44 protein-coding genes, 3 tRNA genes and 1 pseudogene (1 of these 48 cut by a window edge) are annotated in these 56,973 nt (G+C 73.3%); 27 read left to right on the forward strand and 21 right to left on the reverse strand.

What is annotated here, in order from left to right; genetic code table 11:
* Positions 1-109: 109 nt before the first annotated feature.
* The gene (locus AB0G56_RS14875) at positions 110-1,045 is read right to left on the reverse strand and encodes a LysR family transcriptional regulator (protein WP_360968936.1); all 936 of its coding nucleotides are present in this window, start codon (positions 1,043-1,045) and stop codon (positions 110-112) included.
* Positions 1,046-1,183: 138 nt separating this feature from the next.
* On the opposite strand from AB0G56_RS14875, the gene AB0G56_RS14880 reads away from it, so the two are divergent.
* The gene (locus AB0G56_RS14880; RefSeq protein WP_360969139.1) at positions 1,184-2,431 is read left to right on the forward strand and encodes an MFS transporter; all 1,248 of its coding nucleotides are present in this window, start codon (positions 1,184-1,186) and stop codon (positions 2,429-2,431) included.
* Positions 2,432-2,517: 86 nt separating this feature from the next.
* Complete coding sequence (locus AB0G56_RS14885; RefSeq protein WP_360968939.1) at positions 2,518-3,126, forward strand: hypothetical protein; 609 nt, start codon at positions 2,518-2,520, stop codon at positions 3,124-3,126.
* On the opposite strand, the gene AB0G56_RS14890 is transcribed toward AB0G56_RS14885, so the two are convergent.
* The gene (locus AB0G56_RS14890) at positions 3,074-4,006 is read right to left on the reverse strand and encodes a hypothetical protein (protein ID WP_360968941.1); all 933 of its coding nucleotides are present in this window, start codon (positions 4,004-4,006) and stop codon (positions 3,074-3,076) included. The genes AB0G56_RS14885 and AB0G56_RS14890 overlap by 53 nt on opposite strands.
* 219 nt (positions 4,007-4,225) lie before the next feature.
* On the opposite strand from AB0G56_RS14890, the gene AB0G56_RS14895 reads away from it, so the two are divergent.
* The 3 genes from AB0G56_RS14895 to AB0G56_RS14905 all read left to right on the forward strand — a co-directional run bounded on the left by AB0G56_RS14895 (position 4,226) and on the right by AB0G56_RS14905 (position 8,302).
* The gene (locus AB0G56_RS14895) at positions 4,226-5,293 is read left to right on the forward strand and encodes a MerR family transcriptional regulator (RefSeq protein ID WP_360968944.1); all 1,068 of its coding nucleotides are present in this window, start codon (positions 4,226-4,228) and stop codon (positions 5,291-5,293) included.
* Positions 5,294-5,466: 173 nt separating this feature from the next.
* Positions 5,467-6,918, forward strand: a complete 1,452-nt coding sequence (locus AB0G56_RS14900) for an acyl-CoA synthetase (protein ID WP_360968946.1) — start codon at positions 5,467-5,469, stop codon at positions 6,916-6,918.
* Positions 6,911-8,302, forward strand: a complete 1,392-nt coding sequence (locus tag AB0G56_RS14905) for a carboxyl transferase domain-containing protein (protein ID WP_360968949.1) — start codon at positions 6,911-6,913, stop codon at positions 8,300-8,302. Before AB0G56_RS14900 ends, AB0G56_RS14905 begins: the two co-directional genes overlap by 8 nt.
* A gap of 327 nt (positions 8,303-8,629) precedes the next feature.
* Here the strand turns inward: AB0G56_RS14905 and AB0G56_RS14910 are convergent, their stop codons facing one another.
* On the reverse strand, positions 8,630-12,295 hold the full coding sequence (locus tag AB0G56_RS14910; protein ID WP_360968952.1) for a S8 family serine peptidase: 3,666 nt from the start codon (positions 12,293-12,295) through the stop codon (positions 8,630-8,632).
* 312 nt (positions 12,296-12,607) lie between these two features.
* Between AB0G56_RS14910 and AB0G56_RS14915 the strand changes: the two genes are divergently transcribed.
* Positions 12,608-13,645 carry a rod shape-determining protein gene (locus AB0G56_RS14915; RefSeq protein WP_360968955.1) on the forward strand — a complete coding sequence of 346 codons (1,038 nt, stop codon included), beginning with the start codon at positions 12,608-12,610 and terminating at the stop codon, positions 13,643-13,645.
* 20 nt (positions 13,646-13,665) lie between these two features.
* Here AB0G56_RS14915 and AB0G56_RS14920 read toward each other — a convergent pair whose 3' ends face one another.
* Together AB0G56_RS14920 and AB0G56_RS14925 are read right to left on the reverse strand one after the other, a co-directional pair.
* A complete protein-coding gene (locus AB0G56_RS14920; RefSeq protein ID WP_360968958.1) occupies positions 13,666-14,598 on the reverse strand; it encodes a sensor histidine kinase in 933 nt (310 codons plus the stop codon).
* Complete coding sequence (locus AB0G56_RS14925; protein WP_360968961.1) at positions 14,595-14,963, reverse strand: STAS domain-containing protein; 369 nt, start codon at positions 14,961-14,963, stop codon at positions 14,595-14,597. Before AB0G56_RS14925 ends, AB0G56_RS14920 begins: the two co-directional genes overlap by 4 nt.
* A 220-nt stretch (positions 14,964-15,183) precedes the next feature.
* Between AB0G56_RS14925 and AB0G56_RS14930 the strand changes: the two genes are divergently transcribed.
* Both AB0G56_RS14930 and AB0G56_RS14935 read left to right on the forward strand, forming a co-directional pair.
* Entirely contained in the window at positions 15,184-15,945 is a 762-nt protein-coding gene (locus AB0G56_RS14930) for an ANTAR domain-containing protein (protein ID WP_360968964.1), read from the forward strand.
* 115 nt (positions 15,946-16,060) lie between these two features.
* On the forward strand, positions 16,061-16,234 hold the full coding sequence (locus tag AB0G56_RS14935) for a hypothetical protein (RefSeq protein ID WP_360968967.1): 174 nt from the start codon (positions 16,061-16,063) through the stop codon (positions 16,232-16,234).
* 222 nt (positions 16,235-16,456) lie between these two features.
* On the opposite strand, the gene AB0G56_RS14940 is transcribed toward AB0G56_RS14935, so the two are convergent.
* The 3 genes from AB0G56_RS14940 to AB0G56_RS14950 form a co-directional block, all read right to left on the reverse strand.
* Positions 16,457-16,530, reverse strand: a tRNA-Ile gene (locus tag AB0G56_RS14940).
* Positions 16,531-16,730: 200 nt separating this feature from the next.
* Positions 16,731-16,803: transfer RNA gene (locus AB0G56_RS14945), tRNA-Asn, on the reverse strand.
* A gap of 5 nt (positions 16,804-16,808) precedes the next feature.
* Positions 16,809-16,881: transfer RNA gene (locus AB0G56_RS14950), tRNA-Asn, on the reverse strand.
* Positions 16,882-17,025: 144 nt separating this feature from the next.
* On the opposite strand from AB0G56_RS14950, the gene AB0G56_RS14955 reads away from it, so the two are divergent.
* The 4 genes from AB0G56_RS14955 to AB0G56_RS14970 all read left to right on the forward strand — a co-directional run bounded on the left by AB0G56_RS14955 (position 17,026) and on the right by AB0G56_RS14970 (position 22,786).
* Positions 17,026-17,328 carry a YtxH domain-containing protein gene (locus AB0G56_RS14955; RefSeq protein ID WP_360968970.1) on the forward strand — a complete coding sequence of 101 codons (303 nt, stop codon included), beginning with the start codon at positions 17,026-17,028 and terminating at the stop codon, positions 17,326-17,328.
* A gap of 80 nt (positions 17,329-17,408) precedes the next feature.
* Entirely contained in the window at positions 17,409-18,887 is a 1,479-nt protein-coding gene (locus tag AB0G56_RS14960; RefSeq protein ID WP_360968973.1) for an FGGY family carbohydrate kinase, read from the forward strand.
* Between the two features lie 237 nt (positions 18,888-19,124).
* A complete protein-coding gene (locus AB0G56_RS14965) occupies positions 19,125-20,858 on the forward strand; it encodes an ABC transporter ATP-binding protein (protein ID WP_360968975.1) in 1,734 nt (577 codons plus the stop codon).
* Positions 20,858-22,786, forward strand: a complete 1,929-nt coding sequence (locus tag AB0G56_RS14970; protein ID WP_360968978.1) for an ABC transporter ATP-binding protein — start codon at positions 20,858-20,860, stop codon at positions 22,784-22,786. The genes AB0G56_RS14965 and AB0G56_RS14970 overlap by 1 nt, the downstream gene beginning before the upstream one ends.
* Positions 22,787-22,825: 39 nt before the next feature.
* On the opposite strand, the pseudogene AB0G56_RS14975 reads toward AB0G56_RS14970, so the two are convergent.
* Positions 22,826-24,083, reverse strand: a pseudogene (locus AB0G56_RS14975) (RNA polymerase sigma factor).
* A 150-nt stretch (positions 24,084-24,233) separates the two neighbouring features.
* Here AB0G56_RS14975 and AB0G56_RS14980 point away from each other — a divergent pair.
* Entirely contained in the window at positions 24,234-24,554 is a 321-nt protein-coding gene (locus AB0G56_RS14980; RefSeq protein WP_360968981.1) for a hypothetical protein, read from the forward strand.
* 17 nt (positions 24,555-24,571) lie between these two features.
* Here AB0G56_RS14980 and dnaG read toward each other — a convergent pair whose 3' ends face one another.
* The 4 genes from dnaG to AB0G56_RS15000 all read right to left on the reverse strand — a co-directional run bounded on the left by dnaG (position 24,572) and on the right by AB0G56_RS15000 (position 30,249).
* Positions 24,572-26,497, reverse strand: coding sequence for a DNA primase (gene dnaG / locus AB0G56_RS14985; RefSeq protein WP_360968983.1), 1,926 nt, complete (start codon positions 26,495-26,497; stop codon positions 24,572-24,574).
* A 38-nt stretch (positions 26,498-26,535) separates the two neighbouring features.
* Entirely contained in the window at positions 26,536-27,801 is a 1,266-nt protein-coding gene (locus tag AB0G56_RS14990; protein WP_360968986.1) for an FAD-dependent oxidoreductase, read from the reverse strand.
* Between the two features lie 212 nt (positions 27,802-28,013).
* Entirely contained in the window at positions 28,014-29,366 is a 1,353-nt protein-coding gene (locus AB0G56_RS14995) for a deoxyguanosinetriphosphate triphosphohydrolase (protein ID WP_360968989.1), read from the reverse strand.
* A 37-nt stretch (positions 29,367-29,403) separates the two neighbouring features.
* A complete protein-coding gene (locus AB0G56_RS15000) occupies positions 29,404-30,249 on the reverse strand; it encodes a CbiX/SirB N-terminal domain-containing protein (protein ID WP_360968992.1) in 846 nt (281 codons plus the stop codon).
* A gap of 340 nt (positions 30,250-30,589) precedes the next feature.
* On the opposite strand from AB0G56_RS15000, the gene AB0G56_RS15005 reads away from it, so the two are divergent.
* The 4 genes from AB0G56_RS15005 (at position 30,590) to AB0G56_RS15020 (ending at position 36,533) form a co-directional block, all read left to right on the forward strand.
* Positions 30,590-31,276: an ElyC/SanA/YdcF family protein gene (locus tag AB0G56_RS15005; RefSeq protein WP_360969142.1), complete on the forward strand. Its 687-nt coding sequence runs from the start codon at positions 30,590-30,592 to the stop codon at positions 31,274-31,276.
* Between the two features lie 110 nt (positions 31,277-31,386).
* Positions 31,387-33,801, forward strand: a complete 2,415-nt coding sequence (locus AB0G56_RS15010) for a molybdopterin oxidoreductase family protein (RefSeq protein WP_360968995.1) — start codon at positions 31,387-31,389, stop codon at positions 33,799-33,801.
* Between the two features lie 75 nt (positions 33,802-33,876).
* A complete protein-coding gene (locus AB0G56_RS15015; RefSeq protein ID WP_360968998.1) occupies positions 33,877-34,722 on the forward strand; it encodes an arylamine N-acetyltransferase in 846 nt (281 codons plus the stop codon).
* A 167-nt stretch (positions 34,723-34,889) separates the two neighbouring features.
* Positions 34,890-36,533, forward strand: a complete 1,644-nt coding sequence (locus tag AB0G56_RS15020; protein WP_360969001.1) for a M4 family metallopeptidase — start codon at positions 34,890-34,892, stop codon at positions 36,531-36,533.
* Positions 36,534-36,606: 73 nt separating this feature from the next.
* Here AB0G56_RS15020 and AB0G56_RS15025 read toward each other — a convergent pair whose 3' ends face one another.
* A complete protein-coding gene (locus tag AB0G56_RS15025) occupies positions 36,607-37,050 on the reverse strand; it encodes a hypothetical protein (RefSeq protein ID WP_360969004.1) in 444 nt (147 codons plus the stop codon).
* Between the two features lie 217 nt (positions 37,051-37,267).
* Positions 37,268-37,864 carry an NAD(P)H-dependent oxidoreductase gene (locus AB0G56_RS15030; protein ID WP_360969007.1) on the reverse strand — a complete coding sequence of 199 codons (597 nt, stop codon included), beginning with the start codon at positions 37,862-37,864 and terminating at the stop codon, positions 37,268-37,270.
* A gap of 321 nt (positions 37,865-38,185) precedes the next feature.
* Here AB0G56_RS15030 and AB0G56_RS15035 point away from each other — a divergent pair, with 321 nt between their 5' ends.
* Complete coding sequence (locus AB0G56_RS15035) at positions 38,186-38,761, forward strand: hypothetical protein (RefSeq protein ID WP_360969010.1); 576 nt, start codon at positions 38,186-38,188, stop codon at positions 38,759-38,761.
* Between the two features lie 130 nt (positions 38,762-38,891).
* Positions 38,892-39,512, forward strand: a complete 621-nt coding sequence (locus AB0G56_RS15040; protein WP_360969013.1) for a class F sortase — start codon at positions 38,892-38,894, stop codon at positions 39,510-39,512.
* A gap of 91 nt (positions 39,513-39,603) precedes the next feature.
* Here the strand turns inward: AB0G56_RS15040 and AB0G56_RS15045 are convergent, their stop codons facing one another.
* On the reverse strand, positions 39,604-40,386 hold the full coding sequence (locus AB0G56_RS15045) for a TSUP family transporter (RefSeq protein WP_360969016.1): 783 nt from the start codon (positions 40,384-40,386) through the stop codon (positions 39,604-39,606).
* A gap of 317 nt (positions 40,387-40,703) precedes the next feature.
* Here AB0G56_RS15045 and AB0G56_RS15050 point away from each other — a divergent pair, with 317 nt between their 5' ends.
* From AB0G56_RS15050 to AB0G56_RS15070, 5 genes are all read left to right on the forward strand, one after another.
* A complete protein-coding gene (locus AB0G56_RS15050; protein WP_360969019.1) occupies positions 40,704-41,966 on the forward strand; it encodes an FAD-dependent oxidoreductase in 1,263 nt (420 codons plus the stop codon).
* A complete protein-coding gene (nirB, locus tag AB0G56_RS15055) occupies positions 41,967-44,603 on the forward strand; it encodes a nitrite reductase large subunit NirB (protein WP_360969022.1) in 2,637 nt (878 codons plus the stop codon).
* Positions 44,600-44,950 (forward strand): nitrite reductase small subunit NirD, encoded by a 351-nt coding sequence (gene nirD / locus AB0G56_RS15060; RefSeq protein WP_360969025.1) that lies wholly within the window; start codon positions 44,600-44,602, stop codon positions 44,948-44,950. Before nirB ends, nirD begins: the two co-directional genes overlap by 4 nt.
* Positions 44,951-45,003: 53 nt before the next feature.
* Positions 45,004-45,588 (forward strand): TetR/AcrR family transcriptional regulator, encoded by a 585-nt coding sequence (locus tag AB0G56_RS15065; RefSeq protein WP_360969028.1) that lies wholly within the window; start codon positions 45,004-45,006, stop codon positions 45,586-45,588.
* Between the two features lie 87 nt (positions 45,589-45,675).
* Positions 45,676-46,461: a glucose 1-dehydrogenase gene (locus AB0G56_RS15070; RefSeq protein WP_360969031.1), complete on the forward strand. Its 786-nt coding sequence runs from the start codon at positions 45,676-45,678 to the stop codon at positions 46,459-46,461.
* An 18-nt stretch (positions 46,462-46,479) separates the two neighbouring features.
* On the opposite strand, the gene AB0G56_RS15075 is transcribed toward AB0G56_RS15070, so the two are convergent.
* The 3 genes from AB0G56_RS15075 to AB0G56_RS15085 are packed head-to-tail and all read right to left on the reverse strand — an operon-like array spanning position 46,480 to position 49,557.
* Entirely contained in the window at positions 46,480-47,313 is an 834-nt protein-coding gene (locus AB0G56_RS15075) for a carbohydrate ABC transporter permease (protein WP_360969034.1), read from the reverse strand.
* Complete coding sequence (locus tag AB0G56_RS15080) at positions 47,306-48,256, reverse strand: sugar ABC transporter permease (RefSeq protein WP_360969145.1); 951 nt, start codon at positions 48,254-48,256, stop codon at positions 47,306-47,308. The genes AB0G56_RS15075 and AB0G56_RS15080 overlap by 8 nt, the downstream gene beginning before the upstream one ends.
* A gap of 41 nt (positions 48,257-48,297) precedes the next feature.
* The gene (locus AB0G56_RS15085) at positions 48,298-49,557 is read right to left on the reverse strand and encodes a sugar ABC transporter substrate-binding protein (protein WP_360969037.1); all 1,260 of its coding nucleotides are present in this window, start codon (positions 49,555-49,557) and stop codon (positions 48,298-48,300) included.
* 334 nt (positions 49,558-49,891) lie between these two features.
* Between AB0G56_RS15085 and AB0G56_RS15090 the strand changes: the two genes are divergently transcribed.
* Positions 49,892-50,665: a PepSY domain-containing protein gene (locus AB0G56_RS15090; RefSeq protein ID WP_360969040.1), complete on the forward strand. Its 774-nt coding sequence runs from the start codon at positions 49,892-49,894 to the stop codon at positions 50,663-50,665.
* A 211-nt stretch (positions 50,666-50,876) separates the two neighbouring features.
* Here AB0G56_RS15090 and ppdK read toward each other — a convergent pair whose 3' ends face one another.
* Positions 50,877-53,624: a pyruvate, phosphate dikinase gene (ppdK, locus tag AB0G56_RS15095; protein ID WP_360969043.1), complete on the reverse strand. Its 2,748-nt coding sequence runs from the start codon at positions 53,622-53,624 to the stop codon at positions 50,877-50,879.
* Between the two features lie 372 nt (positions 53,625-53,996).
* On the opposite strand from ppdK, the gene AB0G56_RS15100 reads away from it, so the two are divergent.
* Positions 53,997-54,155, forward strand: coding sequence for a hypothetical protein (locus tag AB0G56_RS15100; protein ID WP_360969046.1), 159 nt, complete (start codon positions 53,997-53,999; stop codon positions 54,153-54,155).
* A gap of 211 nt (positions 54,156-54,366) precedes the next feature.
* On the opposite strand, the gene dusB is transcribed toward AB0G56_RS15100, so the two are convergent.
* Positions 54,367-55,509 carry a tRNA dihydrouridine synthase DusB gene (gene dusB / locus AB0G56_RS15105; RefSeq protein WP_360969048.1) on the reverse strand — a complete coding sequence of 381 codons (1,143 nt, stop codon included), beginning with the start codon at positions 55,507-55,509 and terminating at the stop codon, positions 54,367-54,369.
* A 118-nt stretch (positions 55,510-55,627) separates the two neighbouring features.
* Between dusB and AB0G56_RS15110 the strand changes: the two genes are divergently transcribed.
* Positions 55,628-56,973, forward strand: partial view of an MFS transporter gene (locus AB0G56_RS15110; RefSeq protein ID WP_360969051.1) — the 5' portion only. The gene runs 100 nt beyond the window's last position; the window shows 1,346 of its 1,446 coding nt (coding positions 1-1,346); the start codon lies at positions 55,628-55,630; the stop codon falls past the right edge of the window.

A 56,973-nucleotide genomic window follows, 5' to 3' on the forward strand; every position in this document is an offset into this window, starting at 1 on the left:
GGCGCGGGCAGGAGAGCGACGGGTGGCGGGACGAGGAACGGCGCGGGCAGGAGAGCGACGGGTGGCGGGACGAGGAGGTGGCGGACGGGGCTCTCTGGTGCCGTGTCGTTCAGCGGGGCAGGACCCAGTCCGGCCGCCAGGTCCCGGCGGTGTCGTGGCCGGCCGCCGTGCCGGCGAGGTGGGCGCGCAGGGTGGCCAGCGCCGGGTGGGGGTTGTCGCGGTGCCACAGCAGCGAGTGCGGGTAGACGGGCGTCGGATCGGTCACCGGGATGCGGCGCAGACCGTGCCCCGCGGGCCAGACGAGGCGGGTCTGCTCGCTCATGAAGGTGGCCAGGGCCGGGGTGTCGGCGATGGTGTCGAGGAGCGCGTCGGAGCCGAAGTTGGGCCCGGTCGCCTCGATGGTGAGGCCGAACTCGGCGACGAGGTCGTCGTAGTAGGCGGCCCACTCGGTGCCGGGGACGATGCCGGGCATCCAGATCCGGTGCCCGGCGAGCCGGGCGACGGTCACCGACCGGGCGCCCGCCAGCGCGTGGGCGGGCCCGGTGAGGAGCTGGAGCGGCTCGTCGAGCACCCGCACGGACGCGATGTCCTCGGGCAGCGGCCGCCCGGGCATGGCGACGGCGCGGAAGGACGCGTCGATCGCGCCCGAACGCAGGGCGGTGACGGCCGCCTCGACGTCGAACAGCATCACCACGTCCAGGTCGATCTCCGGGTGCGCGCGGTGGAAGCCGCGCATCAGGCCCGAGGGCGCCACACGCGAGGCGATCACGTCGACGCGCAGCGGACGGTGGCCGGCGCGCACGGACCCGGCCGCCCGCTCGGCGACGCGCAGCAGCTCACGCGCGTGGGGCGCGAACGCCTGCCCGTCGATGGTCAGCTCGGCGCCGCGCGGGGTGCGGGTGAACAGCCGCACCCCGAGGTCGCGCTCCAGCCCCGCGACGCGCTTGGACACGGCCTGCTGGGTGACCGCCAGGTCGGCGGCGGCCTTCTGGAACTGGCCCGCTTCCGCGACGGCGACGAAGGTGCGTACGGCTTCGAGGTCCACGCCGAGCCACCTTAGTGAACAACGGATGGTTGTGCGTAGTCGCCGCGGCGGTTGTTTGACCTGCCGCTGTGCCGCCCGGTTAGCTCTCGCCGGTCAACGTCGGTTTGTCGGCCGGGCGGCAAGAGGAGCGCTGTGAGGATCGTGGGCAGGAGACCGCTGGGCCGGCGGTTCGGCTGGCTGTGGGCGGCGTACGCGGTCAGCGCCTACGGGTCCGGGCTGGGGTTCGGGGCGCTGCCGCTGATCGCCGTACTGGCGTTGCACGCCGGCCCCGCCGAGGTGTCCGCGCTGTCCGCGGTGGGACCCGCGGTGGGCGCGCTGATCGCGGTGCCGCTCGCGCCGTGGATGGAGTTCCGGCGCAAGCGCCCGGTCATGATCGCGATGGACCTGGTCCGGTTCGCGGTGATGGCGACGATCCCCCTCGCCTACGCCTTCGGGCGGCTCGGCTTCGTCCAGCTCCTCGTGGTCTCGGCCGTGGCCGCCGCCGCCAAGATCGCCTTCAACGCGGCGAGCGGCGCCTTCCTCAAGACCCTCGTCCCGCCGGACGACCTGCTCGTGGCCAACGCCCGGTTCGAGTCCACGAACTGGAGCTCCATCGCGGTCGGGCCGCCGCTGGGCGGGGCGGCGATCGGCCTGTTCGGGCCGGTCACCACCGTCGTGGCCGACGCGCTCAGCTACCTGCTCTCCGCGCTGGGCATCACCGCGATCGGCGGCCGGGAGGAAGCACCGCCGCGGGCCACCGGCAGGAGTCCCCTCCGGGCGGGCGCGGTGCTCGACGGCTGGCGGCACATCCTGGGCCATCCCGGCCTGCGGGCGCTCTACTTCAACCAGATGCTCGTCTCCGGTCTGATCATGGCCACCGAGCCGCTGCTGGCCGTGCTCCTCCTGCGCAGACTCGGGTTCCCGCCCTGGCAGTACGGCCTCGCCTTCGCCGCTCCCTGCCTCGGCGGACTCATCGGCTCCCGGCTGGCCCGCCGCGTCGTCGCCCGCCACGGCCGGTCCGCGGTCTTCCGGACCGTCGGCACCCTGCGCGCGGTCTGGCTGATCGGCCTGGCCTTCGTCCGTCCCGGCGTCGTCGGCCTCGTCACCGTGATGGCCGTCGAACTGGCCATCATCGTCAACATGAGCCTGTACACGCCGGTGCTCGCCACCTACCGGCTCGAACACACCCCGCAGCACCTCGTCGCCCGCACCCTGACGGCCTGGTCGATCGGGACGCAGGCGTCCATCGCCGTCCTCACCGCGCTCGCCGGGCTGCTCGCCGACGCCACCAGCCCGCGCACCGCACTGACAGCCGCGGGACTGCTCATCCTGGCCACGCCGCTGCTGCTGCCTGGGCACGAGCGCACGCCGGGGCACGCGCCGGAACCGGTCCCCAGCGACACCTGACACGGCACGGCACCGACACCTGAGACGGCACGGGACGCCGCGGGGCCGGTCCCCCGGGCCCCGGCCCGTGCGCGACGATGGGGCGTATGGCTGCCTCCTCGTCCGGGCCCCGGCCCCCCTTCACCCCGCGCGACTTCCAGCTGGTGCTGCTGCGCCGCATGGCCGACCACCAGCCGGACCTGGTGGCCGACGCCCGCCGGGAACTGGGTGCCTCGGTCACGGAGATGCGCGAGGCCAACAAGCGGTGGCAGGCGATGGTCCGCGGGCCGGGGGCGCGCTCGGCCGGCGCCTTCCCCGCCCGAGCCGTCCTCGGACCGCCCGAGTCCACGGCCGCCCGCCGCATCGGCGACCTGGACTGCACGGCCCGGCAGTGGCCGCTGCCGCTCTGGCCGGCCCTGCGCTTCGAGGTGCTGAGCGGCCCGGACGGCCGGGTCTGGAACGCGTGGCTGGTCCGCGCGCCCGGGGCCGGGGGCCCCGCACTGCGTACCCTCGACGACCTCGTCCCGTGGTCCTGCACCATCGACGAGGCCGCCCGCGCCTTCGCCCCCGCCCGCCCGCTGGAGGGCACGGCGCCGACCCGGTGGGGGCTGTCCTTCGCCGCGCCCGACGCGCGGGGCGTACGGCACGAGGTCGTCGCGGAGTTCACGTGGGGTCTGCTGCAACGGACCCGGGTCGAGGACCCGCAAAAGCCGTAGGAACGACGGCGGCGGCCAGGATCTCCCGCGCCACCCGCTGCTCCGACCCCGGATGCAGCCACAGGAACAGGTTCGGCTCGACCAGCTCCAGTTCCATCACGCAGGGTGCGCCGTCCTGCCCGTCCACGAGGTCGACGCGGGCGCAGAGCAGCTCGGGCGCACCGGGCACGGCGGCCAACGCCTTTTCGGCAACCGCGAGTTCGGCGGGCGTCGGGGTCCACGGTCGCAGGTCCGGGTGGGCCACCTTCACGGCGTCGTAGGCCGTCCCGGGTGACAGCACCGCCCGCTTGCGGCTGGCGTGCAGCAGCCGGCCGCCGAAGAACTGCAGCGCCCGCTCCCCGCTGACGTCGATGCGGGACAGGTAGGGCTGCACCATCGCGGTCAGGCCGTCGGCGTGCAGACGCGCCACCTGCGCGGCGGCCGTCTCCCGCTCGGCGGGCGTGTACCGGGCGGCCAGCCGGGCGCCCGCCCCGAAGACGGGCTTGACGACGAAGTCGTGGCCGCCGGGCAGGTCCCCCGCTCCGGCCGGGTCCCCGGGCGCGAGGTACCGGGTCGGCACGACCGGCACCCCGGCCGCGGCGAGGTCGCCCAGGTAACGCTTGTCGGTGTTCCAGCGCACGACGTCGGCCGGGTTGGCGAGCCGCGTCACCTTCGCGCACCGCTCGGCCCAGGCCACGAAGTCCGCGGCGCGCCAGCTGTAGTCCCACGTCGACCGTATGACGACGAGGTCGTACGCGGCCCAGTCGGCGCCCGCGTCGTCCCAGTGCACGGCCTCGGCGTCGGCCCCGGCGGCGCGCAGGGCGCGGACGAGGGGGCCCAGGTCGCGGTCCCTGCTCGGCACGGCTCCAGGATCGTAGGTGGCGAGGGCGACACGGGGCACGGCGGACTCCTTCTGCGGGGCAGGTGATGGGGGGCGGATGACGGGGGGCGACGGGGTGACGGGGTGACGGGGTGACGGGGTGACGCGCGAAGTGCGGTACGGCTGCGGACGGACCGCTGCGCACGCTAACAACCGCCGCCGCGAGGCGGAACACCCCCTGTTGACCTTCACCTTCGGGGAAGCCCCAGCATCGGTGGCGGGAACGGGAACGAGGTCCACATGCGGACGGACATGCTGACGATCGGCGCCTTCGCGAAGGCGTGCCGGCTCTCACCGAAGGCTCTGCGCCTGTACGACGAACTGGAGTTGCTGCGCCCGGCCCGCGTCGATGCGGACACCGGGTACCGCTACTACGCGGTGGCGCAGCTGGAACAGGCACGCCTGGTGGCGTGGCTGCGGCGGCTCGGGATGCCGCTGGCCGGGATCCGCCGGGTGTGCGCGCTGCCGCCGGACGCCGCCGCCCGCGAGATCCGCGCCTACTGGGCGCGGGTGGAGGCGGAGACAGCCGTACGGCGGGACCTCGCGACGTTCCTCGCCGACCACCTTTCGGCACCGCCGAGGAAGGACACCACCATGCTGGAACTGCGCTACGCCGCCCACTCGGACCGGGGCAGGGTCCGCCCCGCCAACCAGGACACCGCCTACGCCGGCCCGCGGCTGCTCGCCGTGGCCGACGGCTACGGACCCGCGGGCGCGCGGGCGGGCAGCGCGGCGGTGACGGCCCTGAAGGCGCTGGACACGGCGGAACCGCCCGCCGGGAGCGTGCTGAACCTGCTGGAGGACGCGGTCCAGAACGCGACCCGGGCGGTGGCGGACGCCACCGGGGGCGAGGAGGCCGGGACGACCCTGACCGCGCTGCTGTGGACCGGCTCCCGGCTCGCCCTGGTGCACATCGGGGACAGCAGGGCGTATCTGCTGCGCGGGGGCGGGCTGTTCCGGGTCACCCACGACCACACGGTGGTCCAGGCGATGCTGGACGAGGGCCGCCTGACGCCCGAGGAGGCCGTGAGCCATCCGCAGCGCTCCCTGCTCCTCAAGGCGCTGGACGGCGGTGGCACCCCGCCCGTCCCGGACCTGCGCCTGCACGACGCCCTGCCCGGCGACCGGTACCTGTTGTGCTCCGACGGCCTGTCCGGCGTCGTCCCCGACGACCGCGTCCGGTCGCTGCTCTCCTCCGCCCCGGACCCGGACGCGGCCGTACGGTGCCTGACCGACGCGGCGAACGAGGCCGGCGGCCCGGACAACGTCAGCTGCGTGGTCGCCGACGTGGTGGAGGCCGGGGCCTGACACCGGGGCCTGACACCGGGGGCGCGGGCCGGGGTCCGGCTCGCGCCCGGCCTGAGCAGGGTCGTGGGAACCCGGGACCTGGGGTAGGAACGGTGCTGTCGGCCCCACGGCCGATCCGGTGACCATGACGAGGAAGCCGGTCCGGTGACCACGACGACCAAGGAGCCTGCCGCGTGTCCTCCCTCTTTCCGGCCCTGACGGATGCCCCAGGCCCCCAGGTCGCCCTGCGCTTCGGCGACCGGGTGACGACGTACGCGGAACTGGCCGCGGCGGCCGGGGCCGTCGGTGCCCGGGTGCGTGGTCACGACAGGGTCGCCGTGTGGGCGACGCCCACGCCGGAGACGGCCGTGGGCGTGGTGGGCGCGCTGCTCGCCGGGGTGGCCGCCGTACCGCTGAACCCGAAGTCCGGCGAGCAGGAGCTGGGGCACATCGTCGCCGACAGCGCGCCCTCGCTGGTGCTGGCCGCCCCCGGCGACGAGCTTCCCGCCGCGCTCGCCGGGTCGGAGCGGATCGACGTCGACGCACGGGCCCGCGGACCGGTCCCGGCCGGCGGGGAGGCGGCGGGTGACGAGGACGCCGCCCTGGTCGTCTACACCTCCGGCACCACCGGGCCGCCCAAGGGCGCCGTCATCCCGCGCCGCGCCGTCGCCCACACGCTCGACGCGCTCGCGGACGCCTGGCAGTGGACCGCGCGGGACGTACTGGTGCACGGGCTGCCGCTGTTCCACGTGCACGGGCTGGTGCTGGGCACGCTCGGTCCGCTGCGGCGCGGGGGCTCGGTGCGGCATCTGGGCCGGTTCACGACCGGGGGCGTGGCGCGCGAGCTGGCGGACGGGGCGACCATGCTGTTCGGCGTGCCGACCATGTACCACCGGATCGCGGAGGCGCTGCCGGGCGATCCGGCCCTGGCCGGGGCGCTCGCGGGGGCCCGGCTGCTGGTGTCCGGTTCGGCCGCGCTGCCCGTGCACGACCACGAGCGGATCGCGGCGGCGACCGGGCGGCGGGTGGTCGAGCGGTACGGGATGACGGAAACGCTCATGAACACCGGCGTGCGGGCGGACGGCGAAGCCCGCGCGGGCACGGTCGGGCTGCCGCTGCCGGGGGTCGAGCTGCGGCTGGTGGAGGAGGACGGCACACCGATCACGGCGTACGACGGCGAGACGGTCGGCGAGATCCAGGTGCGCGGCCCGAACCTGTTCACCGGGTACCTGAACCGGCCCGACGCGACGGCCGCCGCCTTCACCGCCGACGGCTTCTTCCGCACCGGGGACATGGCGGTGCGCGACCCGGACGGCTACGTCCGCATCGTCGGCCGCAAGGCCACCGACCTGATCAAGAGCGGCGGTTACAAGATCGGCGCGGGCGAGATCGAGAACGCGCTCCTGGAGCACCCCGGCGTCCGCGAGGCCGCCGTCACCGGGGAGCCGGACGCCGACCTCGGTGAGCGGATCGTCGCCTGGATCGTCCCGGCGGACCCGGCCGCCCCGCCCGGCACCGAGGAGCTGGCCGAGCACGTGGCCGGGCGGCTGGCCCCGCACAAGCGGCCCCGGGTGGTCCGGCTGCTCGACACGCTGCCCCGCAACGACATGGGGAAGATCATGAAGCGGGCGCTGACCCATGGCTGACCGGCTCTCCGCCCGCCAGGCCGTCGCCCTCGTCACCGACGACTTCACGCAGCTGCCGGAGCCCGGGGGCGAGTCGGCAGCGGGCTCCGCACCCGGGACCGACGGTCCCCTCGGCTGGCAGGGCTACGACGACGCCCGCGCCCGCGCCGCCGGACGCACCGGTGAGCGCGAGTCCGTGGTGTGCGGCACCGCCCGGATCGAGGGCACGCGCGCGGTGCTGGTCTCCTTCGAGTTCGGCTACCTCGGCGGCTCCCTGGGCACTCGCACCGGCGACCGCCTGGAGGCGGCGTACGCGCACGCCCGTGAGCACCGGCTGCCGGTCGTCCCCCTGGTGGCGACCGGCGGCAGCCGCATGCAGGAGGGGATGCTCGCCCTGACGCAGTTGCAGCGCGTGGCGCGGCAGTCCGCGCTGGTCCGGGCGGCCGGACTGGCGCAGATCGCGGTGGTGCGCGACCCGACGGCCGGCGGTGGCTGGGCGACGCTGGGCGCGGGCGCCGACGTGGTGCTGGCGCTGCCCGGCGCCCAGGTCGGTTTCGCCGGTTCCCGGGTCCGGCCGCCGGACGCGGACCCGGCCGCGTACACGGCCGAGGCGCAGGTGGCGGCGGGCGCGGCGGACGCCGTCGTACGGCCCGGGGAGCTGCGCGCGACGCTGGGCCGGTGGCTGCGGCTGCTGACGCGGCCGTCGGCCGACGCGGCTGCCCCGCCGCGCTTCCTGCCGTCGGCGGACGCCCTGCCGTACGCGAACGCCCGGCCCGGCCCCTCCCCCACCGGCCTGCCCGCCACCGGCTGGGAGGCCGTCCTGCGCGCCCGCGCCCCTGAACGCCCGCGCGCCGAGCGCTACCTGGACGCCTACTTCACCGAGCGCGTGGCCCTGCACGGCGACCGCTGCGGCGGCAGGGACGACGGCATGCTCTGCGGGTTCGGCACGCACGACGGCCGTACCGTCGCCTACGCCGCCCAGACCGGCACCGCCACGCGGCCCGCCGGCTACCGCACGGCCACCCGGCTGGTCCGGCTCGCGGACCGGCTCGGGATCCCGGTGCTGACGCTGGTCGACACCCCGGGGGCGGCGAACGACGCCGAGGCGGAGCGGCAGGGCGTGGGCGCGGCGATCGTCGGCCTGTTCGGCGCGGTGGCCGCCGCGCGGACGCCGCTGACCACGCTGGTGATCGGCGAGGGCGGTTCGGGCGGTGCGCTCGCGTTGGCCGCGCCGGGCAACACCTGGGTCACGCCCGACAGTTACTTCTCCGTCATAGCGCCGGAACTCGCCGCCGCGATCCTCAAGCGCCCGCCGGATCAGGCACCCGCCACGGCGGACCAGCTGCGGATCCGCCCGCAGGACCTCGTCGAACTGGGCGTGGTGCGAGGCGTGGTGGGCCCATAGGGGCCACGGGAAGTCGTATGACGATCCGAACAAGGGATCAGTTGTTCCCTGGAACAGGTGATCGTCGCAGAAGTGATCGGTGCGGGGCCCGCGGGGCGGACGATACTGACGGTGCGCAAGCGACGGGCTGCAGACCGTGGTCGGCGCGGGTCCCACACGAAGCAACACAAGGAGAAGCACGATCATGAATTTCCTCACTGACGTCCTCGCCGGCCTGATCCACATCGTCGGCCGGCTGATCTGACGGCAGCGGACGCAGGAACAGCACGGCGGCGCCGTCTCCCCGTCCCAGGGAGGCGGCGCCGCCCGCGTGTGCCCACGCTCACCTCACCGCTTCTTCACCCCCACGGCCCGCACGATCTCCTGCCGCACCGACCCGCCCCGGTCGTCGGCGGCCGAGGCCCGCAGCGAGACGGTGGCCGCGCCGCGCGGCACGGTCAGCGTGCCCTGCCAGGAGGCGTGCCCGCCGCTGAGCCGCACCTCCTGCCAGGACGTGCCCTCGTCGTACGACACTTCCAGCCGTCCGCCGGAGATGGTGCCGGTGCCGGGCGCGCCCGCCACGTACTCCGCGTGCAGGCCCACCGGGAGCCGGCCGCCGCCGCGCACCTCGCCCGCGAGGTCGGTGTCCACGTCGAAGCCGAGGTTGATCAGCGGCAGCGCGGTCCACCGGTCGGCGGGGGTGGCCGCGGAACGGAACGTCCACTCCGCGTGGCCCCGCCCGGCGAGCTGCCAGCGGGCCGGGTCGAGCGCGGTGTCGGTGACGAGCTTGTAGGTGTGCTCGTCGGCGGGCGCCTCCCACACGTACGCGGCCGAGCTGCTGCCGCGGTCGGCCTCCTTGCCGTCCACGTAGGCCACCGTGGTCTGGGTCATGCCGCTGTCCGCGCTCCACACGTCGCCGAAGCCGGTGTGGTCGGGGCCGGAGTCGCCCCAGCCGGGCGCGTTGAACCGGATGGTGTTCCCGGACCGCTGCTGACCCCAGCCGAGGCCGGTGCCCAGCCACGGGTGCCAGACGGGCTTGAACCAGTCCCGCTCCCCGTGCGACCCGCCGGTGTAGCGGACCAGGCCGCTGCGCTCCTCCAGGGTGCCGTCGCCGAGCGTCACGGACTCGTGCCAGAGCTGGCCGGGTCCGGTGGAGACGTAGTCGGTCCGCCGGGCCGGGTAGTCGACGCTCTCCGGGAAGCCGAGGCCCACCGGGAAGGTACCGGTGATCGAGTACCGGAACTCGCCGCCGCTCGCCGCCTGACCGGCGTGGAACTTCACGTCCAGCGCGGCCAGTTCGCCCCGGCCGGGCCGGTAGGTCAGGTCACGGTCGGGGATGGCGCCCGGGTGCCCCTCGGAGAGGTCGTAGACGTACGGAGTGTGGCGGGTGCCGGTCATGTCGACGCGGTGGGCGGCGCGCAGCCGGGCCGCGTCGGCGGCGTTCACCGAGGCGATCTGCAGCGGGCGGTCGGCGTTGTCGGCGGTGCCCCACCACTGGCTGAGCCGGCCGGGCGCGTCGTCCGTCACGAACAGGGCCCTGGCGCCCGCGTCCTGCGCGGCCTGGGCGAGTGCGGCGGGCTCGACGGCACCGGTGAGGCGGGCCAGGACCGCCTTGCCGCGCACGTCCTTGCCGGTGAAGTCCCCGCTGCCCACGTCGACCAGCGCCAGCCTGCTGCGGCCCTCGGTCAGCGTGCCGCCCGCCTGGACGAGGGCGTCGCCGATCCCCTTGACCTCCAGCAGGGGCTTGCCGAGCCGCCACACGGTGCGGTACTCGAAGCTGCCCTGCTTCACCCGGGCGGTCGGCGCCGCGAAGACGCTGTCGTACGTCACGGGCACCTGCACCGCGCCGAACAGGTCGGAGCCACCCGCCTTGCGGTCGTACTCCATGAGGAGCTGCCGCTGCTCGGTGCGGCGGCCGGCGTCGGCGCGGACCTCGCGCAGCCTGCGCCCGTCCAGGGTGATCTCGCGGTCCCGGTCGAGGGTGACCTCGGGGGCGGCGAGGAAGCCGAGCCCGAGGGAGTCGGCGCCGTGGCTGCCGCGCACGTCGAGGAAGGAGGACACGCTGTACGTGCCCGGCTTGAGCCGCAGCCGCAGGGTGCCCGAGTCGCCGACCTGGGCGCTGAACGGGTCGACGCCCTGGGCGAGTTGCTGCACGGCGAGGCCGGCGGCGGTGGCGGCGCCGGACCGGTCCTTGACGTGCACGGTGAGGGTGTACCGCTCCTCCTCCTTGACCAGCCCGAACGCGGTGTGTGCGACGGGGCTGCCGGCGGCCGAGGCCACGATCTGCCCGCTGGTGCCGCCCACCGGGGCCTTCGCGCCGTCACCGGTGACGGTGGTGGAGGCGGTGCCGTGGGCCGGCACGGTCAGCAACGCGTCGGCGAGGGTGGCCACGCCGTCGGGGGCGCCCTGCACGGCCAGGGCCAGCTCGACGGGCCGGTCGGCGGAGTTGGTGTAGGTGAGGGTGCGGGTGACCGGCTTGTTCTCGTCGTAGGGCCAGCTGTAGAAGCCGAGGTCGGCACTGCCGGTGGCGGTGACCTGGGCGGCCACGGCGCCGGGCACGCTGACCCGGCCCGCGCCCAGCGTGTAGGCGGGGGCGTCGAGCCGCTTCGACGTCGACATCAGCGCGTCCTTGAGGCGGGCCGCGCTCCAGTCGGGGTGTTCCTGGGCGAGCAGCGCGGCGACCCCGGCGACGTGCGGCGTCGCCATGGACGTACCGCTCATGGTCGTGTAGTCACCGCTGCCCTCGGTGAGGCGGGAGCGGGCGGCGAGGATGTCGACGCCGGGGGCGGCGAGGTCGGGCTTGAGGGCGTTGTCGCCCGAGCGCGGTCCCGCGCTGGTGAAGTAGGCGGCCTGGTCGGCCGAGTCGACCGCGGAGACGGTCAGGGCCGCGTCGGCGGCGCCGGGCGAGCCGATGGAGGAGGGTGCGCCCGTGTTGCCCGCGGCGATCACGAAGAGCGCGCCGGTCTGCGCCGTCAGGGTGTTCACGGCCTGCGCCATGGGGTCGGTGCCGTCGCTGGCCTCGGTGGAGCCCAGCGACATGGACACGATCCGCGCGTGCACGTCCCGTGCGGCCCACTCCATGCCGGCGATGATCTGCGACTCGCTGCCGGTGCCCTGGTCGTCGAGGACCTTGCCGACGGCGAGCGTGGCGTCCGGGGCGACGCCCTTCTCCTTGCCGTCGGAGGCGGCGCCGCTGCCGCCCACGGTGGAGGTGACGTGGGTGCCGTGGCCGTTGCGGTCGGCGACCTCCTCGCCGGGGATGAAGCTCTTGGTCTGCGTGACCCGTCCGGCGAGGTCGGGGTGGGTGGTGTCGACGCCCGTGTCGAGGACGGCGACGGTGACGCCCTTGCCGGTCAGCCCGGCCTCCCACGCCTTCGGTGTGCCGATCTGGGCGTTGGACTCGGCCATGTCGGCGCTGACCCGGCCGTCCAGCCAGACCTTCTCGACGCCGTCGGCGGACAGGCTGCGCGCCGTGCCCGGCCGGGTGAACTCCCGCCAGAACGCCCGGCCCTTGTCCGCCTCCACGGCGGCGCCGTGCACGCTGGCGAGGTTCCGCGTGCGCTCGGCGCCGCGCGGGGTGGCCACCGCCCGGTCCTTGCCGTAGGTCACGATCAGCGGCAGCTCGCCGGTGCTCCGGTCGCCGAGCCCCTGGCGCAGCAGCTCGCTGACGTCGAAGAGCCGCGGGTCGAGCCGGCCCGCCCGCAGATAGGGCCGCGCCTCGTCCGGTACGACGGTGACGGCGCCGTTCGCCACACTGGTGCGCACGGCGCCCACCGCCCCCTCGGGCCGCCGCACCGTGACCGTGCTGTGGCCGCCGCCGAGCGGGGTGACCGTGACCTGGTCGCCGGTGACGAGGGTGACGGTACGGGCGGCGTCGGGCTTCCCGGCTCCGGTGGCCCGCGGGGCGGGGTGGGCCGTGGCCTGCTGGGCGGCGGCCTGCCCGGCGGGCAGCAGGGCGATCACGAGCCCGGCCGACAGGAGGGTCGCTCTCCGTCTGCCTGGTCCTCTGCTCATCCGTGCCTCTCTTCGTTTCGAAAGCTGCGTCGAAAGCTGCGTCGAGTGCTGCGAAGAGTGTCAGGAGACTTGTGGGGCACCGGAGTTGACGAGAACTGGCGGATGGCTGCCTTGGCAGGTTCCCGCCAGGGACAAGGCCGCCCACTTTACGCTTATCTGGCGCTTATTCGGCGGAGGCTCGCGAAGTGCACTCGTCCAGCGGCCCCCCGCCCGGCCCCCTTGAACAGGCGCCCGCCGCCCCCTCCCGCACACGATGCCCATGAGGCCGCCGCCCGGCGTCCGCCACGGTCCGCGCTCTCAGGAGGATCAGTCATGACCGCCAGTCTGGAGCAGTTGCGCCGCTGCCATGTCGCCGTGGACCTGGGGGCGGCCCGGACCCGTGTGTACGTCAAGGGCGCGGGACTCGTCGTCGACCAGCCCTCGGTCGCCGCCGTCAACACCCGTACAGGAGCGCTGATCGCGGTCGGCGACTTCGCGGAGAGGATGACGGGCCGCACCCCCCACTACATCCGCGTCGTCCGCCCGGTCACCGGCGGCACCGTCGTCGACATCGAGATGGCCCAGCGCATGCTGCGCCACCTGCTCGGCGACAAGATGCGCCGCTCGCTGCGCCGCAAGGCCCGGCTGCGGGCCGCGGCCTGCACCCCGCACGAGGCCGATCCGCTGGCCCGGCGGGCCACCGTCGAGACACTGGTCGGACTCGGCGCCCGCCGGGTCGAACTCGTCGACACGCTCATCGCCGCGGCCGTCGGCTGCGGACTGCCCGTGGAACGGGCCGAGGCCACCATGATCATGGTGTGCGGGGCGGCGGCGACCCAGGTGGCCGTCCTCTCCCTCGGCTCGATCGTCGCCGCCGTACGGATGCCCGTGGGCGGGGAGGCCGTCGACCACGCGATCGTGCAGCACCTGCGCCAGGAACACGCGTTGGTGCTGCCCAGCCAGTCCGTGCGCCCGCTGCAACTCGCCCTGCACGACAACGGGCTGACCGCGCACGGCCCCGCCGCCACCGAGATCCACGGCCGGGACGTGGCCACCGGGCTCGTCCGGTCCGTCCTCGTCGACACCGCCGCCGTACGGGACGCCATCCAGACACCGCTGACCGCGGTGCTCGACGGTATCTACACGGTGCTGCGCGAGTGCCCGCCCGACCTGGTGGCCGACCTCGCCGACCGCGGCATCATGATGGTCGGCGGCTCCGCGCTGCTGCCGGGCCTCGACCAGATGCTGCGCCGGGCGACGGGCATGCCGGTGCACATCGCCGAACGTCCCGACGTGTGCGCGGTCCAGGGCCTGGGCGAGATGCTGGAGGGCAGGGTCGAACCACTCGTGCTCGACCCGCTGGGAGCGTAGGTCCTACGAGTCCGTCAGGCTCACGGCGTGAGCCAGGCGCGGACCGTGGTGCCGGTCCCGTCGGCGTGCAGGCGGACGAGGTCCGCCAGCAGGTTGACCATCAACAGGCCGCGCCCGCCCCGCTGGTCGCGGGGGGCGGGCCTGCGCCCGGCCAGCGGATCGGCCAGGCGCCCCGCGTCCCGCACCTCGCACAGCACCTGGCCGCCCGCGGCCCACACCCGCACCTCGCCCCGACCGCCGCCGTGCACCACGCTGTTGGTGGTCAGTTCGGCCGCCACCAGCGCCAGGTCCTCCAGCCGCGTGCCCGCGAGGCCGAGCCGCGCGCCCTCGGCGACGGCGACGTGCCGGGCCTGCGAGAGGGTCTTTGCGGTGAAACGGAAGGACAGCGCGTCCGGGGCGGCGGGCAGCGGCTCGTTGTACCGGGCGACGACGTCCGCGGGGTCGTACGCCCCGCTGGCCCGCTCGCCCGCCGCGCCGGCCGGGATGACGACTGGGTGGGTGGCGTGGGCGTCGGCGAGCGTCCGCTCGTCCAGGCGTACGGCGTCGTACGGGCACAGGATGGTCACCTCGCGGCCCCCGAACGCCGCGTTGATCAGCGCCTCGTGCTGGGCGCAGGCCGGGTACTCGGCGGCGCTGCGGCCCGCCCAGATCGGCTCGCCGATGATCCGCACCCGGCGCCCGGCGGGCTGGGCGTCGGCGAAGGCGCGCAGCACACCGGGGATGATCCGCCCGGGGTTGCGCCCGGCCTCGCGCATGTCCAGCAGCCGTACGGACCGCGCGTCCGCGCCGAGTTCGCCCTCGATCAGCCGAAGGTTCTCGCCCGGCACGGCCACCGCGACCGGCTCACCGGCCGCGAGAGCGGCGCGCACGAAGGGCACGGTGCCCGCGAGGTACTCCTGCTCGTCGCGGTAGAACAGGGCGGGGTGGACGAACGGTTCCGTCGCGGCCGTCATGACGTCGACACCTCGATCCCCGGCAGGCCGGGCCAGAACATCTCCAATATGCGGGGCAGTGTGGACGGCGGCCGGTGCAGCACCATGCGGCGGCCCGGCCCGAGCCGCCGGGCGGCGTCCGCGAGCGCGCCGGCGCCGGCCACGTCGACGAACGTCACCTCCGAAAGCTCCAGGCGGTACACGTCCTCACCTCCGCTCAGCGCCTGTTCCAGCACGCGCTCCCATACCCCACGCGTGGCCAGGCTCACCTCGCCCACCGCGCGCACCCCGGCCTGCCGGGCCAGCGGGGACACCGACAGTCCGGGCCCGACGGTCTCCGGGCGAGCCGGGTCCGGCGGAGCCGGCTCACGGGAAGGAAGGTCCACGCCGTCTCCCTGTCGCCTCTGCACGGTCGTCGATGAACGGTCCCCGCCGAACGGTCGCCGATGAACGGGAGAACAGTACGCCCTGGCGCCGCCGCCATGTGTAGGGCTCCGCGGACCGGGCAGGCGCACGCCAGCACCGCCCGCGACCGCGGGGTCCCGCGCCCCGACGCCAGGGTGCGCGGCGGCACAAGCTCGGCCGGGGACGGAACAAGGCGGGGACATGATCTCTACGGCAGCACCACCTCTCGCTCGAAGGCTCAGCGCACTGGCCCGCACCCTGACCATCGGCGTCCGCATCCGCCCGGACGGCCGGGCCCGGCTCGCCCCGCGCGGCGAACTGGTCCACGGCTGCGCGGACACCCTGACCGCGACACTGGCCCGCCTGCCGTCGGGAACCGGCCGCGTCGAGCTGGACATGGCCGAGGTGACGTTCATGGACTCGGCCGGACTGGAGTTCCTGGACGTCCTCGACGCGTTCGGCCGCACGACGCCCGCCCGGGTGACGGCCACGGGCTGGACGGGCCAGCCGCGCCGGGTGCTGGAACTGGCCGGCCTGGACACGGCAGACCCGCTGAGCCACCCCGCCGCCCCGCCCCCGGCGGACGCACCCGCCACGCCCGCCCCCCACGCGCCCGCCCCGCTCGCGCTCGCACCGTCCGCCGTGGCCGTCGAGCGGACCGAACGGCTGCTGGAGCTGGAGCAGGAGGTGGAACAACTGCGCCACGCCCTCGACTCCCGCCCGGTGATCGACCAGGCGCGCGGCATCCTGATGGCCGCCCACGCCTGCTCCCCGCGGCAGGCCTGGGACATCCTCCGCGAGGCCTCCCAGCGGTCCAACACCAAGCTGCGGACGGTGGCCGCGGCGGTCACGGCGGGCGCGCAGCCCGACGGCCCCGCACCCGCGGAGGAGATAAGGACGGCCCTGCGCACGGCGGTGGAGCTGACGGTGGGCACCGGTGCCGCCGGTCCCGCGGCCGGGTGACGCGAAGCACGCCGGAGGACCCGGGGGGCGGGGCAGTGGAACGTGCGGACGTTCCGTTCCAGGCCGGCGCGGGTACCCGGCCGGGCGAGTGACCACTTTGTCCGCAGGAGTCACCATGCGAGAGCACACCCCCTCACAGGCCGAGGGCGAGCGGGACGACAACGACGCCCGGCGCACCGCCGAGGCCCCGGACACGCCCTACCCGACGCCCTCCCAGGCCGAAGGCGACCGCGACGACCTCCCGGAGACGGCCGACGCCGCCGACACCGAGGACGGCCGCCACCCGTGAGTCCCCCACGACCGGCTCGCCCGCGCCGCGGAGCCGGTCCCGGGACCTGTCCCCTGCTGTCCTGGGCCGGGCGAGTACCGCCCTGGGCCGAGCGGGTACCGCTTGCGCCCGAGCGCGTACCGTTCTGGTCCGACCGAGTGAACGAGGGCCGCCGCATCAGCGCGGCGACCCTCGTGTCTGCGTCCTCGCAGGTAGAAACGCTTCTGCCCGCGTAACGCCCGGTGGGGCGGGTGGGACTCGAACCCACGGCCGACGGATTATGAGTCCGCTGCTCTAACCGGCTGAGCTACCGCCCCGTCCGGCGCGTCGCGTACACGTGTGCGCGCCGTCTGCCGCAGCATAGCCGCTCATACGATCTCCTGCTTCGCCGTGGTCGGCTCGCTGCGATGCTTCCTGACCTTGAGGACTCCTGCGAGGTCACGGCGGTTCCCCCGAACACAGGTCCGGCAGGTACCCGGACATGAAAAAGGGCCCCGGAGGGCCCTCGTTCAGCATGCTCCCCCGACTGGACTCGAACCAGTAACCTGCCGGTTAACAGCCGGCTGCTCTGCCAATTGAGCTACGGAGGACCGAGCTCCCCCGACTGGACTCGAACCAGTAACCTGCCGGTTAACAGCCGGCTGCTCTGCCAATTGAGCTACGGAGGAATGCCTCGTCGCATCGAACGCGTCTACCGGGGTAGTCCCCGGGGAGCGCGCGTTCGCTGCGACACATACATTAGCGCAAGCAGGGGGGTGCTCCGCCAATCGGTTCCCCCGGGCTCCGACGTCGAGGCAAGGAAGGGTGGCACCATGCGCTACCGGCTCGTGTTCATCGCAGGGCTGGCTCTGGGTTACGTACTGGGCACCAAGGCGGGACGGGAGCGCTACGAGCAGCTCCGGAAGTCGGCGCGGCAGGTGGCGCAGAACCCCGCCGTGCGCAACACCGCCGAGACGGCGGCGCAGCAGGGACGCCAGTTCGCGGGCAAGGCGTACCACGCGGTGAGCGAGAAGGTCGGCGACCGCGTCCCCGACTCGGTCGCCCAGCGGGTCCGCTCCCTGCGCGAGCGCGCGGGCGGCAACGGTGCGGACGACTGGGGCACGAGCAACACCTGAGCGACCGCCGGCCGCCGGTGGCGGGGGCGACAACGTGCCCCCGCCACCGGCGGCCGCGGCGATGCGGCAGAATTTTCGGCATGGGGATAGTCGCCGGGTTGGACAGTTCGCCCGATTTCACTCGCATCGTGGTCTGCGACACGGACACGGGGGCCGTGCTCCGGCAGGGCTACGCACCGCATCCGGTGGAGAGCCCCGAGGGCGGGGGAGGCCGCGTCGCGGACGTGGATCCGCAGGCCTGGCTGCTCTCGCTCGGGGAGGCCGCGGGCGGCGGACTGCTGGAGGGCGTGCAGGCGATCGGCGTCTCCGCGCAGCAGAACGCGCTGGTCCCGCTCGACGGCAAGGGCGGCACGGTGCGCCCGGCGCTGGTCGGCGGCGACCGGCGGGCCCAGGTCTCCGCGGCGGACCTGATCGATTCGCTCGGTGGCCGTGAGGCGTGGGCGCAGGCGGTCGGCTGCGTGCCGCAGGCCGCGCAGCCGGTGACGAAGCTGCGCTGGCTGGCGAAGAACGAACCGGAGGCGGCCGGCCGCACGGCCGTGCTGATGCAGGCGCACGACTGGCTGGTGTGGCAGTTGCTGGGCCGTCCGGTGCGGCGGACCACCGACCGCGGCGGCGCGTCCGGCACCGGGTACTGGTCCGCGGCCACCGGTTCCTACCGGCCCGACCTGGTCGAGTTGGCGCTCGGCCACCAGGCGGTGCTGCCCGAGGTGATCGGCCCGGCCGAGGCGGCCGGTACGACCCCGGAGGGGCTGCTGATCTCGGCCGGGACCGGGGAGACCATGGCCGCCGCCTTCGGCCTCGGGCTGGGGCTCGGGGACGCGGTGGTGTCGCTGGGCGCCTCGGGGTCGGTGATGGCCGTGCATCCCGAGGCGCTGGTGGACCAGAACGGGATGATCACCTCGCTCGCCGACGCCACCGGCATGCACCTGCCGGTGGTCACCACGCTGAACGCCGTACGGGCCCTGCGCGGCACCGCCGAACTGCTGGGCCTGCCCGATCCGGAGGCCCTGTCCGAGCTGGCGATGAAGTCGACGCCCGGCTCCCACGGCCTCGTCCTGCTGCCGTATCTGGAGGGCGAGCGGACGCCTTCCCTGCCGCACACGGCCGGGACGCTGTCGGGTCTGCGGCGCGAGTCGATGAAGCCGGAGCACCTGGCGCGGGCCGCGTTCGAGGGCATGCTGTGCGGGCTCGCGGACGCGCTGGACGTGCTGCGCGGCCGGGGGGTGGAGGTGCGGCGCGTCTTCCTGCTCGGTCCGGCCGCCGAACTGCCCGCCGTGCAGGCCGCGGCGCCCTCGCTGTTCGGCGCACAGGTCGTGGTGCCGCAGCCCGCGGACTACGCGGCGATCGGTGCCGCCCGGCAGGCGGCCTGGGCGCTCGGCGTCTCGCAGGGCACCCTTGATGCGAGGACCCCGCCGGCCTGGCAGGGGGCGGTCGCGCAGGTGCTGGAGCCCGGCGAGGACCTGGCGGTGGGCCAGGCGGTCCGTCAGCAGTACGTCGCCGTGCGCGAACAGACCCATCCGGGTGCGTTCACCGCGCAACCGGACGCGTTCACCGGATAAGACGTAGGAAAGACAAGACGTACAGGATGTAAAGGGCATCAGAGGACATTGACCGGCATCCTGCGAGAGCGGCCTCCGGCTGACGGCGCGTCGGCCGGGGAACCCGCCCCCGCGCTTCTCCCGATGTCCTCCCGCGCTTCCATCGGGTTAATCAGTTGAGGTAACGCGGGTGGAGTGTCCGACGATAGGTGCCAGGGGACACCGACCGCCCCCACCGCCGACTCCGAGAGACCCAGCGTGCTCATACGACTCCTGCGGACCTATCTCAGGCCCTACAAGAAACCCATCGCCCTTCTGGTGCTGCTGCAGTTCCTGCAGACCTGCGCCACCCTCTACCTGCCCACGTTGAACGCCCACATCATCGACAAGGGCGTCGTGAAGGGTGACACGGATTACATCCTGACCTTCGGCGCCGTGATGATCGCCATCTCACTGGCGCAGGTGGCGTGCAACATCGGTGCCGTCTACTACGGTGCCAAGACCGCCTCCTCGCTCGGCCGGGACGTGCGGGCCGCCGTCTTCGACCGCGTGCAGTCCTTCTCCGCGCGCGAGGTCGCCCAGTTCGGCGCCCCCTCGCTCATCACCCGTACGACCAATGACGTCCAGCAGGTACAGATGCTGGCCCTGATGACGTTCACCCTGATGGTGTCGGCGCCCATCATGTGCGTGGGCGGTGTCGTCCTGGCCCTCGGCCTGGACGTGCCGTTGTCGGGGGTCCTAGTCGCCGTCGTACCGGTGCTGGCCATCTGCGTGACGCTGATCGTGCGCCGGCTGCGCCCGCTGTTCCGGTCCATGCAGACGCGCCTGGACACGGTGAACCGGGTGCTGCGCGAGCAGATCAGCGGCAACCGCGTCATCCGGGCCTTCGTCCGCGACGAGTACGAGAACGACCGCTTCCGCAAGGCCAACGGGGACCTGACCGAGATGTCCCTGGCGACCGGCCGGATGCTCGCGCTGATGTTCCCGATGGTGATGACGGTGGTGAACCTGTCGTCCATCGCGGTGGTGTGGTTCGGCGCGCACCGCATCGACAGCGGCGGCATGATGATCGGTGACCTCACCGCGTTCCTGGCGTACCTCATGCAGATCGTGATGTCCGTCATGATGGCCACCTTCATGTTCATGATGGTGCCGCGCGCCGAGGTCTGCGCCGAGCGCATCCAGGAGGTCATGGGCACCGAGTCCAGCGTCGTGCCGCCGCTCGCGCCCGTGCGCGAACTGCGCCGCCACGGCCACCTGGAGCTGCGCGGGGCGGGCTTCCGCTACCCCGGTGCCGAGGAGCCCGTGCTCAAGGCCGTCGACCTGGCCGCCCGCCCCGGCGAGGTGACCGCCGTCATCGGCTCGACCGGCAGCGGCAAGTCCACCCTGCTGGGCCTGGTCGCCCGCCTGTTCGACGCGACGGACGGCGAGATCCTGGTGGACGGCGTGGACGTACGGACCGTGGACGCCAAGCTGCTGGCGAAGACCGTCGGCATGGTGCCGCAGAAGCCGTACCTGTTCGCCGGCACCGTCGCCACCAACCTGCGCTACGGCAACCCGGACGCCACCGACGAGGAGCTGTGGCACGCGCTGGAGGTGGCGCAGGCCAAGGAGTTCGTCGGCAAGCTGGAGGGCGGGCTCGACGCGCCCATCTCGCAGGGCGGCACCAACGTGTCCGGCGGCCAGCGCCAGCGGCTCGCCATCGCCCGCACCCTCGTGCAGCGCCCGGAGATCTACCTCTTCGACGACTCCTTCTCCGCGCTCGACTACGCCACCGACGCGGCCCTGCGCGCCGCGCTGGCGCGCGAGACGGCCGAGGCGACCGTCGTCATCGTCGCCCAGCGGGTGGCGACCATCCGCGACGCCGACCGGATCATCGTCCTGGACGAGGGCCGGGTCGTCGGCACCGGCCGCCACCAGGAGCTGATGGCGGACAACGAGACGTACCGGGAGATCGTGCTCTCCCAGCTCACGGAAGCGGAGGCTGCCTGATGGCCGGGCCGATGGGGCGGATGATGGCCGGGGGCTCCCCCGACAGCCGCTCGATGGACTTCAAGAACTCGGGCAAGCGGCTCATCACCCAGTTCCGACCCGAACGGGCCACGATCGGCATCCTGCTGGCGTGCGTGGTGGTCAGCGTCACGCTCAGCGTCGTCGGGCCGAAGATCCTCGGCAAGGCCACCGACCTGGTCTTCGCCGGCATCATCGGCCGGCAGTTCCCGGCCGGCGCGACCAAGGACCAGACCCTCGCCTCCCTGCGCGCGCACGGCCAGGGCTCGATCGCCGACATGCTCAGGAGCACGGACTTCACGCCCGGCCAGGGCATCGACTTCGGGGCCGTCGGCGAGGTCCTGCTGATCGCGCTGGGCACGTTCCTCGCCGCCGGTCTGCTGATGGCGGTGGCGACCCGGCTGGTGAACCGGTCGGTCAACCGGACCATGTTCCGGATGCGCGAGGACGTGCAGACGAAGCTGTCGCGGCTGCCGCTGTCGTACTTCGACAAGCGCCAGCGCGGCGAGGTGCTCTCCCGCGCCACCAACGACATCGACAACATCGGGCAGACCCTGAACCAGTCGATGGGCCAGCTCATCAACTCGCTGCTGACCATCGTCGGCGTGCTCATCGTGATGTTCTGGGTCTCCTGGCTGCTGGCGCTGGTCGCGCTGGTGACCGTGCCGCTGTCGTTCGTCGTGGCCACCCGCGTGGGCAAGCGCTCCCAGCCGCACTTCGTGCAGCAGTGGCGCTCCACCGGCAAACTGAACGCGCACATCGAGGAGATGTACACCGGCCACGCCCTGGTGAAGGTGTTCGGGCGGCAGGAGGAGTCGGCGCAGCAGTTCGCCGAGCAGAACGAGGCACTGTACGAGGCCGGGTTCAAGGCCCAGTTCAACAGCGGCATCATGCAGCCGCTGATGATGTTCGTGTCGAACCTGAACTACGTGCTCGTCGCGGTCGTCGGCGGCCTGCGGGTCGCCTCGGGCACGCTGTCCATCGGTGACGTGCAGGCGTTCATCCAGTACTCGCGGCAGTTCTCGATGCCGCTGACGCAGGTCGCGTCGATGGCGAACCTGGTGCAGTCGGGCGTCGCCTCGGCCGAGCGGGTCTTCGAACTCCTGGACGCGGAGGAGCAGGAGGCGGACCCGGTGCCGGGCGTGCGGCCGGAGGAGCTGCGCGGGCGGGTCGCGCTGGAGCACGTGTCGTTCCGTTACGAACCGGACAAGCCGCTCATCGAGGACCTGTCGCTGAGCGTGGAGCCGGGCCAGACGGTCGCGATCGTCGGCCCGACCGGCGCGGGCAAGACCACGCTGGTCAACCTGCTCATGCGGTTCTACGACGTCACCGGCGGGCACATCACCCTGGACGGCGTGGACATCGCCCGCATGTCGCGCGACGAGCTGCGCTCCGCCATCGGCATGGTGCTCCAGGACACCTGGCTGTTCGGCGGCACCATCGCGGAGAACATCGCCTACGGTGCCTCCCGCGAGGTCACCCGCGGGGAGATCGAGGAGGCGGCGCGGGCCGCGCACGCGGACCGGTTCGTCCGGACGCTGCCCGACGGCTACGACACGGTGATCGACGACGAGGGCACCGGGGTCAGCGCCGGTGAGAAGCAGCTCATCACCATCGCGCGTGCGTTCCTGTCCGACCCGGTGATCCTCGTCCTGGACGAGGCGACCAGTTCGGTCGACACCCGTACCGAGGTGCTGATCCAGAAGGCCATGGCCAAACTCCAGCACGGCAGGACGTCGTTCGTCATCGCGCACCGGCTGTCCACCATCCGGGACGCGGACACCATCCTCGTCATGGAGAACGGCGCCATCGTCGAACAGGGCGCCCACGACGAGCTGCTGGCCGCCGACGGGGCCTACGCGCGGCTGTACAAGGCGCAGTTCGCGCAGGCGGTCGCCGAGGTGGACTGAGCGGGGCGACGGAGGGGGCCGCCGGCCGGCGGCCCCCGGTCAGTCGAGGTAGCCGCGCAACTGGTCGGCGAAGGTGTGGTCGCGCAGCTTGTTGAGGGTCTTGGACTCTATCTGGCGGATCCGCTCCCGGGTCACGCCGAACAGCCGTCCTATCTCCTCCAGGGTGCGCGGGCGCCCGTCCTCAAGGCCGTAGCGGAGCTGGACGACCTTGCGCTCGCGCTCCCCCAGCGTCGACAGCACGGCCTCCAGGTGCTCGCGCAGCAGCAGGAACGCCGCCGACTCCACGGGGGACGCGGCGTCCCCGTCCTCGATGAGGTCACCGAGGGCCACGTCGTCCTCCTCGCCGACGGGGGCGTGCAGGGAGACGGGCTCCTGCGCGAGCCGCAGCACCTCGCCGACCCGCTCGGGCGGCAGTTCCAGCTGGGCGGCGACCTCGGCCGGGGTGGGCTCGTAGCCGCGCTCCTGGAGCATGCGGCGCTGCACCCGGACGACCCGGTTGATCAGTTCGACGACGTGGACGGGCACCCGGATGGTGCGGGCCTGGTCGGCCAGCGCGCGGGACATCGCCTGGCGGATCCACCAGGTCGCGTACGTCGAGAACTTGTAGCCGCGGGCGTAGTCGAACTTCTCCACCGCCCGGATCAGCCCCAGGTTGCCCTCCTGGACCAGGTCCAGCATGGTCAGCCCGCGTCCGACGTAGCGCTTGGCGACCGACACCACGAGGCGCAGGTTGGCCTCGATGAGCCGCCGCTTGGCCATCCGGCCCAGCACGACGAGCCGGTCCAGGTCGACGGCGAGGCTGCTGTCGAGGTCGGGGGTGCTGCCGAGCTTCTCCTCGGCGAAGAGCCCGGCTTCGACACGGCGGGCGAGTTCCACCTCCTCGGCCGCGCTGAGCAGCGGAATGCGGCCGATCTCCCGCAGGTACTGCCGGAACAGGTCCGAGGAGGGCCCGCCGCTCTCGGCGCGGGCGGGGGCGGCGGCCGGCCCGACGGGCTCGGGGGCGTCCGCTTGCGGCTCCTGGGGCTCCTCCGGCTCGGCCGCCTCCGGGTGGTGCGCGACCCGGTCCTGTGGGGGTACGGCCGCCGCGAGGACGAGGTCGGTGGCGCTGTCGGTAGGGGTGAGGGTCTGGGTCTGCACGCGGGCGACCTCCAGGATGATCGCTGCTGACCTGTGCCGCAGCGCTGCTCGGGGGACGGATCGACGGCCTCGCCGCTGCCCGTCCCGTACGCGAGGAGCACGGCCGCCGGGAGGGGACCCCGTGGGGGACGGTCCGGCCGCGCTCCGAGAACTCGGGCACCGGACCCCAGTGTGGGGTACGACACAACGCCGCCACGAGGGGCGTGCGGTGACTTTTTGCATCCGGTCCGTCACCGGGCGGTTATTCGGGTCGTTCGACAGTCGGATCGCCCGACGGGGTGATGCCCCGGGATGAGGCAGGATGGAACGCATGGGTGAGATCGAGGAGCTGCGGCGGCGTCTTGAGGCGCTGGAGGCCGAGGTGCACGGGCTGGCGGAGCAGCAGGCCGCGACACGGCACCTCGCCGTGAACTCCGACCGGGACGTGGCCGCGTTGCAGCAGCAGCGGCGGGCCGACGTCCAGCTGATGCAGGCGTTGCGGACCACGCAGTTGGAGCACAGCAAGACGCTGGCCGAGCACAGCAACGTGCTCGGGGCGCTGGTGGCCGGCCAGGTGGCCATGATGGAGCATCTCCAGGCGATCACGGATCACCTCGGGATCACCCCGCCTGAGCAGTCCTCACAGGACTAGGGTCTGCCCGGGTTCCCTCACAGCGCGCCCGCGCCCCGCTCCCGCAAGGCCTGGTCGTACTGCTGGAGGATCCACAGCTCGTTCTGGGCGGCGGCCAGGTGGGCGGGGTCGCCGCCGTTGCCGAGGCGGGCGACGGTGCTCGACAGGTCGCGGATGCGGCGTTCGACGGCGCGGCGGCGGACCGACACCAGTTGCGCGCCGGCGTAGCCCTCGTCGACCTCGCGGCGGAGCAGGATCGCCTCCACCGCCAGCTCGGTGACCATCGCGCGGACCATGTCGTCGGGGGCGGCCTCGCGGACGCGGACCAGGTACTCCTGCGGGTCGGCCGTGCCGTACTCGGCGCCGCCCGCTTCCTGGATGGCCTGGCGTACGGCCGCGTAGGGCGGGGCGGTGAACTCGTCCAGCCCGTACGCGTCGAAGGCCGGGGAGACCAGCTCCGGGCGTTGCAGGGCGAGCTTCAGCAGCTCGCGCTCGGTGGCGTGGACCGGGTTGCGCAGGTTGAGCGCGGGGCCGCGGGGGGCGGCGCTCTGCGCGGGAGCGGCGTACTGCTGCTGCGGACCGCGCTGCTGCCGGTCGGGGCCCTGGCCGCCGCCGCGGCCGGAACCGCGCTCACGGGCCCAGCGGGCCAGCTGCGCCACCCGCTTGACCACGAACTGGGTGTCGAGGATGCCGAGGAGCCCGGCGAGCTGGACGGCGACCTCGTGCTGGGCGCCGCTGTTCTTGATCCGGGCGACGACCGGCGCGGCCTCGTCCAGGGCGGCGGCGCGCCCGGCCGGGGTGTCCAGGTCGTAGCGGGCGACGATCTGGCGCAGCGCGAACTCGAAGAGCGGGGTGCGCGGCCGCACCAGGTCGGTGACGGCGTCGTCGCCCTTGGCCAGGCGCAGCTCGCAGGGGTCCATGCCGTCGGGGGCGACGGCGATGTACGTCTCGGCGGCGAACTTCTGGTCGTCCTCGAAGGCGCGCAGCGCGGCCTTCTGACCGGCGGCGTCGCCGTCGAAGGTGAAGATCACACGGGCCGAGCCGTTGTCCATCAGCAGCCGGCGCAGGATCTTGATGTGGTCGCCGCCGAAGGCCGTGCCGCAGGTGGCGATGGCGGTGGTGACACCGGCGAGGTGGCAGGCCATGACGTCGGTGTAGCCCTCGACCACGACCGCCCGGGAGACCTTCGCGATCTCCTTCTTCGCCAGGTCGATGCCGTACAGGACCTGGGACTTCTTGTAGATCGGTGTCTCGGGCGTGTTCAGGTACTTCGGGCCGGTGTCCGCCTCGTGGAGCTTGCGCGCGCCGAAGCCCACCACCTCACCGCCGATGTCGCGGATCGGCCACATCAGCCGGCCGCGGAAGCGGTCGATGGGGCCGCGGCGGCCCTCCTGGGCCAGGCCGGACAGGAGCAGTTCCTTGTCGGTGAAGCCCTTGCCGCGCAGGAAGCGGATGAGGTGGTCCCAGCCCTGCGGGCTGTAGCCGACGCCGAAGTGGAGCGCGGCGGCCTGGTCGAAGCCGCGCTCGGCGAGGAAGACGCGGCCGGTCTCGGCCTCGGCGCTGCTCGCGAGCTGTTCGGCGTACCAGTCGGCGGCCAGTTTGTGCGCCTCGACCAGGCGGATGCGCTCGCCGCGCTGGTGGGCGGGGTTGTAGCCGCCCTCCTCGTAGCGCAGGGTGATGCCGGCCTGGGCGGCCAGGCGCTCGACCGCCTCGGAGAAGGTGAGGTGGTCGACCTTCATCACGAACGTGATGGTGTCGCCGCCCTCCTGGCAGCCGAAGCAGTGGAAGAGCCCCTTGCTCGGGCTGACCTGGAAGGACGGCGACTTCTCGTCGTGGAACGGGCACAGGCCCTTGAGGTTGCCGCCGCCCGCGTTGCGCAGCTGGAGGTACTCGGACACCACGGCGTCGATCGGGACCGCGTCCCGTACCGCCTTCACGTCCTCGTCATTGATCCGTCCTGCCACGCGTGAATTCTACGGGGGCCCTCGGACATCCCCGTGCCTCAGGAGGCGAGGGTGTCCAGCGGCACGTGCGGGTCGGCCAGCGCGTCCGTGTCCACCTGCGTCTTCGTGCGGATCAGGTGCTGGATCGGGTCCGTGACGTCCCACACGTTGACGTTCATCCCGGCCAGGACCCTGCCCTCCTTCACCCAGAACGCGATGAACTCGCGCTTCCCGGCGTCGCCGCGGATGACCACCTGGTCGTACGAGCCCGGGGGCGCCCATCCGCTGTACTCCATCCCCAGGTCGTACTGGTCGGAGAAGAAGTAGGGCACGCGGTCGTAGCTGATGTCCTGGCCGAGCATCGCGCGGGCCGCGGCCGGCCCGCCGTTGAGCGCGTTGGCCCAGTGCTCGACGCGCAGCCGGGTCTCGAACAGGGCGTGCGGGAAGGCGGCCACGTCGCCGGCGGCGAAGATGTCGGGGTCGGTGGTGCGCAGCCGCTCGTCGACGGCGATGCCGCCGCCGTGCGCCCGGTCGGCCAGCTCCAGGCCCGCCGCCTCGGCGAGCGAGGTGCGCGGGGCGGCGCCGATCGCGGCGAGCACGTCGTGGCAGGGGTGTTCCTCGCCGTCGTCGGTGCGGGCGGCCAGCACCATGCCGTCCTGGCCGACGATCTCGGTCAGCCGGGCGCCGAAGTGGAAGCGGACGCCGTGCTCGCGGTGCAGGTCGGCGAAGAGCTGGCCCAGCTCGGGGCCGAGGACACCGTGCAGCGGGGTGGCGGACGGCTCGACGACGGTGACCTCCGCGCCGTACTCGCGGGCCGCCGCGGCGACCTCCAGGCCGATCCATCCGGCGCCCGCGATCACCAGGTGGCCGTTGTCCCGGCCGAGGTGGGTCAGGACGTTCTTCAGGCGCTCGGCGTGGGCGAGGCGGCGCAGGTGGTGCACGCCGGCCAGGCCGGTGCCGGGGATGTCCAGGCGGCGCGGTTCGGCGCCGGTGGCCAGCAGCAGCTTGTCGTAGCGCACGTGGGTGCCGTCGTCGCCGTAGTGGACGGTCTTCGCGGCACGGTCGATCGCGTCGACGGTCTGGCCGAGGTGCAGCTCGATGTCGTGGCGCGCGTACCAGGCGGGTTCCTGCACGAAGACGCTGTCGCGTTCCTCCTTGCCGAGCAGGTAGCCCTTGGACAGCGGCGGGCGTTCGTAGGGGTGGTCGCGCTCGTCGCAGACGAGGATCACGCGGCCGCTGAAGCCTTCCGCGCGCAGCGTCTCGGCCGCCTTCGCGCCGGCCAGACCTCCTCCGACGATGACGAATGTCTGATCCGCGTCGACCACTTGATGCCTCCTGCCGGGGGTCTGGGGGGTGTCTCCCAGAGGAACTGCGGGTGCCGCCACATGCGAGCGTCCCGCACGGAGCGTGATGCGGGAAGAGGGAGTGGCCCGATCAGGCCACGCAGGGTCACCTCGGGGCAGCTCCTGTCACGGCGGTCACCCCGGTCCCACAGGTAACAGCGGTATCACGGGTGTCCGTAAGCGCGCTGTCAGTTTCATGCCGTCATGCCTGCCCCCGTCAGACGTGCGTGAAGCGAGCGGGCCGAGGCGTCGGTGAGGGAGGCGATCTGGTCGACGATCACGCGCTTGCGGGCGCGGTCGTCGGCGGCCCGGCCGAACAGGGCGCGGAACTGCGGATCGAGGCCGTCGGGGGCGCGCGCGGTGAGCGCCGCGGCCAGTTCGGCGACGACGACGCGCTGGTCGGCGCGGAGCCGTTCCTGCTCGACGCGCTGCATGACGAACAGGTCGGCGACGGCCTTGAGGACGGCGCACTCCATTCGGGTGCTTCTCGGGACGACCAGCTCCGCTCCGTACCGGGTCAGCCGCCCGCCGCCGTACGCCTGCCGGGTGGCGCCCTCGGCGGCCAGGCAGAAGCGGCCGATGAGCTGGCTGGTGGCGTCCTTCAGGCGGGCCTGGGCCACGGCCGAGCCGTCGTAGCCGTGCGGCCACCACTCCTGGTCGAGGAGGCGGTCCAGGGCCTCGGCCGGCTCGGCGGGGTCGGTGTCCGCCGGGACGTAGCGGCCGACGGTGACGGCGAAGACGGCCCGGCGTTCGGGCTCGGACCCGAGGCAGCGGGGGTCGATGTGGCCGGCGTGCAGGCCGTCCTCCACGTCGTGCACCGAGTACGCCACGTCGTCGGACCAGTCCATGACCTGGGCCTCGAAACAGGTGCGCGTGCCGGGGGCGCCCTGGCGTGCCCAGTCGAAGACCGGCCGGTCGTCCTCGTAGACGCCGAACTTGGGCGAGGCCGCCTCGCTCGGGTGGGCGCCGCGCGGCCACGGATACTTGGTGGCGGCGTCCAGCGCGGCCCGCGTCAGGTTGAGTCCGACGCTGACCGGTTCGCCCGAGGCGGGGTCGGTGACGAACCGCTTGGGTTCGATGCGGGTGAGCAGGCGCAGCGACTGGGCGTTGCCCTCGAAACCGCCGCAGTCGTGCGCGAACTCGTTCAGCGCCTGTTCGCCGTTGTGTCCGAAGGGCGGGTGGCCCAGGTCGTGCGAGAGGCAGGCCGCCTCCACCAGGTCGGGGTCGCAGCCGAGGGCGGCACCCAGCTCGCGGCCGACCTGGGCGCACTCCAGGGAGTGGGTCAGCCGGGTGCGGGGGCTGGCGTCCCAGGCGCCGGCGGCCCCGGGGCTGCCGTCCGGCGTGACCACCTGCGTCTTGCCGGCCAGGCGTCTGAGGGCCGCGGAGTGCAGCACCCGCGCCCGGTCGCGCTGGAACGCCGTGCGCCCCGGCCGCTTGTCGGGCTCGGCGGCCCAGCGGTCGAGCGACGCCTGGTCGTAGCCGACGGGCGGGAGGTGGTTCTCGTACGGCGCTGCCGCCTCGGGGGCGGCCCCTTCGATCCCTTCCATGCCTCGACAGTAGGCGCACCCACTGACAACCGGGACGTCACGGTCCGCTCACGGCGGGTGGCGGACGGTGCGTCTCGGCGGCGCCGGGTCCGTTCGGGGTCCAGGCGGGGAGGGGCGCGGCTCGCACCGGGGGCGGGGTGGAGCCGGGCGTGAGTGCCTGGTCGTAGCGGTGGAGGACCAGGCACGCCATGGCCGGGTGGGCGCCCAGGGGGGCCGCGGCCAGGGCGGGGGCGGCGGACGCGCACTCGGTGGCGAAGCGGCCGGGGGCGGTGAAGCAGGAGGCGACGGCGACGCGGTGCCGGCCGCGGGCGGCCAGCGCGCGCACGGCCGCCGGGACGGTGGGCGCGGCGGCGGAGGCGTAGGCGGGGACGACGGGCACGCCGAGGCGGCCGGCCAGGAGCCGGGCGGTGCGGTGGGTACCGGCCGCGGACTCGGGGTCGCGGGACCCGGCGGCGGCCAGGACGACCGCGCTCGCGCGGCGGGCGGCCGCGTCGGCGGGCGGCCGCCAGCCCGCCTCGGTCAGCCGGGCGTGCAGCGCCTGGGCGAGCAGCGGGTGCGGGCCGAGCGGTGCGGCCACGCGCGCGCGTGCGGGTGCCGCCGCCGCCATCTCGGGGATGTCCCGCTTGACGTGGTGGCCGCGGCCGAACAGCAGCGGCACCAGCACCGCCTCGGACCGGCCGAGGCGGGCCAGGGTGTCGGGCAGCCGAGGTTCGTCGAGCTCGATGTGCCCGAGGTGCACGGGCAGGGCGGGGCGCAGGGCGCGGACGCGTGCCATCAGGGCCCGTACGGTGCCCAGCGCGCGCGGGTCGCGGCTCCCGTGCGCCACGAGGACGAGGGCGGGCGGACCGGCTGCGTGCGTGGCGTGCGGGGGTGAGGCCGTCATGGGGGGATCCTGACGGGCGCGGGTTGCGCCACCGTTGCGTGACCGTGTCGGGCGTGTTGTGCGGGGTGCCTCGGGCGGGGGCGGTGGGTGTGAGGCGGGGGCGGGAGGCTTGGTGACACGGGCGGGCGTGCGCGCCGCGTGCGCTTTTGCGTCACGCGTGCGCTGTTGCGAGAGCGGTACGCGGGGAGCGAACCGGTCCGCGCCGCGCCTCGTCCTTGCTGATCGGAGGACCGAGGATCACGATCGAGCCCCGTACGGCACCCATGGCGCGCATCGCGCACAGGGAGCATACGGCGTGCACGACCGTACGAGAAGGGGGGACCCGCCGATGCGGATGCGTATGCGGACGCGGGCACGGATGCGACCGCGCCTGCCGCGCACGCGGACCGGGCAGCGGCGGCTGGTGCAGGCCGTGGTGGCCGTGTGCGTGCTGGCGCTGCTTCCGGCGACCTGGCTGTACGTCGCCACCGGTGACCGGCTGCGCACCGCGGCCGACGCGCCGCGCACCGATGTCGCCGTCGTGTTCGGCGCGGGCCTGTGGCACGGCGAGCCGTCGCCGTACCTGGCGCACCGCCTGGACGCGGCGGCGACGCTCTACCGGGAGGGGCGGATCAAGGTGCTCCTGGTGACCGGGGACAACAGCCGTGAGGACTACGACGAGCCGGACGCCATGCGCGCGTACCTGACGGCGCACGGCGTCCCAGCCGCCCGGATCGTGACGGACTACGCCGGTTTCGACACGTGGGACTCCTGCGTGCGCGCCAAGAAGATCTTCGGCGTGGACCGGGCGGTGCTCGTCAGCCAGGGCTTCCACATCCGGCGGGCGGTGGCCCTGTGCGACGCGGCGGGCATCGACTCCTACGGCGTCGGGGTCGATGCAGCGCACGACGTCACCTGGTACTACGGCGGCACCCGTGAGGTGTTCGCGGCCGGCAAGGCGGCCCTGGAGGCGGCCTTCCGGCCCGACCCGAGGTTCCTGGGGCCGAAGGAGCCCGGGATCGCGCGGGCGCTGGCCGGGGCCGGGTGAGCGGCGCCCGCCCGCCTCACCGTCCGGGCACCCGCGCGGGGAGGTCGCCGTCCCGGCGGCGTAACAGCGGCCGTAGGGGCGCGTAACACGGCCGCCGCACGCTGAGCGGCATGCAGAAAGCGCAGATTTCCTCCGCGACGCCCACGCACTGCCCGTACTGCGCCCTGCAGTGCGGGATGAACCTCACCCCCGTACCCGGCGGGGGCGTCGAGGTGGGTGAGCGGGCGGACTTCCCGGTGAACCGGGGGGCGCTGTGCGGCAAGGGCCGTACGGCGCCCGCGGTGCTCTCCTCCCGGGTGCGGCTGACCTCCCCGCTGGTGCGCTCGCCCGCGGGCACGCTCGAGCCGGCCGGCTGGGAGGAGGCCCTGGACCGGGTCGCCGGGGCGCTGGCACGCGCGCGCGGGGAGCACGGTCCGGACGCCTGCGGTGTGTTCGGCGGGGGCGGCCTGACCAACGAGAAGGCCTACGCGCTCGGCAAGTTCGCGCGGGTGGCGCTCGGCACCTCGCAGATCGACTACAACGGCCGGTTCTGCATGTCGTCGGCGGCGGCGGCCGGCACCCTGGCGTTCGGGCTGGACCGGGGGCTGCCGTTCCCCTTGGAGGACATCCCGAGGACGGGGTGCGTGATCCTCGTCGGCTCCAACCCGGCGGAGACGATGCCCCCGGCGCTGCGGTACTTCAGCGAACTGCGGGAGAACGGCGGCACGCTGATCGTCGTCGATCCGCGCCGCACGAAGACCGCCGAACAGGCCGACCTGCACCTCGCACCCCGCCCCGGCACCGATCTCGCCCTCGCCCTCGGCCTGCTGCACCTGGTCGTCGCCCAGGGCCGGGTCGACGAGGAGTACGTCCGGGCGCGCACGACCGGCTGGGCCGAGGCGCGGGCCGCGGCGATGGCGCACTGGCCGGAGTACGTGGAGCGGGTCACGGGGGTGCCCGTCCCGCAGCTCAGGCGGGCCGTACGGATGTTCTGCGAGCCGCAGGCGGCGATGGTGCTCACCGCGCGCGGGCCCGAGCAGCAGGCGAAGGGCACCGACACGGTGGGCGCGTGGATCAACCTGTGCCTGGCGACCGGCCGGGCCGGCCGCCCGCTGTCCGGGTACGGCTGCCTGACCGGGCAGGGCAACGGCCAGGGCGGCCGGGAACACGGCCAGAAGGCCGACCAGTTGCCGGGCTACCGCAAGCTGACCGACCCGGCGGCGCGGCGGCACGTGGCCGGGGTGTGGGGCGTGGACCCGGACAGTCTGCCGGGGCCGGGGCGCAGCGCGTACGAGCTGCTGGACGCGCTGGGCACGGACGTCCGCGCGCTGCTGCTCATGGGCTCCAACCCGGTGGTGTCCGCGCCGCGCGCGGCGCACGTCGAGGAACGGCTGCGCTCGCTGGACTTCCTGGCGGTGTGCGACGTGGTGCTGTCGGAGACGGCGGCACTCGCGGACGTCGTCCTGCCGGTGACGCAGTGGGCCGAGGAGACGGGCACGACGACGAACCTGGAGGGCAGGGTCCTGCTGCGGCGCCGGGCGGTCGACCCGCCCGAGGGGGTCCGCGGCGACCTGGAGGTGCTGCACGGGCTGGCCGCCCGGCTGGGCGTCGAGAAGGGCTTCCCGACCGACCCGGAAGAGGTCTTCGAGGAACTGCGCCGGGCGACCGCGGGCGCCCCCGCCGACTACTCCGGCATCACCTACGCCAGGCTGGCACGGGAGAACGGGGTGTTCTGGCCCTGCCCGGAGGCTCCGGCGGGCAGGGCGGGTGCGGGCGGCGGGGCGGGCATGCGGGGGCCCGGTGCCACGGCGGGCCTGGACACGCCGGAGGGCACGGCAAGCACGTCAGGCACGGCGGGTGCGGAAGGCACGGCGGGTGCGGCGGGCACGGGCGCGCGGGGTCCCGGTGCCACGGCGGGTGCGGAAGGCACAGCGGGTGCGGAAGGCACGGAGCCCGAGCAGCCCCGGCGGCCCGAGCCGGACCCGCGGCCCGAGCCGGACCCGCGACCCGGGCAGCCCGCCGGGACCGCGCGAACCCGCCCCGCGCGCCCCCCGCACCACCCCGGCACCCCCCGTCTCTTCCTCGACCGCTTCGCCACCGAGGACGGGCGGGCGCTGTTCGTGCCCGTGTCGTACCGGCCGAGTGCGGAGGAGCCGGACGACGCGTATCCCGTGCTGCTGACCACCGGGCGAGTCGTGGCGCAGTACCAGTCCGGGGCGCAGACCCGCCGCGTCGAGGAGCTGAACGCCGCCGCGCCCGGCCCCTTCGTCGAGCTGCACCCCCGGCTGGCGGCGCGGCTGGGGGCGGTGGAGGGCGTCCCGCTGGCCGTCGTGTCGCGGCGGGGGCGCGCGGTGGCGCCCGCGCGGATCACGGACGGCATCCGTCCGGACACGGTGTTCATGCCCTTCCACTGGCCCGGCGAGGGCCGCGCGAACACGCTCACGAACCCGGCGCTCGACCCGGTCTCCCGGATGCCGGAGTTCAAGGTGTGCGCGGTGCGGGTGGAGGTCGCGGGCGGCCTGGGGGACGGCCGCGGGGAGGCCTGAGCCCGGCCGGGGTGGGGGCCGTGACGGGGTGGGGGGCCGTGACGGGGTGGGGGCGGCGCCGCGTAGGTTCGGGGCATGTCCGACGCCGCGGCCGCCACGACCGAGCAGTTCGACCTCGACGCCTACCTGGGGCGCATCGGGTGGGAGGGAAGCAGGCGGGCCGCTCCCGCGACCCTGCGCGGGGTGCACCTCGCGCACGCCCTGTCCCTCCCCTTCGAGAACCTGGACCCCCTGTCCGGCACCGCGCCCTCGCTGGCCCCGGCCGATCTGATGGCCAAGATGGTGCGCGGCCGGCGCGGGGGCTACTGCTACGAGCACAACGCGCTGCTGGCGCTGGCGCTCGGGGCGCTCGGGTTCGAGGTGTCCGGGCTGGCCGGGCGGGTGCTGCTGGGCGCCGACACCCCGGAGAGCCGGCCGCGCACGCACATGATGCTGCGGGTCGGCGTGCCGGGCGAGCCGCGGCCGTACCTGGCGGACGTCGGTTTCGGGGCGGCCGGGGCGCTGCTGGCGCCGGTGCCGCTGGCGCTCGGCCGCGAGTTCGAGGGCGGCGGGCGCAGGCACCGGTTCACGCGGCTGCCGCACGGCGGGCCGCTGGAGCTGTGGGCGTTGCGGGCGCACGACAGCGCGTCGGGGCAGTGGATCGGCCAGTACGCCTTCACGCTGGAGCCGTTCACCTCCGCCGACTTCGAGGTCTTCAACTGGCACGTCGCCACCAGCCCGCGCTCCCCCTTCACGCGTCGCGCCTACCTCCGGCGGACCACCGCCGGGCGCCATCTCGCCCTGGACGGAGCCCGGTTCACGGAGGTCCTCGCCGACGGCACGGTGACGGAGCGCACCCTCGTGAACGAGGCGGAGGCGCGGCGCGTGGTCGAGGAGGAGTTCGGCGTCGCGGTGCCCGACGGGCTGACGCTGCTGGTCTGACGGTGCCGGTGTGACGCCGGGGACCGGTCGGACGTAGAAACGATTCTCCGTGCTCCACCCATCACTCCTGCGGGCGCTCTGGACATGACATGTCATGACCACTTAAATCTCAGTCACCGTCAGCGCCACCCCCATGCGCCCGAAGGCGCCCGCGCTCAAGGAGACCGATGAGTCGGACACGGCACACCCGAGGTTCCCGCCTCGCCACGGCCGGCGTGGCCGCCGCCGCGGCCACCCTGCTGGCCGCCGCACTCTCCCCCGCCGCCCACGCGGAGGGCAGACCCAGCCGGACCACCGCCGTCCAGAACGCCGCCGCCGCGCTCGCGGACCACACCGGCGCCCTGGGCCTCACCTCCGACGAGCACACCACCGTCCGCGACGTGATCGTCGACAAGGACGGCACGCAGCACGTCCGCTACGACCGTACGTACGACCGACTGCCCGTACTGGGCGGGGACTTCGTGGTCCACCTGGCCCCGGACGGCACCTACCGGGGCGCCGACCGCGCCACGCGCTCCACGGTCTCCCTGCCGACCACCACCCCGGCCCTCGCCGCCCCCGAGGCCGCCGACCTCGCCACGCACGCGCTGCGCGCCGCGAACCCCGGTGCCCGCCTGAAGCAGGTCAAGGCCAAGCCGGGCCTGGTCGTCGACGCCCTGCACGGCACCCCGCGCCTGGCCTGGCGCACCGTCGCGGCCGCCCTGGACTCCCTCGGCAACCCGGTCGCCCGCACGGTCGTGACCGACGCGCGCACCGGGGCGCAGATCGACGCCTGGGACAGCATCGAGACGGCGACGGGCGACGGCAAGTCGCTCTACGGCGGCACGGTCGCGCTGGAGACGACCCAGTCCGGGTCGGCGTACCAGCTCAAGGACCCGACGCGCGGCAACACGTACACGGGCGACGCGGAGAACAAGACCGACCTGTGCATCTTCGGCATCTGCTTCCAGCGCGCCCCCGCCACCCTCTTCACGGACTCCGACAACCACTGGGGAACGGGTGCGACGGCGGACCGCGCCTCGGCGGCGGTGGACGCGCAGTACGGCACGAACGAGACCTGGGACTACTACAAGAACGTCCACGGCCGCAACGGCATAGCGGGCGACGGCAAGGGCTCGTACAACCGCGTCCACTACGGCAACAACTACAACAACGCCTTCTGGGACGACAGTTGCTTCTGCATGACGTACGGCGACGGTGACGGCACCACCTTCGGCCCGCTCGTCGCCCTCGACGTCGCCGGGCACGAGATGTCGCACGGCGTGACGTCCAAGACGGCGGCACTGACGTACTCGGGCGAGTCCGGCGGCCTGAACGAGGCCACCTCCGACATCCTCGGCACGATGGTGGAGTGGTACGCGAACAACCCCGCCGACCCCGGTGACTACCTGATCGGCGAGAAGATCGTCCGCTCCGGCTTCAACGGCACCGCCCTGCGCTACATGGACAAGCCCTCCAAGGACGGCAACTCGGCCGACTGCTGGAGCGGTTCGGTGGGCAACCTCGACGTCCACTACTCCTCGGGCGTCGCCAACCACTTCGCCTACCTGCTCGCCGAGGGCAGCGGCGCGAAGACCGTGAACGGCGTCGCCTACGACTCCCCCACGTGCAACAACTCCACGGTGACGGGCATCGGCCACGACAAGCTCGGCAAGATCTGGTACCGGGCCCTCACGGTCTACATGACGTCCTCGACGAACTACGCGGCCGCCAGGACGGCCACCCTCAGCGCCGCGAAGGACCTCTACGGCGCCGGCTCCGCGGAGTACGACGCGGTGGCGGCGGCCTGGAGCGCGGTCAGCGTGAACTGACCCCACCGGCCCCGCTCGACGGCCGCCCCCGCCCGCACGGCGGAGGCGGCCGTTCTGCTGCGTACCGGTTGATTCAGTACCGGTAGATGGTGTGCACCCCGCGGGCCATGACCGTACAGACCTTGTCCTTGCCCAGGCCTTCCCGCACCCAGATGCCACGCAGGCTGGAGGCGAAGGTGTAGTTCGCCTGCACCTCGTTGGCCGCTCCCGCTCCGCGGCCGTTGTAGACCCACTCGTCACGGGTTCCGCCGTCGGCATAGGTGGCGTGGAGCTGGACGCATGCCGCCTTGCCGTCCTTGGCCGTGTCCCTCAGGTCCACCTCGACGCTCGGGCGGTTGTCGACGTTGAAGATGCACATGTCCCCGTGCGCGTACGCCCCGCCGATGTCTCCCGCGGTGCCGGTCGCACCCCAGGGATCGCACAGCGGGGCCGCTTCGGCGGGGGCGGCGAGGACCAGGCCGCCACCGGCCAGCGCGGCTGACATGGCGACGGCCGCCAGGGTTTTGCGCAGGGACATGAGTGTGCTCCTCATCTGCTGCGTCGACCGCAGCGATAGCCGCGCAGGGCCCGCGGGCCGGGGCATCTGCCCTGCCCGGGGGGCTGCGCGCCGGGAACCGTGTCGCTGCCGAACGTACGGGGCGCGCGGGCCCCACCGCGTCAACCCGGCGTTGGAACCCGCCGGTAAACCCCAGCGGTAGCCCTACCACCGTGGGTTGAGGAGTCCGCGGCCTTTGTCAACTCCCGTAGGGCCGACGCTCCCTGGCCTCCCGCAGAGCCTGCCCCCACCACTCCAGGCGGTCCAGCATCAGCTTCGCCGCCGCGTCCGGGGCGGTGGGGTCCTTCAGGGTGCCGTCGTCGTCGAAGGAACCGCCCGCGTTGTAGAAGGAGACCGTGTCGCGGAGTGTGACCGCGTGGAGTTCGGCGAAGACCTGCCGCAGGTGTTCGACGGCGCGCAGGCCGCCGGCGAGGCCACCGTAGGAGGCGAGGGCGACCGGCTTGGCCTGCCACTCGGTGAAGTGCCAGTCGATGAGGTTCTTGAGGCCCGCGGGGAAGGAGTGGTTGTACTCCGGGGTGAGGACGACGAACGCGTCCGCCAAGGCCAGTTTCGGGGTGATCTCCGCCAGGGCCGCCGTCGCCTCCGGGTCCGGCTTCAGGGTCGTCGGGAGGGCGGCCGTCTCGGCCACGTCCACGACCTGGACGGCGAAGTCGGGGCGCTCGCGCAGGTGGGCGAGGAGCCAGTCGGCGACCACGGGTCCGAAACGGCCGTGGCGGTTGCTGCCGACGACGAGGGTGACGTTCAGGGGCGCGCCGGGCGCGGTGGTGGTGTTCATGCGGGACAGCCTGGTAGCTCAACCTTGCTTGAGGTCAAGCCGAGGCCCGCGCACCCCGGTCACCCGTTCACCCCCGCGCCTGTCCTCCTTCGGGAAAATTCCGACGCGCCGTCAGGAGGACCGCGCCGACCTGGGCAAATGCTCGCGGTCGCGCCTCGCGCCCCGGGGAGGGAGGCACCCGTTCACCGTATTCCTGACGGGACCTCAGGAAGCGGGCGGGCGCATGTGCCACTTACCTCGGAAGGGCAGGGACGCGACGACGGCGGCACATGCGGGTGCCGCGGCCGTGTCCCGACCGCTGAGCAGCTCTAAGGAGCACCGATGCGACGTACCGCACGTCTGCCGGCCGGGGCCGTGACCGGGGCCGCGCTCGCCGTCGCCGCCGTGAGCGGGCTCGCCGCGCCCGCGTACGGCGCGGACACCGCTCCCGTGGCCGCGCGCGCCCTCGGGTCGGCCGCGAGCGGCCTGGAGGTGTACCCCTCCTCGGCGGTGCCGGGCGGGCAGGTCACCGTGAACACCAAGGCGTGCGGCGAGAAGTCGTCCGCGGCGGGCGACGCCAGCGCGGTCGGCGCCGGGCCCTTCCCGCTGGCCCCGAGCACCCACGAGGGCGACGCGATCGGCCGGTTCCGGGTCCCGGAGAGCGCGCAGCCGGGGACGTACGAGATCGTCGCGCAGTGCGCCGAGGGCGGCCGGGAGGTCAAGGGCGACCTGGTCGTCACCCTCGCCGCGGCGGCACAGGGGCAGCAGGTGGAGCCCCGGGGAAGTGTGAAGACGGGGGTCGGCGGCGCCCTGGGCCACGACCCCGTGCAGACCGCGGCCGGCGTGGCGGCACTCGCCGTCGCCGCCGCGGGCGGTACCTGGCTCCTGCATCGCCGGGCGAGAGGCGACGGGATCTGACGGACACCCTCCGCCGTCCGTCCGCCGGTACCGCACGTCCCCTCCCCCTCCGGGCGCGACGCCCCTGGGCCCTGCTGTCCGGAGGGGGCGGGGGACACGACCGCAGTACCCGTCCGGAAGAGGGGTTCCCATGCGCAGGATCGGCGACTGTGCGATAGCCGCCGTCACCGTCGTCAGCCTCTGCTGCGGCGGGTGGCTGCTGCTCGGTGCGGGCACCACGCACGCCCCGCCCCAGCCAGCCCCGGCCGAGGGCACGCCCGACCCCGGCGTGCAGCGGCTCGGCGCGTCCGCGCTGCCGCCGTCCCCGCCCACCCGCATCCGCATCCCCTCGATCCGGGTGAACGCCCCCCTGATGGGCCTGGGCCTCACCCCGGCCGGCAGCCTCGACGTCCCGCCCGCCTCCGACAAGAACCTGGCCGGCTGGTACGAGGCCGGCACCACCCCCGGCGAGCGCGGCACCGCGATCGTCGCCGGTCACGTCGACAACACGCAGGGGCCCGCCGTCTTCTACGACCTCGGCGCCCTGAAGAAGGACAGCGTCGTCGAGGTGGACCGCCGTGACGGCGGGGTCGCGGTGTTCACGGTGGACGCGGTCGAGGTGTACGCGGCGAAGGACTTCCCCGACAAGAAGGTCTACGGCCCGGCGAAACGCCCCGAACTGCGGGTGATCACCTGCGGCGGCGGATACTCCAGGGCCACCGGCTACCAGGGCAACGTGGTGGTCTTCGCCCACCTGACCGGCAGCCGCTGACAGCAGGCGCAGGGCAGGAACAGGGCAGGAGCCGAAGGCAGGAACAGGGACAGGAACAGGGCTGGTGCAGGGAGGGGAGGCAGGGGCGGGGTCACGCCACCCACTGCTGGTACGCCAGGTTCACCACCAGGGCGAACACCACGGTCAGCAGGACGATCCGGACGAAGCCGCTGCCCTTCTTCAGCGCGGTGCGCGCGCCCAGCATGCCGCCCGCCAGGTTGAACACCGCCATGACGGCGGCCAGTTGCCACAGCACCGCGCCCTGCCAGGCGAAGGTGGCCAGGGCGCCGGCGTTGGTGCAGCAGTTGACGATCTTGGCGGTGGCGGAGGCGGTCACCAGGTCCAGGTGGAGCACGGCGGTCAGCGCCAGCACGAGGAACGTGCCGGTGCCGGGGCCGATGAACCCGTCGTAGAAGCCGATGCCGAGGCCCGCGAGGCCGATCGCCGCGAGGATCTGGCGGCGGGTGGCCGGGCCGGGCGCGGGGGCGGTGCCGAACGCGGGCCGCAGGATCACGAACGCCCCCACCGCGAGCAGCACCACCATGATCACCGGTTTCAGCACGTCGGTGCTCATCCCGGCCGCGCACAGCGCTCCGGCGCAGGACCCGGCGAGCGCCGCGAGACCGATCCGCACGGCCATCCGTACGTCCACGGGCGCCCGGCGCGCGTATGTCACCGCCGCGCCGGACGTCCCGACGATGGCGACCGCCTTGTTGGTGCCCAGCGCGGACGCGGCCGAGGTCCCGGCCGGCAGGCCGAGCAGCAGCACCGGCAGCAGCAGGAGCCCGCCCCCGCCGACCACGGCGTCGATCCAGCCGGCGGCGAGCGCGGCGAGACAGAGGAGGACGACGACGGTCAGGGATATGTCGGGCATGATCACGACCCTAGGCAGCGACCCGGCGGCGATCCACGCATCTGAGGGACTTCTGAGGTCCGCCGAGGCACCCCTCAGATCTGCCGAGGGACGGCTCAAGGCCCACCGAGGCGCTCCGCAAGGCCCGCCGAGGCACTCCGCAAGGCCCACCGAGGCGCCCTCAAGGCCCACCGAGGCACTCCTCAAAGCCCGCAGAGGCCGGGTGACGGGACGGGCGGCGCCCTCACACCCGCCGCCCGCCCCCGCTGAGGGCAGCGTTCCGTGGGGGAAACAGGGGGGATGCCGCCGGGTAACGTCCGCGTCGCACGCTCAGGGGCATGACCTCGAATGCGCGTGTGGTGGTGATCGGTGCCGGGCTCGCGGGCGTGGCCCTCGCCCGGCGCCTCGGTGAGCTGGGCACGCCCGCGCTGGTCGTCGGCGAGGAGGAGCACCTGCCGTACAACCGGGTGCTGCTCGCGGAGGTGCTGGCCGGCCGGTACGCACCGGAGGTCATCGCACTCCCCGCCCCGGCCCGTCTGGTCCGGGCCCGGGTCGTCGGCATCGACCGCGCGGCACGCGAGGTGCGGTGCGCGGACGGCACGGTGACCGGCTACGGCACGCTGGTGCTGGCCACCGGCTCCAACCCGGTGCTGCCGCCGCTGCGCGGCCTGTTCGGCGCCGGCCGCGAACTGCCGTCGGGCGTCCACGCGTTCCGCACGATGGACGACTGCCTGGGCCTGTCCGGGGCCGTACGGCCCGGGGCACGGGCGGTCGTGGTGGGCGGCGGGCTGCTCGGGGTGTCCGCCGCGCGGGCGCTGGCCGTGCGCGGCGCGCAGGTGGTGCTCGCGCAGCAGGCCGAGCGGCTTATGGAGCGGCAGCTCGACCCGGGGGCGTCCCGGCTCGTGCTGCGGCACCTGCGTGACCTGGGCGTCGAGGTGCACACCGAGTGCCGGGTGCGGGACGTGCGCTGCGTGGGCGGCGCCCTGCGCTCGGTGGAGCTGGCCGACGGGTACGCCCTCGACGCCGACCTCGCGGTCCTGGCCTGCGGGGTGCGTCCGCGCACCGCCCTCGCCGAGGACGCGGGCCTGGCCGTCGGCAAGGGCGTCGTCGTCGACGACGAGCTGCGCACCAGCGACCCGCACATCCGTGCCGTCGGCGACTGCGTCCAGCACGCCGGCACGGTCTACGGGCTCGCCGCCCCCGCTCTGGAACAGGTCGCCGTCCTGGCCGAGCTGCTCGCGGGCCGGGCCGCGGCCCGCTACACCGGCACCCGCTCGCTCACCCGGCTCACCCTGACCGGCGCGGGCTCCCCCTCCCGCCCGGCTCCCCCGGGCCCGGCCCCCGCCGACCCGGCCCCCTTCGACCTCGCCGCCTTCGGCGAGACCGAGCCGCTGCCCGGCGACGACGTCGTGCAGCTCGCCGACGCCACCCGCGGCACCTACCGCCGGGTCGTCGTCCGCGGCGACCGGCTGGTCGGCGGGGTCCTCGTCGGCGAACTCGGCACCGTCGGCGCGCTCGCCCGCGCCTGGGAGAAGGCGGAGCCGCTCCCGAGGGACGGCGGCCCGCCGCTCCACCTGCTCACCCATGACGGAGGCTCCTGAATGCCCGCCACCACAGCCACCAACGGCACCACCGCCGTGCCGGGGACCGCCCCCACGATCGTGCTCGTCGGCCACGGCATGGTCGGTCAGCGCTTCCTCGAAGCGCTGGCCGAGCGCGGTCTGACCGCGACCCACCGCGTGGTCGTGCTGTGCGAGGAGCCGCGCCCCGCGTACGACCGGGTGCAGCTCACTTCGTACTTCACGGGCCGCACCCCGGAGGAGCTGTCCCTCACCGACCGGCGCTTCATCGACGACCACGGCATCGAACTGCACCTCGGGGACCCCGCCGAGACCATCGACCGCGAGGCCCGCACGGTCACCGCCCGCTCCGGGCTCACCGTCGGCTACGACGTGCTCGTCCTCGCCACCGGCTCCTTCCCGTTCGTCCCGCCGGTGCCCGGCAGGGACGCCGAGGGCTGTTTCGTCTACCGCACCATCGAGGACCTGCTCGCCATCGAGGCGTACGCCGCCTCACGCGCCCGCACCGGCGCGGTGGTCGGCGGCGGACTGCTGGGCCTGGAGGCGGCGGGCGCCCTCAAGGGGCTCGGACTGGCCACGCACATCGTGGAGTTCGCGCCGCGCCTGATGCCGGTGCAGGTCGACGAGGGCGGCGGCGCCGCCCTGCTGCGCACCATCGAGGAGATGGGGCTGACCGTCCACACCGGCACCGGCACCCAGGAGATCGTGGTCGGCGCGGACGGCGCCGTGACCGGCATGAAGCTGTCGGACGGCTCCGAACTCGCCGTCGACATGGTCGTGTTCAGCGCCGGTGTCCGTCCCCGCGACCAGCTGGCCCGCGACTCGGGCCTGCGGGTCGGCGAGCGCGGCGGGATCAGCGTGGACGCGCGGTGCCGTACGGTCAGCGACCCGCACGTGTTCGCGATCGGCGAGTGCGCGCAGGCGGTCGACGGCCGGGTCTACGGGCTGGTCGCGCCCGGTTACGAGCAGGCCGAGACGGCGGCGGCCACCATCGCCGCTGACGACGCGGAGTTCACGGGCGCCGACCTGTCCACCAAGCTGAAGCTGCTCGGCGTGGACGTGGCCTCCTTCGGCGACGCGCACGGCACCGCCGAGGACTGCCTGGACGTCGTCTACTCCGACTCCCGCGCGGGCCTGTACAAGAAGCTGGTCATCGGCCGGGACGGCACCCTGCTCGGCGGCATCCTGGTCGGTGACGCGGAGGCGTACGGCACGCTGCGCGCGTTCACCGGTGCGGTGCCGCCCGTCTCCCCCGAGTCACTGGTGCTGCCGGCCGGTGCCGGTGCGCCCGCCCTGCTCGGCCCGGCCGCCCTCCCGGACGACGCGGTGGTCTGCTCCTGCCACAACGTCACCAAGGGCACCATCCGCGGCGCGGTCACGGACCACGCCTGCACGAGCGTGCCGGAGGTGAAGAAGTGCACCCGGGCCGGCACCGGGTGCGGCTCGTGCGTCAAGGTGCTCACCCAGCTGGTCGAGGCGGAACTGGAGGCGGGCGGCGTCGAGGTCGACAAGGGCCTGTGCGGCTGCTTCGCGCAGACCCGCGAGGAGCTGTACGAGATCGTCCTCGCCCTGCGCGTCACCTCCTACCAGGACCTGCTGGACCGCTTCGGCCGCGAGGGGGCGCGCGGCGGCGACGGCTGCGAGACCTGCAAGCCGGCCGTCGCCTCGGTCATCGCCTCGCTGGCCCCGGTGATCGGCGCGGACGGTTACGTCCTCACCGGCGAGCAGGCCGCCCTCCAGGACACCAACGACCACTTCCTGGCCAACCTGCAGCGGAACGGCTCGTACTCCGTCGTCCCGCGCATCCCCGGCGGGGAGATCGCGCCGGAGAAGCTGATCGTGATCGGGGAGATCGCCCGTGACTTCGGGCTCTACACGAAGATCACCGGCGGGCAGCGCATCGACATGTTCGGCGCCCGCGTCGAGCAGCTGCCGCTGATCTGGGCCCGGCTGGTGGACGCGGGCTTCGAGTCGGGGCACGCGTACGGCAAGTCGCTGCGCACGGTGAAGTCCTGCGTGGGCCAGACCTGGTGCCGCTTCGGCGTCCAGGACTCGGTGCGCATGGCGATCGACCTGGAACTGCGCTACCGGGGCCTGAGGTCCCCGCACAAACTGAAGTCGGCGGTCTCCGGGTGCGCCCGCGAGTGCGCCGAGGCCCAGTCGAAGGACTTCGGCGTGATCGCCACCGCGAACGGCTGGAACCTGTACGTCGGCGGAAACGGCGGCGCCTCCCCGCGCCACGCCGACCTGCTCGCCCAGGACCTCTCCGACGCCGAACTGGTCCGGCTGATCGACCGGTTCCTGATGTTCTACATCCGCACCGCCGACAGGCTGGAACGCACCAGCGTGTGGCTGGAGCGGATCCCCGGCGGTCTGGACCACGTACGGGACGTGGTGGTCCACGACTCGCTCGGCATCTGCGCCGAGCTGGAGACCCAGATGGCGGCGCACGTCTCCCACTACCGCGACGAGTGGGCCGAGACGATCGCCGACCCTGACCGGCTCGCCCGGTTCGTCTCCTTCGTGAACGCCCCCGACACCCCGGACCCGGTCGTCGGCTTCGTCCCCGAACGCGACCAGATGAAGCCCGACCTGCCGCTGCTGTCCCTCGGCCTGCGGCCTGCCCACGACGCCCTGGAAGGAAGCGCCCAGCGATGACGCTCGCCCCCGAGACCACCGACGTGAAGGTCCAGCTCCGGCTCGACGACAGCTGGTTCACCGTGTGCGACCTGAGCACGCTGCTGCCCGGCCGCGGGGTCGCGGCCCTGCTGCCGGACGGCCGCCAGGCGGCCCTCTTCCGCGACCGGTCCGGCCGCCTGTACGCGATCGACAACCGTGACCCGTTCACCGGCGCCGCGGTCCTCTCCCGCGGCCTGACCGGCACCCACGCGGGGCGCCCGTTCGTCGCCTCGCCGCTGCTCAAGCAGCGCTTCGACCTCGCCTCCGGACGGTGCCTGGACGACGAGGGGGTGCGGGTGGGGGCGTACGGCGTGCGCAGCGCATGACGCCCCCTCTTGCAACTTGACCGGTCGGTCCAGAAAAGCTTAGGCTCCCGTGCGTGGCCAGGACCAAGGAATTCGATCCGGACGCCGCGCTGCGGTCGGCCCTGGAGCTGTTCTGGCGGCGCGGCTACGAAGCGACGTCCATGGCCGACCTCGTGGCGCACCTCGGCATCGGCCGCGCCAGCCTGTACGCGACGTTCGGCAGCAAGCACGAGCTGTACCTGAGGGCGCTGGACCGCTACGAGCAGACGGGCATGGAGCGGATCGTGCGCGAGCTGTCCGGGCCGGGCCCGGCCCTGCCGGCCGTGCGGGCGGTCGTACGGCGCTACGCGGCGGAGGCCACCCATGCTGAGCTGCGCCTGCACGGCTGCCTGGTCACCAACACGGCGTCCGAGCTGGCCGCGCACGACCCGGCCGCCGCCCGGCGCGTGGAGCGCAACTGGGACCACCTGGAGGCGCTCCTGCACTCGGCCCTGGTCCGCGCCGGGGCGCAGGGGGAGCTGCCCGCCGACCGCGATCCGCTCACCCTGGCCCGCGCGCTGCTGGTGCTGATGCAGGGCCTGCGAGTCGTCGGCAAGGCGTCGGCGGACCCGGCGCGGGTGCGGGACGCGGCGGAGCAGGCCCTGGCGCTGCTGGACTGAGGAACGAGACCGGGGAACGCGCTCGTCGCCGGGCGCGTTGCTTTCGGTCCTGATACTGAACCGATCGGTCAAATAAAAGGGGAGATCATGACCACGCGGAGCACCCGGCCCGTCGGCCGCTTCGAGGGCCGGACCGTTCTCGTCACCGGGGCCGGCTCCGGCATCGGCCGCGCGACGGCCCTCGCGTTCGCCGCCGAGGGCGCCCAGCTCGTCGTCGCCGGGCGCCGCCGCGAGCCGCTGGACGAGACGGTCGCGCCGATCGAGGAGGCGGGCGGCACGGCGCTCGCGGTGACCGCGGACGTCTCCCGCGCCGGTGAGGCCGAGGCGCTGGTCGAGGCCGCCGTGGACCGCTTCGGCTCGCTCGACGTGGCCGTCAACAACGCCGGTGTCTTCAGGGGCGGCCGGCCGCTCGCCGAACTGCCGGAGGAGGACTGGCACACCCAGCTCGCCGTCAACGTCACCGGCGTCCACCTGGCCCTCCAGGCGCAGATCCGCCGGATGCGCACCCAGCCGTCCGGCGGCGCGATCGTCAACGTGTCCTCCACCTTCGGCGCCCACGCCACCTCGCCCGGCGCCGCCGCCTACTCCGCGACCAAGGCCGCCGTGACCGCGCTCAGCCGGGGTGCCGCGCTGGACCACATCGGCGACGGCGTCCGCGTCAACGTGGTCAGCCCCGGCGCCACCGCCACCACGATGTCGCTGCGGCCCGGCGAGACGGACACGGACCGCGCGCAGCGGGCGCGGGCCACGCTCCCCCTGGGCCGGGTCTCCGCCACCGAGGAGGTCGCCGCCGCGATCCTCTACCTGGCGTCCGACGCCGCGGCCTCCCTGGTCGGCACCGACCTGGTGGTGGACAGCGGCGGATCCCTCTGAACCCCCAGGCCACCTGACCTAGTCGATCCCCGACCGCTCCACGCCCGCCACGATCCACCGCTGGAAGCACAGGAACACCGCCAGCAGCGGCAGGATCGAGACGGCCGCCGCGACGAACAGCTCGTGCAGGCGCACCACCTGGGAGGTGGTGAAGGAGGACAGGGCGACCTGGACCGTCCAGGCGCTCTGGTCCTGGCCGATCACCAGCGGCCACAGGAAGGCGTTCCAGGCGCCGATGAAGACGATCGTGCCGACCGCCGCGAACACCGGCCGCGCGTTCGGCACGACGACCAGCCAGTACGTCCGCCAGGGCCCGAGCCCGTCGACCTGCGCCGCGTCCTCCAGCTCGCGCGGGAAGCCGAGGAAGTACTGGCGGAAGACGAAGCAGGCGAAGGCGGAGAAGAGCGTCGGGATGATCAGGCCCCGCAGCGTGGAGATCCAGCCCAGGGACGACACCAGCACGAAGCTGGGGACGAAGGTGACGGCGGCCGGGACCATGAGCGTGCCGAGGATGGCGTAGAAGACCTTGTTCGCGTGCCGGTAGGGGATGCGGGCGAGACCGTATCCGGCGAGCGAGGCGAGGAGCACCGTGCCGAGGGTGGTGGCGACGGCGATCAGCGCGGAGTTGAGCAGTGAGCGGGCGAACGGGACGGAGGTGTCCGCGAAGAGTTCGCGGACGTTGCCCCAGCGCAGGTGGGAGGGGAAGAACGTCCACTCGGGCGAGGTGATGTCCTGTTCACTGGCCAGGCCGTTGCGCACCAGGAGGTAGAAGGGGACCAGGAAGAGCAGGGCGAGCGCGATCAGCAGCGCGAGCCGTAGCGCGCGGCCCACCCGCACCAGGGCGTCATCCATCGGCATCCGTCCTTCCCAGCCCGAACCAGCGGGCCTGGCCCACCGTGACGATCGCGATGATCAGCGCGAGGATCACCGCACCGGCGCTGCCCAGGCCCAGGTTCTGCCCCTGGCCGAGCGCGGTGTAGTAGAGGTAGACCAGCGGCGGGCGGGCGTAGGGCGGGTAACCGCGGGCGTCGGAGAGCAGGTTGTAGAACTCGTCGAACGCCTGGAAGGCGTTGATGACGAGGAGCAGGACCACCGCGACGGAGGTGGCACGCAGTTGCGGCAGGGTGATGTGCCGCAGCACCTGCCAACCGGGGCGGGCGCCGTCGACGGCGGCGGCCTCGTAGAGCACGGGGTTGATCCGCTGGAGCCCGGCCAGGAACAGCACCATGTAGAAACCGGCCTGGAGCCACAGCCGTACGGTGACGATCACCAGCCAGTACCAGGGCGGGTCCGTGGTGGACAGCCAGGCCACCGGGTCGGCGCCGAAGAGGTCGAGGACCGTGTTGGCGAGCCCGAACCGGACGCCGTTGAAGATCGACATCTTCCAGATGAGGGCGGCGACGACGTAACTGCACGCGGCCGGCAGGAAGAACACCGACCGGAAGAACGCCTGCGCCCGGCGCACCCGGTTGACCATGAGGGCGAGGGCGAGGGAGAGGACGTAGGTGGCCGGGACGATGAACGCCGTGAAGAGGAGGAAGGTGCGCAGGCTGTCGAGGAAGACGTCGTCCGACAGCATCGCCGTGTAGTTGTCCAGCCCCGTGAAGCGGGTGGGCGTGACGGTGCTGTGCGCGTCGAAGAAGCTGAGCGCCACGCTCCACAGCAGCGGGACGTAGGTGAACAGGGCGAGGCCGGCCGCGAAGGGGCCGACGAAGACCCAGAACCAGAGGGTCCGCCGCCGGTTCGCGGACCGCCGGGTCGCCCGCCGCGGGCTCGCGGCGCGCCGCTGCGCCACCGGCGGCTGTGTCACGGGCCGCCGGGCCGCGGCCGGCCGGCTCACGAGGTCTTCTTCACGCGGTCGAGTTCGGCCGACACCTTCCGCAGCACCGTCTTCAGCTCACTGTCCGGATCCGCTCCGTCCTTGATGATCCGGCTCAGCGTGTCCTGGTAGGCGGTCTGCGCGGCCGGGGTCCACAGCAGGGGCTGGGCGTGCCCGTGGTCGGTGGTCAGGCGCACCGCGTCGGCGGCGGCGCCCGTGCGCAGCTTGGCGGCCTTCTTCGCGAGCGAGATCCGGGCGGGGATGTGGAAGCCGTAGGAGAGGGCGAAGTCCTCCTGGTCGTCGGTGCGTTGCACCCACAGCCACTTCACGAACTCCTCGGCCGCCTCCCGGTTCCGGCCGCGGGCGCTGACCGCGGCGGCGTACGCCCCGACGGGCACGGCGGGCCGGCCGGACGGACCGTCCTTCGGGAACGGCAGTACGCCGAAGTCGTCGCCGAGTTCCTTCTGCACCTGGGGCAGCGCCCACAGCCCCGACCACTGCATGGCGGTCAGGCCCTGGAGGAAGGCGGAGGGGTCGGACCAGTCGGCGGGGGCGCCGAGGAGCAGGGACTTGTCGGCGTACAGCTGGCGGACCTTGGCGAGGGTGCGCGCGGCGGCCGGGTCGTCGAAGCCGGGCTTGCCGTCCTCGGTGACGAGCTGGAGTCCGGCCGCGTACAGGGGCGTTCCGCCGAGGACGCCCGCACCGCCGTCGTTGCCGAGGAAGAGACCCTTGGTCTTCTTGGTGGTGAGCTTCTTCGCCGCGTCCACGAGGGCGTCGAGGGTGTCCGGGGGCCGGAGCCCGGCGTCCTGGAGCAGGCTCTTGCGGTAGTAGAGCATCTGCATGTCGATGACCTGCGGGATGCCCCAGATCTTCCCGTCGTACGTCTTCGGGGCGAGCACCGCCGGGTTGAAGTCGTCCTTGACGCCGTCGAGCAGGGCGGTGAGGTCGACGACCTGGCCGCCCTGGATCTGGTCCAGGGTGGGCCCGTTCACCTCGAAGACGTCCGGACCGGAGTCGGTGAGGAGGGCGGCGGCGGTCTGCTGGTCGTAGTTGCCCGGCCGCCACTGGACGGTGACGCGGGCCTTGCCGTACGCGGCGGCGTACCGCTTCACCGCCTGCTCGGTGCCGCTCTCGCCGTACTGGTGGTACCACTGCGTCAGCGCCGGCCTCGAGCCCCCGCCGCCGTCCCCGCGCCCGGTGTTGCTCCCGCAGGCCCCGAGCAGCCCGCCCCCCGCGACCGCTCCGGCGGCGAGCAGTGCTCTGCGGCTGATGGTCATGTACGCCCCCTGACGCTCGACTCCCTGCACATCCGCACCGGGCCGCACGCACCCGGCGCACGACCACGCACGGCCCAACGATCAACCATGCGCCGTGATTACGACAGGAACGTTGCAGTGGTGTGTACGTGTCAAGACCGCCGTTTCGGCCAAGGGGGCAACGGGGCCGGGGGCAGCCGGGCGAGGACGGGCCGGATCCGTGGTGGGCCGGCGCCATGGTGAGCCGGTGCCATGGTGGGCCGGTGCCGTGATGGCCGGTGCCGTGGTGGGCCGTTGGGGTGGTTCCTGCGGCGGGTCCGTGTCGGGGTTCCGGTGAACGGTTACCCACAGTGGTATGACCACTGCGCTCCGTATCCCACCCGTGCGCGCGATCGCCGCGATCTGCGCCCTGGGCGGCTCCGCTCTGCTGATGACCGCCTGCTCGAACGGCTCGACCGGGTCGAGTGTCGCCGAGGCCGCCGAGGCCGCTCCCGCCTCGGCCTCCCCCTCCACGCCGTCCTCCCCCTCCCCCTCCGCGTCGCTGTCCAAGGACCAGGCCGAGCGCCGGGACCTGCTGGCCAAGGCACGGGTGAGCTGGGACAAGGCCGCCGGCACCGCCGTGAAGGAGGTGTCCGGGGGCAAACTGGTCTCGATCGAGCTGAAGAAAGCCAAGAACAGCTCGTCGTCTCCGAGCATGTCCGCGTCCTCCCCGAACTCCGCGTCCCCCGGCTCCGCCTCCCCGACCACCGGCTCACCGAGCCCGTCGGCGTCCGCGGGCGCCGCCCGGTGGGAGACGAAGGTCGCCGCCGCCGACGGCACGGTCCGCAAGATCGACGTCGACGCGGCCACCGGGAAGGTGTCCCGCAGCACGACCGAGTCGGGCCAGGACGCCGGCGACAAGCGCAAGGTCGCCGACCGGCTGAAGAAGGCCACCCAGACGCCAGCGCAGGCCGTGAAGACGGCCACGGGCAAGACCAGGGGGACCGTCACCGGCGTCGACCTCGGCGAGCACGACAACAAGCTCGTCTGGTCCGTCGACGTCGTCACGCCCAAGGACTGGCACAAGACGACCTACGACATCGACGCGGCCAACGGCAACGTCGTACGCGAGCACGTCGACAACGGCTGAACCCACCCCCGGCGCCCGCGCACACGAGGGGACATCCACCACAGGAACGACACGACACGACAGACACGACAGGGCACGACAGGGCACACACGACAGGGGCGGCATCCCCGCACAAGGATGCCGCCCCTTCTCCGTGAACCGGAGTCCCCGCCGTGATCGGTAGTGAGGGTCGGGGACCACGACGAGGACTCCGGGGTCTTTCACACCGGCGTCACCGGTGGTCGCTGCCCTCCGAACCGGAGGCCGCGCGGCCCGCCTCCAGCCGGGCGACGGGGATGCGGAACGGGGAGCAGGAGACGTAGTCCAGACCCACCTCGTGGAAGAAGTGGACGGACTCCGGGTCGCCGCCGTGCTCGCCGCAGACGCCGAGCTTCAGGTCGGGGCGGGTGGCGCGGCCGGCCGTCGCGGCGGCGGCGACCAGCGAGCCGACGCCGTCCTTGTCGATCGTCTCGAACGGCGACACCCCGAAGATGCCCTTCTCCAGGTAGGCCGTGAAGAAGCTCGCCTCCACGTCGTCGCGGCTGAAGCCCCACACCGTCTGGGTCAGGTCGTTGGTGCCGAAGGAGAAGAACTCGGCGGCCTCCGCGATCTGCCCGGCGGTGAGCGCGGCGCGCGGCAGCTCGATCATCGTGCCGATCGCGAGCTTGAGCTTCGTACCGGTGGCCTTCTCGACCTCCGCGATGACCCTGTCGGCCTCCTCGCGGACGATCTCCAGCTCCTGGACGGTGCCGACGAGGGGGATCATGATCTCGGCGCGCGGGTCGCCCTTGGCGTTCCTGCGCTCGGCGGCGGCCTCGGCGATGGCGCGGACCTGCATGGTGAACAGGCCGGGGATGACCAGGCCGAGGCGCACGCCGCGCAGGCCCAGCATCGGGTTCTGCTCGTGCAGCCGGTGCACGGCCTGGAGCAGGCGCAGCTCGTTCTCGTGCGGCTCCTGGCGGGACTCGGCGAGCGCCACGCGGACCGACAGCTCGGTGATGTCGGGCAGGAACTCGTGCAGCGGCGGGTCGAGCAGGCGCACGGTGACCGGCAGGCCGTCCATCGCCTCGAACAGCTCCACGAAGTCCTTCTTCTGCAGCGGCAGGAGCTGCTTCAGGGACTCCTCGCGCTCGGCCTGGGTGTCGGCGAGGATCAGCCGCTCCACCAGCTCGCGCCGGTCGCCGAGGAACATGTGCTCGGTGCGGCACAGGCCGATGCCCTGCGCACCGAAGCGGCGCGCGCGCAGCGCGTCCTCGGCGTTGTCGGCGTTGGCGCGCACCCGCAGCCGGCGCTTGCGGTCGGCGAACGCCATGATCCGGTGCACGGCCTCGACCAGTTCGTCGGCGTCGTCGGCGCCCGCGTGCATCCGGCCCTCGAAGTACTCCACGACCGGCGAGGGGACCACCGGCACCTCGCCGAGGTAGACCTTGCCGGACGAGCCGTCGATGGAGATGACGTCGCCCTCCTCGACGACGTGCCCGCCGGGCACCGTCATCCGGCGGCGCTTGGTGTCGACCTCCAGCTCCTCCGCGCCGCACACGCAGGTCTTGCCCATGCCGCGTGCCACGACGGCCGCGTGGGAGGTCTTGCCGCCGCGGGAGGTCAGGATGCCCTCGGCGGCGATCATGCCGTCCAGGTCGTCGGGGTTGGTCTCGCGGCGGACGAGGATGACCTTCTCGCCCGAGCGGGACCACTTGACGGCGGTGTACGAGTCGAAGACGGCCTTGCCGACGGCCGCGCCCGGGGAGGCGGCGATGCCCCGGCCGACCTGCTCGACCTTCGCACCGTCGTCGAAGCGGGGGAACATCAGCTGGGCGAGCTGGGCGCCGGTGACGCGCTGGAGCGCCTCGGCCTCGTCGATCAGGCCCTGGTCGACGAGCTGGGTGGCGATGCGGAAGGCGGCGCCGGCGGTGCGCTTGCCGACGCGGGTCTGGAGCATCCACAGCCGGCCGCGTTCGATGGTGAACTCGATGTCGCAGAGGTCCCTGTAGTGGTTCTCCAGGGTCTCCATGATCTGCATGAGCTGGTCGTACGACTTCTTGTCGATCTGCTCCAGCTCGGCGAGCGCCACCGTGTTGCGGATGCCCGCGACCACGTCCTCGCCCTGCGCGTTCTGCAGGTAGTCCCCGTAGACGCCCTGGTGGCCCGAGGCGGGGTCGCGGGTGAAGGCGACGCCGGTGCCGGAGTCGGGGCCGAGGTTGCCGAAGACCATCGAGCAGACGTTGACGGCCGTGCCCAGGTCGTGCGGGATGCGCTCCTGACGGCGGTAGAGCTTGGCGCGCTCGCCGTTCCAGGAGTCGAAGACCGCCTTGATGGCGAGGTCCATCTGCTCGCGCGGGTCCTGCGGGAAGTCCCGGCCCGCCTCCTTCTTGACGATCTTCTTGAAGGTGGTGACCAGCTTCTTGAGGTCGGCGGCCTCCAGCTCGGTGTCGACCGTGACCTTCTTGGCCGCCTTGGCCGCCTCCAGGGCGTCCTCGAAGTGTTCGCCGTCGACGCCGAGGACGGTCTTGCCGAACATCTGGATGAGGCGGCGGTAGGAGTCCCAGGCGAAGCGGTCGTCGCCGGCCTGCTTCGCCAGGCCCTGCACGGACTTGTCGGACAGGCCGATGTTCAGGACGGTGTCCATCATGCCCGGCATGGAGAACTTCGCCCCGGAGCGGACGGAGACGAGCAGCGGGTCGTCGGCCCGGCCGAGCTTCTTGCCCATGCGCTGCTCCAGCGCGTCGAGGTGCGCACTCACCTCGTCGCGCAGGGCCGCCGGTTCCTCACCGCTGTCCAGGTAGACCTTGCAGGCCTCGGTGGTGATGGTGAAGCCCGGCGGGACGGGGAGGCCCAGGTTGGTCATCTCGGCGAGGTTCGCGCCCTTGCCGCCGAGGAGGTCCTTGAGGTCCTTGTTGCCCTCGGTGAAGTCGTAGACGAACTTCACGCCCTCAACGCTCCCGCCCGCCGCGGGTACCTGGGGATCTTTGTTTTCCGACACGGGTCTCGACTCCTCGAGGACGCGGTGGCTGCCCTGACGGCGAGGAACATACCCAGATCGAAGGCTTGTGAGTACGTCCACACGTGCGTCATGCGCCCGTAACCAGCGGTCCGCCAGCGGATCGAAAGTCAAGGCTTGGCAAGCCGCCAGGGCCGGATGTTTTCACTTCTTGAACGAACTCATGCCCGCAGCCCCGCCCAAGCGCTCATATGAGCGGTGATCGGCACGGGTGATTTCGGTCGGTGAACGAACATGGCATGGCACTGAGTGCCACTCTTTGGAAAAGTGCAGACGCTCAAGATCCGCTCATCTGAGCGCACCCCTTATCAAGGGTGGCGAGAATCACGCTGCCATACGCGCCCGGATTTCACCATGCGGACCTCCCGCGCCGTCCCTCGGCACGTCCGCGCGGCCAGGACGCAGGCACAGGCCTCGGCCCTCGCCCGGCACCGCGAGCGCCTACGGGAGGCGTACCTCTCCTGCGTGGATCGGTCCCCAGAAGCGGTGCGGGCGGCCATGGCCGCGCTCTGAGCGCAGTGCCCGCCGGGGGCGGGTCAGCGCTTCGACGGGTGGGGTACGGAGCCGTAGGCCGTCAGGAAGCGGTCGCGGAAGGCGCTCATCTTCCACGGCGTGCTCACGACCCGGGTGCCGGACCCCGGTGAGCCGCCGGTGGGGCCGCCGCCCACCGCGCTGTCCGCACCGGGCCGGTGCGGGGCCGCCGACCGCCGTTGCCGCGACCGGCTCAGCCGCCCGACGTGTCCAGTTCCGCGTCCTCGCTCACGCCCGCGCTGTCGTACGGGTCCTTCAGCCAGCCGTCCGGGAGGACCACGCGGTTGTTGCCGGACGTACGGCCGCGGGGGCCGTCGGCGCCGGTGGGCCAGGGCTGGTCGAGGTCCAGTTCGTCCAGGCCGGCGCGCAGGTCCGCCAGGGAGGAGGTGATCGCGAGCCGCTTGCGCATCTCGGAGCCGACCGCGAAGCCCTTCAGGTACCAGGCGACGTGCTTGCGGAAGTCGATGACGCCCCGCGCCTCGTCGCCGATCCACTCGCCGAGGAGGGTGGCGTGCCGGACCATCACGTCGGCGACCTCGCGCAGGGCGGGCCGCGCCGCGAAGTCCGTACGGCCCTCGAAGGCCGCGACCAGGTCGGCGAAGAGCCACGGCCGGCCCAGGCAGCCGCGGCCCACGACCACGCCGTCGCAGCCGGTCTCGCGGACCATGCGCAGCGCGTCCTCGGCCGACCAGATGTCGCCGTTGCCCAGCACGGGGATCTCCGGCACGTGCTCCTTGAGGCGGGCGATGGCGTCCCAGTCCGCGGTGCCGCCGTAGTGCTGGGCGGCGGTGCGGCCGTGCAGGGCGATGGAGGTGATGCCCTCCTCGACGGCGATCCGGCCGGCGTCGAGACAGGTGAGGTGGTCGTCGTCGATGCCCTTGCGCATCTTCATGGTGACCGGCAGGTCGCCCGCGCCGCTGACCGCCTCGCGCAGGATGGCGCGCAGCAGGTTGCGCTTGTAGGGCAGGGCCGAGCCGCCGCCCTTGCGGGTCACCTTCGGGACCGGGCACCCGAAGTTCAGGTCGATGTGGTCGGCGAGGTCCTCCTCCGCGATCATGCGGACCGCCTTGCCGACGGTGGCCGGATCGACGCCGTACAGCTGGATCGAGCGCGGCGTCTCGCTCGCGTCGAACCGGATCAGCTGCATGGTCTTCTCGTTGCGCTCGACCAGGGCCCGGGTGGTGATCATCTCGCTGACGAAGAGACCCTTGCCGCCGCTGAACTCCCTGCACAACGTGCGGAAGGGCGCGTTGGTGATCCCGGCCATGGGTGCCAGGACCACGGGCGGCCGGACGGTGTGCGGGCCGATCTGGAGGGGGGACTCGGACGTGGGCATTGCCCCATTGTCCCGCATCCCGCCTCCCGCACGTCCCCCGTCCCGGGTCCCGCCCGGACGGCAAGCCTGTAGCGGTCATTAGTTAACCGCACTATTGAAGTCGACTACGCTGGAACACATGCCCGAGCTGAGTCACCGCCGACGGCTGCTGGTGCTCGCGATCTGCTGCATGAGCCTGCTGATCGTGAGCCTCGACAACACCGTCCTGAACGTCGCCCTGCCCTCCATGCAGCGCGAGCTGCACGCGAGCACGTCCGGCCTGCAATGGACGATCGACGCCTACACACTCGTGCTGGCGTCGCTGCTGATGCTCGCCGGCTCCACCGCCGACCGCATCGGCCGCAAGCGCGTCTTCATGACCGGCCTCGTCGTCTTCGGCATCGGCTCGCTGCTGTGCTCCCTGGCGCCCAACCTGGAACTGCTCATCGTCTTCCGCATGGTGCAGGCGGTCGGCGGCTCGATGCTCAACCCGGTCGCCATGTCGATCATCACCAACACCTTCACCGACCCGCGCGAACGCGCCCGCGCCATCGGCGTGTGGGGCGCCGTGGTCGGCATATCCATGGCCGCCGGGCCGCTGGTCGGCGGGCTGCTCGTGGAGTCGGTCGGCTGGCGCTCGATCTTCTGGCTCAACCTGCCCGTCGGCCTCGCCGCGATCCTGCTCACCCTCCGCTTCGTCCCCGAGTCGCGGGCCCCGAAGGCCCGCCGCCCCGACCCGGTCGGCCAGGTGCTCGTCATCGCCCTGTTCGGCGCGCTGACGTACGCGATCATCGAGGCCCCGGACGCTAGCGCCGCCGTGGTCGTGCCGTTCGCCGCCGTCGCGCTCGCCGCGCTGCTCGGCCTGCTGTGGTACGAGCCGCGCCGCGCCGAACCCCTCATCGACCTGCGCTTCTTCCGCTCCGCCCCGTTCAGCGGGGCCACGGTCATCGCGGTCAGCGGCTTCGCCGCGCTCGGCGGTTTCCTGTTCCTGTCCACGCTGTACCTGCAGAACGTGCGCGGTCTCGACGCCCTGCACGCGGGCCTGTGGATGCTACCCATGGCGGCGCCGACGTTCCTGTGCGCGCCCCTGTCCGGGCGGCTGGTGGGCACCCGGGGGCCGCGGCTGCCGCTGCTGATCGCCGGGACCGCGATGACCGCGAGCGCGGTGCTGTTCGCGGGCTTCGAGGCCGAGACGTCGAACGCCACCCTGGTGATCGGGTACGTCCTGTTCGGTATCGGTTTCGGCTTCGTCAACGCACCCATCACCAACACGGCCGTCTCCGGCATGCCGCGCGCCCAGGCCGGGGTCGCGGCGGCCGTCGCGTCCACCAGCAGGCAGCTCGGGTCGACCCTCGGCGTCGCGGTGGTCGGCGCCCTGCTGGCCTCCGGGATCAGCTCGTCCGCGTACCGGGACACGTTCGTGTCGGCCGCCCGGCCGGGGTGGTGGGTGCTGGTGGCGTGCGGCGCGCTCGTCCTGGTCCTGGG

Origin of the sequence: Streptomyces sp. NPDC021356 (genome assembly GCF_040641015.1) — a bacterium.
In the GTDB taxonomy this organism is placed as follows: Bacteria; Actinomycetota; Actinomycetes; order Streptomycetales; family Streptomycetaceae; genus Streptomyces.

Excerpts from the sequence above, each read along its gene's own strand:
- nirB (WP_360969022.1), top strand. The coding sequence starts at position 41,967 with ATGCCCGCCACCACAGCCACCAACGGCACCACCGCCGTGCCGGGGACC.
- AB0G56_RS15015 (WP_360968998.1), top strand. The coding sequence starts at position 33,877 with ATGTCCGACGCCGCGGCCGCCACGACCGAGCAGTTCGACCTCGACGCC.
- AB0G56_RS15010 (WP_360968995.1), top strand. The coding sequence starts at position 31,387 with ATGCAGAAAGCGCAGATTTCCTCCGCGACGCCCACGCACTGCCCGTAC.
- AB0G56_RS14970 (WP_360968978.1), top strand. The coding sequence starts at position 20,858 with ATGGCCGGGCCGATGGGGCGGATGATGGCCGGGGGCTCCCCCGACAGC.
- dusB (WP_360969048.1), bottom strand. The coding sequence starts at position 55,509 with ATGCCCACGTCCGAGTCCCCCCTCCAGATCGGCCCGCACACCGTCCGG.
- AB0G56_RS14910 (WP_360968952.1), bottom strand. The coding sequence starts at position 12,295 with ATGAGCAGAGGACCAGGCAGACGGAGAGCGACCCTCCTGTCGGCCGGG.
- AB0G56_RS14935 (WP_360968967.1), top strand. The coding sequence starts at position 16,061 with ATGCGAGAGCACACCCCCTCACAGGCCGAGGGCGAGCGGGACGACAAC.
- AB0G56_RS15045 (WP_360969016.1), bottom strand. The coding sequence starts at position 40,386 with ATGCCCGACATATCCCTGACCGTCGTCGTCCTCCTCTGTCTCGCCGCG.
- AB0G56_RS14955 (WP_360968970.1), top strand. The coding sequence starts at position 17,026 with ATGCGCTACCGGCTCGTGTTCATCGCAGGGCTGGCTCTGGGTTACGTA.
- AB0G56_RS14960 (WP_360968973.1), top strand. The coding sequence starts at position 17,409 with ATGGGGATAGTCGCCGGGTTGGACAGTTCGCCCGATTTCACTCGCATC.
- AB0G56_RS15100 (WP_360969046.1), top strand. The coding sequence starts at position 53,997 with ATGCGGACCTCCCGCGCCGTCCCTCGGCACGTCCGCGCGGCCAGGACG.
- AB0G56_RS15005 (WP_360969142.1), top strand. The coding sequence starts at position 30,590 with ATGCGGACGCGGGCACGGATGCGACCGCGCCTGCCGCGCACGCGGACC.
- AB0G56_RS14885 (WP_360968939.1), top strand. The coding sequence starts at position 2,518 with ATGGCTGCCTCCTCGTCCGGGCCCCGGCCCCCCTTCACCCCGCGCGAC.
- AB0G56_RS15035 (WP_360969010.1), top strand. The coding sequence starts at position 38,186 with ATGCGACGTACCGCACGTCTGCCGGCCGGGGCCGTGACCGGGGCCGCG.
- AB0G56_RS14980 (WP_360968981.1), top strand. The coding sequence starts at position 24,234 with ATGGGTGAGATCGAGGAGCTGCGGCGGCGTCTTGAGGCGCTGGAGGCC.
- AB0G56_RS15085 (WP_360969037.1), bottom strand. The coding sequence starts at position 49,557 with ATGACCATCAGCCGCAGAGCACTGCTCGCCGCCGGAGCGGTCGCGGGG.
- AB0G56_RS15075 (WP_360969034.1), bottom strand. The coding sequence starts at position 47,313 with ATGGATGACGCCCTGGTGCGGGTGGGCCGCGCGCTACGGCTCGCGCTG.
- nirD (WP_360969025.1), top strand. The coding sequence starts at position 44,600 with ATGACGCTCGCCCCCGAGACCACCGACGTGAAGGTCCAGCTCCGGCTC.
- AB0G56_RS14930 (WP_360968964.1), top strand. The coding sequence starts at position 15,184 with ATGATCTCTACGGCAGCACCACCTCTCGCTCGAAGGCTCAGCGCACTG.
- AB0G56_RS15050 (WP_360969019.1), top strand. The coding sequence starts at position 40,704 with ATGACCTCGAATGCGCGTGTGGTGGTGATCGGTGCCGGGCTCGCGGGC.
- AB0G56_RS15000 (WP_360968992.1), bottom strand. The coding sequence starts at position 30,249 with ATGACGGCCTCACCCCCGCACGCCACGCACGCAGCCGGTCCGCCCGCC.
- AB0G56_RS15090 (WP_360969040.1), top strand. The coding sequence starts at position 49,892 with ATGACCACTGCGCTCCGTATCCCACCCGTGCGCGCGATCGCCGCGATC.
- AB0G56_RS15025 (WP_360969004.1), bottom strand. The coding sequence starts at position 37,050 with ATGTCCCTGCGCAAAACCCTGGCGGCCGTCGCCATGTCAGCCGCGCTG.
- AB0G56_RS15030 (WP_360969007.1), bottom strand. The coding sequence starts at position 37,864 with ATGAACACCACCACCGCGCCCGGCGCGCCCCTGAACGTCACCCTCGTC.
- AB0G56_RS14895 (WP_360968944.1), top strand. The coding sequence starts at position 4,226 with ATGCGGACGGACATGCTGACGATCGGCGCCTTCGCGAAGGCGTGCCGG.
- AB0G56_RS14920 (WP_360968958.1), bottom strand. The coding sequence starts at position 14,598 with ATGACGGCCGCGACGGAACCGTTCGTCCACCCCGCCCTGTTCTACCGC.
- AB0G56_RS15070 (WP_360969031.1), top strand. The coding sequence starts at position 45,676 with ATGACCACGCGGAGCACCCGGCCCGTCGGCCGCTTCGAGGGCCGGACC.
- AB0G56_RS14905 (WP_360968949.1), top strand. The coding sequence starts at position 6,911 with ATGGCTGACCGGCTCTCCGCCCGCCAGGCCGTCGCCCTCGTCACCGAC.
- AB0G56_RS14915 (WP_360968955.1), top strand. The coding sequence starts at position 12,608 with ATGACCGCCAGTCTGGAGCAGTTGCGCCGCTGCCATGTCGCCGTGGAC.
- AB0G56_RS15040 (WP_360969013.1), top strand. The coding sequence starts at position 38,892 with ATGCGCAGGATCGGCGACTGTGCGATAGCCGCCGTCACCGTCGTCAGC.
- AB0G56_RS14995 (WP_360968989.1), bottom strand. The coding sequence starts at position 29,366 with ATGGAAGGGATCGAAGGGGCCGCCCCCGAGGCGGCAGCGCCGTACGAG.
- AB0G56_RS15020 (WP_360969001.1), top strand. The coding sequence starts at position 34,890 with ATGAGTCGGACACGGCACACCCGAGGTTCCCGCCTCGCCACGGCCGGC.